The sequence below is a fragment of the Bacillus sp. G16 genome (genome assembly GCF_021282335.1).
Taxonomy (GTDB): Bacteria; Bacillota; Bacilli; order Bacillales; family Bacillaceae; genus Bacillus; species Bacillus inaquosorum.
On sequence record NZ_JAJSOZ010000010.1, the window covers coordinates 115,344 to 161,618 of the forward strand.

A 46,275-nucleotide genomic window follows, 5' to 3' on the forward strand; every position below is an offset into this window, starting at 1 on the left:
GAACTGGCTGAAGGACCCAGAACGCGTATATCCAGTATCTATCGACCCGTCAACATCTTTATCTGTTTCATCAGATACGTTTGTCATGAGTGCCTATCCGACAACGAACTACTCGGCGTCCTCTCAAAAGTGGGATGCTAACTTAAAGTCTTATGTGCTGAAAACGGGCTACTATGACAAAACAACAGGCACAAACTATGCGTTCATGAAATTTAATAACCTAAAACCAATTCAAAATATGACTGTCACCAAAGCTACATTAAAAACATACGTCGCCCATTCCTATTATGGAGCAAAGGCAACCGGTCTTTGGCTAGATACAGTTAACAGCAATTATGATAATGGAAAAGTGACATGGAATACCAAACCGGCATCGAAAAATATTGGAAAAGCTGAGGTTCATAAAGGACAGTGGGCAAGTTACGATGTGACCGCTGCTGTAAAGTCATGGAACTCCGGCGGGGCCAACTATGGATTTAAGCTTCATACAAACGGAAACGGCAAGGAATATTGGAAAAAACTGATTTCATCAGCGAACTCCGCCAATAAACCGTATATTGAAGTGACGTATACCATTCCAAAGGGAAACACACCTACAATTAAAGCCTATCACAACGGCGATTCCACTGGTTATTTTGATATCAGCTGGAAAAAGGTTGAAGGTGCGAAAGGGTATAAAGTATGGATTTACAATGGTAAAGAGTATCAAGCAATCTCTGCAGGAAACGTCACGTCGTGGAGCACAAAAGGAAAAAAGATCTGGCCCACGAGCGCAGAAATTGCTTCCAAGCGATATAAACTGCATGTGGACGGCAAGGACGGAGCTGAATTGGCATTAGATCCATCCCCGGTCTATAAGAATTCCGGCGGAAGCTATGCCACAAGCAAAAACTATTGGATCGGCGTCAGTGCAATATTTGATCAGGGAGAAGGAGCGATGTCCGCACCGGCAAAGCCCGTTATCCCTAATGTAGGAAAAGCACAAGCACCGTCAACCAAGGGCTATAATAATGGGAATGCCACAGGGTACTTTGATCTTTCTTGGAAAGCTGTATCAGGAGCCGCCGGCTATAAAGTTCAGGTGTTCAATGGGAAAGGCTTTGAGACACTTGATCTGGGAAATCAGACGTCTTGGACCACCAAGGGGAAAAAGATCTGGCCGACAAGTTCAGAAATTAAAGCGGGAAAATATGCTCTTCATCTAAAAGACGGAAACGGAGCAGAGCTGCCAATCAATCCCGGCCCAACTTATAAAAACGCCGGAGGAGACGGAGCAAAAAAAAATTACTCGTTTAAATTGATCGCATATAACAAAGACGGTGAAGCCATTGCATCCCCGGCTGCTAACCCGGCGCTTCCTGATATCGCTAGGCCAAAGAATTTAACTGGCTATTTGTATACAAATACAAAATCGAGTCAAACGGGCTATGTGAATTTGATATGGGAAAAGGTTCAAAATGCGAAAGGCTATAAAGTTAACATTTACAACGGTAAGGAATATCAGTCCTTTGATGTGGGTGACGCGGATCATTGGACAACCCAAAATAAAAACATCTGGCCGACTTCTGAGGAAATTAAAGCCGGAAGCTATAAGCTGCATACAGATGGAAAAGGCGGAGAATTAGCTCTTGATCCGTCACCTGTCTATAACAATGCAAATGGGAATTACAAAGGGAAGAAGAATTATTCTTTCACTCTTTCCGCCTATGATGCGAATGGTGAAACGATTCCGACGGCTCCCTTTAACCCAACGTTCCATGAAGGCGCAGAATTCCTTGGAACAGAAGAATACTGGTCTATCATTGATATCCCAAGCGGCCAGTTAAATGGTGCGACAGGCAATGTTATTGTGAGTGAAGAAGACCTGTCAATTGACGGGCGCGGACCGGGACTTGGCTTATCGAGAACCTACAACAGTCTTGACAGCTCTGATCACTTATTTGGACAAGGCTGGTATGCTGATGCTGAAACATCTGTTATCCCGACGGACGGCGGGGCAATGTATATTGATGAAGACGCTACTACACATCGATTTACTAAAAAAGCCGATGGCACATATCAGCCGCCGACCGGTGTCTATCTTGAATTAACAGAAACAGCTGACCAGTTCATATTAAAAACAAAGGATCAAACAAACGCTTATTTCAATAAAAAAGGCGGCAAGCTTCAAAAAGTAGTGGATGGCCACAACAATGCAACTGTCTACACTTACAATGACAAAAATCAACTGACAGCCATTACAGATGCATCAGGCCGCAAGCTTACATTCACATATGATGAAAACGGTCATATGACTTCCATCACCGGACCTAAAAATAAGAAAGTAACCTACTCATATGAGAATGATTTGCTGAAGAAAGTCACTGATACAGACGGGACTGTCACAAGCTATGACTATGATGGCGAAGGACGCCTTGTCAAACAATATTCAGCCAACAGTACCGAAGCAAAGCCTGTCTTTACCGAATATCAGTATAGCGGGCACCGTCTCGATAAAGCGATCAACGCTAAGAAAGAAACATATGTTTATAGCTATGATGCTGATAAAAAGACGCTTCTCATGACACAGCCGAATGGCCGGAAAGTACAGTACAGCTATAATGAAGCGGGAAATCCGATTCAGGTCATTGATGATGCGGAAGGGTTAAAAATTACAACGAATACAAAGTATGAAGGCAACAATGTCGTAGAAGATGTAGATCCAAACGACGTCGGAACAGGAAAAGCAACGGAAAGCTATCAATATGACAAAGATGGCAACGTTACGTCTGTTAAAGACGCATATGGAACTGAGACATACGAATACAACAAAAACAACGATGTCACAAAGATGAAGGATACCGAGGGGAACGTCACAGATATTGCCTATGACGGACTGGATGCTGTATCCGAAACCGATCAGAGCGGAAAATCATCTTCAGCAGCTGTTTATGATAAATACGGAAATCAGATTCAATCCAGCAAAGATTTATCAGCTTCAACCAATATTTTGAAAGATGGAAGCTTTGAAGCACAAAAATCCGGCTGGAATCTGACTGCTTCTAAAGACAGCGGCAAAATCTCAATTATCACCGATAAAAGCGGGGTTCTTTCCGGATCAAAGGCATTGGAAGTCTTGAGCCAATCAACGTCTGCCGGAACAGATCACGGATATTCGTCAGCGACACAAACAGTTGAACTGGAGCCGAATACCACCTATACATTAAGCGGGAAAATCAAAACAGATCTAGCGAAATCAAGAGCCTACTTTAACATTGATTTGCGAGACAAAGATCAAAAACGAATTCAATGGATTCACAATGAATACAGCGCATTAGCCGGAAAAAATGACTGGACAAAACGACAAATTACTTTTACGACTCCTACGAATGCAGGAAAAGCTGTTGTGTATATGGAAGTGGACCATAAAGATAAGAATGGCAAAGGGAAAGCATGGTTTGATGAAGTTCAGCTGGAAAAAGGCGAAGTATCATCAAGCTATAACCCAGTACAAAACAGCAGTTTCACAGCAGCAACGGAAAACTGGAGCGTAAGCGGGGCATCCGTTGATTCTGAAGAAGGCTTTAATGATAATGTATCATTAAAAGCTGCCCGGACCAGTGCGTCCCAAGCCGGATCAGTAACAAAACAAACCGTTGTCTTAGGGCAAAGCGCAAACGACAAACCGGTTTATCTCACACTGACAGGCATGTCGAAAGCAAGCAGTGTCAAGTTCACAGATGAAAAAGACTATTCTTTGCAGGCTAATGTCACTTATACGGACGGCAGCACAGGCGTCTACAATGCGAAATTCCCTTCTGGAACACAGGAATGGAACCGCGCAGCTGTGGTTATACCAAAAACAAAGCCGATTAATAAAGTCGATATCAGCATACTGTTCCAAAAGAGCGCAACAGGAACAGTGTGGTTTGATGATATCCGTCTGATTGAAGGAAGCCTTCTAACAAAAAGCACGTATGACAGCAATGGAAACTATGTGACCAAGGAAGAGGACGAACTAGGTTACGCCACTTCAACTGATTACGATGAAACTGGTAAGAAAATTGCTGAAACGGATGCTAAAGGTGAAAAAACAACCTATACGTATGATCAGGCAGACCAATTGACAAACATGACGCTCTCCAACGGCACGTCTATCCTTCACAGCTATGATAAGGAAGGCAATGAGGTAAGCAAAACCATCCGGGCGGGAGCAGATCAAACCTATAAATATGAATATGATGTCATGGGCAAGCTTGTCAAAACAACTGACCCACTGGGCAATGTGCTAGCAAGCGAATATGATGCCAACAGCAACCTGACCAAAACCATTTCACCGAATGGCAACGAAGTGTCTCTTTCTTATGATGGAACAGACCGGGTGAAATCAAAATCGTATAACGGTACAGAAAAGTACAATTTTACGTATGACAAAAATGGAAATGAAACGTCAGTCGTCAATAAAGAGCAGAACACCACAAAGAAACGGACATTTGACAACAAAAACCGTTTAACCGAATTGACTGACCGCGGCGGCAGCCAAACTTGGACATATCCTAGTGACTCCGATAAGCTGAAAACCTTCTCATGGAGCCATGGGGACCAAAAAGGAACGAATCAATTTACGTATAACAAACTGGATCAAATGATTGAGATGAAAGACAGTACATCTTCATATTCATTTGATTATGATGAAAATGGGAACGTCCAAACCTTTATTACAGGCAACGGCGGCGGAACAAGTTTTTCTTATGACGAAAGAAACATTGTAAGCTCGCTGCATATCGGCGACAAAAACGGCGGAAGCATTCTGACAGAAAGCTATGAATACGATGCCAACGGAAACCGTACCACGATAAACAGCTCTGCAAGCGGCAAGGTGCAATATGAGTATGGAAAGCTGAATCAGCTTGTCAAAGAAACCCATGAAGATGGTACTGTCATTGAATACACATATGACGTATTCGGGAACCGGAAAACCGTTACAACTGTAAAAGACGGTTCAAGCAAAACGGTGAACGCTTCCTTCAACATCATGAACCAGCTGACAAAAGTCAATGATGAAAGCATCTCTTACGATAAAAACGGCAACCGCACATCCGACGGCAAATTCACATATATATGGGATGCAGAAGATAACCTGACCGCCGTTACAAAAAAAGGCGAAGACAAGCCATTCGCAACATATAAGTATGACGAAAAAGGAAACAGAATTCAAAAAACCGTCAACGGAAACGTCACGAACTACTTCTATGACGGAGACAGTTTGAACGTCTTGTATGAAACAGACGCGGACAACAAAGTCACAAAATCATACACGTACGGTGACAGCGGCCAGCTGTTATCCTACACGGAGAATGGCAAGAAATATTTCTATCACTACAACGCACACGGAGACGTCATCGCGATCTCAGACAGCACTGGAAAAACTGTTGCCAAGTATCAATACGACGCATGGGGAAATCCAACAAAAACCGAAGCAAGCGATGAAGTAAAAGACAACCGCTACCGCTACGCAGGCTACCAATACGACGAAGAAACCGGCCTGTACTATCTCATGGCCCGCTACTACGAGCCAAGAAACGGCGTGTTCCTCTCACTTGACCCAGACCCCGGCAGTGACGGTGATTCATTGGATCAGAATGGGTATACTTATGGAAATAATAACCCGGTGATGAATGTTGACCCGGATGGGCATTGGGTATGGATGGTAGCAGGTGCTTTAATTGGAGGAGTCTCTTCTTACAAAGCTGCCAAGGCAAAGGGAGCAAGAGGTTGGAGGTTAGTTGGATCTGTAGCCTTAGGTGCTGCTGGCGGAGCAATCGGAGGAAACTATCTACGAGTAGGACGTACTCTATATAAGGCTGGAAAATTATCTAAAACATACTGGAATGCTAGAAAAGTTGCAAAGGCAAACAAAGGTGTAATTAAAAGGGCTAAAACTAAAAAAGGTTGGGTAGTTACTACTAAAAAACATACAGTAAGGTTAATGGGGAAGAATTCTGGTCAACGAAAGAAACCATACTATAGAATGTCAGTTAGAAATAAAGGTCCTTTAAATGCAAAAGGGCATTTCTCAAATAATCCTTCTGAGACTCATATAAAGTTAAGATGGTCATCATATAGAAATATAAATAAACGCTTGCGCAGTAAGTCACACAGAAGATAATAGTATCAGTGTAATTAAATCTATAAATCAAATGTAAAGATCATTTAGGGGTTAATAATAGCAATTAACATAGTTAGAGATGCAGATGGTTATACAGGTGAATTCTACTTAAGAATCTTGTCTAAGTTTCCATCTGCATTTACAAACCTTTTTACTTAATTAAAGTGAGGAGAATGTTATAACATGAACAGTATTGAACAATGGATAGACTATATAAATCACGATGTTAATTGCTTTATGTACGATATTAATTTTGAATACCTAGAGAATAGATTAACTCTTTATCTTAAGTTATATGAAGAAGGAGAAAAAGCCACTTTAAAAGAAATTTCATTTAAGGATATAAATGGGATTTATTGCAATTTTAGTGTTCATAACAAGTTTGATAAAACTATACCCATTGATACTAATTGGTACCTTGAAGAAATCAGTTATTTCAAAGAAGGAATTGGGAAACTACAAAATGGTATATTAGGTAATCAAGTCTCAAATGCTAATTTTCTTATAGAAATTAACGGGACTTTACTTGCCATAGAATCTAATTGTGTATCCTTTGATTCTAAAGAATATCAAGTGTTTCATAGTTATGAAAAAACTGAAAAAAACCAAAGAAATAATATAGTGGCTGGGATCAAGAAATTTCTTTCAAGGAGGCAGGATTTAAGTGAATAATCCAATACAAAAGCATCTGATTGATTCAGAATTCACCGTATTAAAAACAGATTTTCATTTCTTTAAAAAAGAATTTATTCTTTATTTAGAGATGGATACGAAGGGAAAGAAGCAGCAGCATCGTATTTTATTCAAGAATGTATCATCATTATTTTTTTATGCCGGCAAGGAATCGTCTTTAAAAGAATTTGCTGATGGGGAAAGATGGATTTTAAATTCATTCTCTTACTATCCGCAGGGTATTGGAACATTATATCATCCTTTAATTGAAGATTATGAATCGAATGCAAACGTTTTGATTGGGATTAATCAAGCAGTGTATGCAGTTGAAACTGAAAGGGTTTTCTTTGATTCAACCGAAATATATGCTTCAACATAGAAGTGATCGTAATGATGACATGGAAAAAAACCTTTGTTAAAATGTTGCGGATTTTAAAAGTCGAATTGAGAGGAATATAATCATTACACTTATTTTAATCTATATCTTTTTTATGAGCGGCAGTATCTATCATGGAGGAAACACTTGACGAGGAAGGCATCCGTAGAATGAAGACTTGCTGTCAGTGGCAATCGAGGTTTTGACATATATGAAGACTGGCGACGATGATTGGGATGATGAAGTATACGATGAGCTTTTGGATGCGCTTGAACAAAAGGGACTTACCGAATCAGACGAGATTGAATTGGACTGGGAAGAAGAAGATTTGCCTGAAAGGTTTCCAAAACTGTGGGAGCGTTTTGAGGATAACCCGCTGGGTGAGTTTTAAATAGTAGAATATAAAGCTTGTATCATTAAGCGATACAAGCTTTTTTTAGAACAAATCTGAATGATAAATGACAAAGAAAACAAGAGAAAGATTAATCAAATTAAAAGAACTTGAGAAATTGACGGCGGAGGGATTGCGGCTCATGCAAAAAAGATTAATCGAAAAACTCGATGAGAATAAAAGACGTTTGTTGAAAAGCGAAATCAAAGAAAAACTAGTCCCTTGCGCAGAAAGAGGCTTCAGTTATCGCTTTGCTGATCTGGCGAAAAGCAAGCAGTTGCTTGAACTGGTGTTATCAAATTCAATACCAGCCAACACCTGTGAGATTGATGCTCCCGGAAAAACGGAAGCGAAACAGCTGATCTTGAAAACATCTCAGTCCTATGTTGCCTATGATGACAGGGACGTTCTGCTGTTTCATCAATACAGCAACGAAATTGGTGCATTAGTTTGTACCTTCGGAAAATGTCTCGAGCACCTTGATGGCTTATTGGAATGTATTGAGTTCGACAAAGGGCTTCTCCATCATAGTTTTATTTTGGTTGAGCCAGAGTGTCAGTTTGGTTTATGTATATTGCACACGGAATACGGATGCGAGCTTGTTTATTGGTAGATGCTTTCCTAGGAAGAATCCTTTTGGAATGTATCTAATCAGTACGGTGCTTTGCATACTATTAATAAATCATTTAATACTTGAATACGTGGTGATCAAATTGAGCGAGCCAAAGCTAATAGAATGCATAAATAAAATCAAAAGTGTCTTAAATGGACAAACAACAAGAGAAGAAGTGTCAGGTTGGGCGGGCACTTATGTTTATGCGGATGACCCCGAAGTAGAAGACGATAGAGTCTGGGATATGTTAATCCTTCTAAGCGGGATTGATTTGAAAGATTCTCCTGAAAATTTTTTGCATTCAACAGATGATTTAAATGATTGGTTAAAACAATATATGGAGTGAGTAATTTGTTTTCTGCTTGGTGGTAAGGCGTTATTGATTAAAAAGAGGTAGGAGATGACAATGTACAAAACAATTATTGAATGGGTTGATTATATAGATGAGGGGTGCAGTGTCCTTCATTTAGATTTTAATGTGTTTAAAAAAGAGCTCTCACTTAATATCAAGGTTTTTGAAAGTGAAGCTGAATATACGCATAAAATATTATTCCAAAATGTGGCATCTACTTATTATAGTGCAGATGTTGGCGACATGAGATTAGAAAAAATTATTCCAGAAGAATATAATTGGCAAATATTTGAGTTCAGTTATCACCCAGAAGGGATCGGAAACCTTTCGAATTCTAAAATTGAACACTACCATTCAAACGCTAATTTTCTTATAAATATGAACAGCATGTTGATTGCTATAGAATCTGAAACAGTTAGCTTTGATGATCAATCGTTTTATGCATATCATTCAAATCTTAAATAAATCCATTACATAAGAAAGGTTATCAGCCTCACTTTTCTTATACGGCATAAAAGCAGCCATACAAAATGTAAATGGCGATGTCATCGCGATTTAAGACCAAATTGGAAAGTAGCCAAATATCAATACGATTAATGAAACCAGGCTGTAATATCTTATGTCGTGGTCCGTTACTAATAGCTAATAAATGGATTATTCTTATCACTTCATTTCTAACCTGGGAGCATATCAATGAAAAAATTAAACATGAATAAAATCATTAATATAAATACCCAAGATTGTTTTTTCTATGTCGATTCACAAGGTCGTGTCTACATTGGAAAAGGTGTGAAGGGTGATATTACCATTTCAATCTATGATCCTTCTGGTGCTGTTCGGGATTTTAAAGTAAAAGAGAAGATTGCATACAATGATATTCAGCTCTTTCAACAATGTGAAAATGGCTATGTCCTCGTTTATTACGAATCGTATGAGCCGAAGGTAAAGGTTTTTTCAGAAGAGGGAAGGGTGAAAAGTGCTTTTCACTTGCCTTCCGGGGTTTCCTGCTGTCTTTTGGATGAGAAACAACAGCTTTGGGTCGGTTTATGTGATGAAGGGATTTATCATGATGAGAATCCCAACGGCCATAGTGTGTGGTGTTTTACGTTAGATGGTAAGCAGAAGGAAATGTATATTGATAGAAAGCTTGAAGAAATGGATGCACCGGTTGTAGATGAATGTTATGGCTTGCAGAAAAAAACGGATTGATTTATATGCTGTATTACGGAGAAGGGTGTGGATTCTGTCGGATGAGGCACCTAAATCAGAAGCACTTGATCAGTTCACAGTATCTAAAGAAGGTTTTTGGATCGGGACGGTCAACTGTTACAGAGCAGACCTTAAGCCGTCTCTTTATTTGATTTCTACCGATGTGAGTCAAGAGATGGAAGAGATAACATGCTGTGACTCGAACGGTGAAGCCCTAGACGTTCAACAGCTGAAACTGACAAGTAACGCTGTTTACGCAGTGACCTCTTCTGGTGTCTATATGCAGGATATCCAATAATGTCAAAGGGTGGGATGATGATGAATTGGCGCGCTTTAAGTCAGACAAAACAAGACCGCATCTGGTCAGAAGTGAACCAGCTCATAAAATGGAAGCCCGGAAGCAGATTTCATCACATCATCCCGCCTGATCCATATCGAGTGTTTGATATCTCAAGGGGGATGAGCAGTAAAACTGGTCATGATGATGTGAGCAGAGTGCTGAGTGAATTAGAGACTTCTATTTTAAAAGCATTTCAATCATGTACTGGAAAGAACGATGTAATGTACGCATTAGATTGGCAGCATGATGGATTTATCTTTAGCCCTCATCAGACAATGCCTAAGGATGAATTTGGCGAATGGCCTGTTCCGGTATTTCCAAACGGAGACTATTATTTCTTTTTTTATCAGGACTTTTCTTGGGGACTTTTGGGAGACCCGTGGAAATGTACAATCACTGTGTTTGGTGAAGAATTATTGAAGGCGATAGATAAATATCCGCCTATCCTGTTTCAAAATAGATGAGTGTTCTGAAAAACGAGGTGAAACATGGGCTTTTGGGAAGAGAAATATAAGAATAAAAAGATATTCGTAAGTGATGATGGTTTGGATATTTGTCACGACGCCATCGAAGATTTTCACGCTGTGTTCCTTGAACAATTGGATCGCAAGCCTACTCTAAATGAATTTGTTTATACTCTCTTTCAGGTATTAAACTCAGACGGCGATTCATTTTTTAAAGAATTAGAAGGAAAACAAGTCACCGATATCAACCTAAAGATGAAAAAAAGAACTACTTTAAGTGAAGTTAGGCCTGGTGTTGTCATTGAAATCCCTTTAAAGCAAATCAATCAGTTTACATATGCATTAGTGGTAAAAGGAGATTTGGCAGCAGATAAAAATGATGATGTTCTCATTCAGTATTTTGATATTTTTACAGAGGATCACTTGAGTAAAGATGACATTTTTCTCATGATGGCAGAAAAGCAAAGAGCCCTTTTTATTGCGAATACAGGATATACAGGCTTTCTTCAGGGGAACTGGAAGGTTGTTTCCAAGGTGCCGATAGATCTGATGAAGAAATTTGATCATTCTGCTATAACGTTTGTCATGTATGAGGATGGAAAGTATCTCATTAGCCAAGACGATTCATTAGCGGCAGAGAGTGATTTAATAGAAGTTGACAAAAAACAGGGGAAGACCTATAGCAATCCAATTGGGCTATTTGGTCATTTGAGTATTGAGGATGTCCTAAATCAATATTTCAAGGGAACCACGATGGAGGAATTGATCAAGTATGAGTTGTAAAAAGGGACTTTTATTGGGGGAGAGGTACATATGAGCAGGTATTGTCTGGAATATGCTGATTCTGATCTTTTTCTTTTAAATGATTTTTTCAAACAATTCCCTCTCCCTATCACTGAGTATAATTGGGTCATTGGCGATATTTTGAATATGATGGATTTATCCGAGGATAAGAATCATTGGAACGATATCATTGGCGAGCGTGAAGACTATCTTTTTATCACAGGTGAGGAATTTCATCGTATATTAAATGAATTTGAGATTTATGTGATATTTTCTATTTTAACTGCTGTGCCTAAAGAGACGATACCGTACGATTTAACACGAGTTCCGTTTGTTGATGGGAATGCTGACTTTTATGAAGATGACTATATCTCCCCTGTGAAAGAATGTGTTTTTGAAGTCGGTTTTTTTGATTCATCAGATCTTATTTTTACAGTTAATGAAGAAGGAATAGAAAGGATGTTAAAGGCTGCATTCCCTGATTTGAAGCCTTACTGTGAGTATGGAGTATAGGGAAGCATCAAACGGAGGAATCAAAATTGGCAAATGAATTGAATATTTCTGAAGTTTCTCCAATTTTGTTACAGCATATCAAGAAATGGCGTCTTTATCGAGAAACAGATAGAGACGCCATTTATACGATTGAGTTAGCAGTTGTTTATCATTTCCGTTCAATTATTTTTACATTCAAAGACGTTTCAGCCGTTACGATACGAGATTTGGAAACCCTAAAGGACATGTCTGATGTGCTTCTCCGTATAAAACCGCAGCCGCAAGGCATCTACCTTGTGGAAGAATGGGAGGAGGAGACGTTCCGCTTTTATTGCCGGCGATATGAGGTGACGGGAGGGAGCGGACCGCATGTTTGAAAAGATGAGAAAGAGAAAGCAAGAGCTTGAAGAAAAGCCGTATCCTGATGAATTGTACGGCTTTGAAGCGGATATATATGAGTTTTTTATGCTTGTTGCTGGCAGTTTGGGTTATGTGCTGGCGAATAAAAGGATGCCCCGGCATCAGCGGCATTCGTTGGAGAAAAGCTTTTTTGAGCTGTATCCTGACATCCCGCCGGATATGATCAAAAACGATACTGATTTGTATCATTACATTCTTTTGTATGAGCAAGTCAGACAAGAGATTTGCGCTGCGCTATCCAACTAATAAGGAGGATTTTATGGAAAAAACCTCTATAAGCAGTATCGGCAATTTGGACATGGTCGAGCTTAAGCCCAACCAAACCGTTACGTCATGCGAACTTAAAGATGCTGAGTCTTTTTATCGTTTTTGGCAGGGGCTTGCCTATGAGCAAATCATGATACAGGTGATAACGGGGGGGGCATTTATAGAAGACCTGTCAGAGTTTTTCAAAGGCTATGCTTACAAAGTGACGAAGCTGGCGAAAAGGCAATTTCATTTCCAATGCGTAGTACATGAAACAGACCGGGGCATTGCAGATTTTCTCTTTCTGTTAGCTTCCATCAATGATGATGTTTTTCTGATCACTGATCCTCAACCAGATAACAGCTATTTTTCCGAAGGGAAACTCCATTGCCTAACGGACTCAGGTGAACGGATCATGTGGTTTGAATACGATGCTGAGGAGATCTATATGGTTGGCGATGAAACATAAAAGGAGGAGGAATCCATATGAATATCACACAATACGAGAAAATGAAACAGCATCTTTCTGATGTAGATACAGGTCCATTTACATTAAACGAGTTTACTTTCTATATGAAAGAAGATGATCGTTATATTCATATTCCTGTGTTTGAATTAAAACTATCTGCTCAAACCTGTGACATTCATTTGCGGTTTGAAGACATCAGTGCATCGAAGCTGGATGATCTTGAATCCATCGATGGGGTTGAATTGGAGATTTTACCGACTGATGATCAATGGGAAAGACTCCGTTATTATGTGTATGATCAAGAAGACCAAATGAGTTTCTATTGTGGCGGATGGGATGTGATCAAGTGTGACAAGAAGTCACACTGATTTTCCCCACTTTCCAAGCGTCCTGCTTTTTGCTGCAGCATATGTCACGAGAAACGGGATAGTCACAATCAGAAAAAACAAAGGCACCCAATTTGATAATCCGGTTACATAATGGAGTGTAATGGACAAGAGAGTCAGGAAACTCAAGGTGCAGGTGACGTTTCGAACGTCTTTTTCGCTTCTTTTGTATTTCTCTCTCATGGTGGATTGATCACTATATATCGGCGAGATCCCAGGCTCAGCTGAAAAGATATGCATCCCATGGGAAGAGCAGACATATTCCCATCCGGCCGCTTCAAACATCTCGGTGTATTCCTCTAAGCTTTCTTTCTCAACATCATGATAGTCAATGCTGTATATCAACTTCCGCGGCTCAGCTTTACTAAGCTTATACCCCATAAACGCAAAAGAATCGAGCACCCATCCTTTGCTGGCCATATCACTTAGTCTCTTCATATCCTTTTCTTCTGAAAACGCCAATCCTTCAGACATCATATATTTTTTCTGTTTCATGATTAATCCCCTTTCAATTGTTGAAAAGCGCGTTCACCGTGTTCAACCATCACTTTTCTGCGCTGAATTTCTTTTTTGAGTAATTCATGGCCGTGCAAGGTGGTTTGGTACACTTTGCGGCGCGGGTTGTCATTGTTGACAAGCTCAATGATCTCTTCTTGCAGTAGCTTCTTTAACAATGTATATAAGGTAGCTGGGCCGATTGTAAAGGAGTCATCGGTCATTTCCTCAATCTCCTGCATGATCGAGTATCCGTGCTTTGGTTCCAGCAATGTTAAGACAATATAATAGGCTGGATCGGTAAGCTGATCCATTTCCTGCGGACGTTGCTTTGGCAAGGGGTCACCTCATCTCTTATATCAATGAATGATATATCACTTGTTGATATAATAAAATCTTCCTTTTTGTTTGTCAACGCAATTTTTTTCTGCATTCAGTCATCATAAAGAAACAATCACCGAGTATGCATTAATGTATGCGTTTTCATAGAGGGGGTTTCTTGATGAAAAAATGGATAGCGGCGGGTTTTGTGATGATGTTGATGCTGGGTTTTGGCGGGATTGAGAGTATGAGAGCTGCGGAGCCGACGGTGTATCAGTTTGATTTTGGAAGCGGTTCTGTTGAGCCTGATTACATTGGTGTCAGAGCGTCTAATCGCTATGACCGGTCAAAGGGCTACGGTTTTCAGACACCGGAGAATATAAAGGATGTGGCGGCGTCCGGGACTGGTGTGAAGAGTGATGCGGTCCAATTTTTGACGTATGGGACGAAAAGCGACAATACGTTTAATGTGGATCTTCCGAATGGTCTTTACGAGGTGAAGGTGACGCTCGGCAATACGGCAAGGGCCAGTGTGGCGGCGGAGGGCGTGTTTCAGGTCATCAATATGACAGGGGATGGCGCGGAGGATACGTTCCAAATTCCTGTCACCGACGGGCAGCTGAATCTGCTGGTGACCGAAGGGAAGGCGGGTACCGCTTTTACGCTCAGCGCCTTGAAAATTAAGAAATTGTCTGATCAGCCGGTGACGAATCGAACCATTTATATCGGCGGCGATTCGACGGTGTGCAATTATTATCCACTCAACAGCAGCAAGCAGGCGGGCTGGGGGCAGATGCTGCCTCACTATATCGACAAACACACCTTTCAAGTGAGAAACATGGCGTCTGGCGGGCAGATCGCGAGAGGGTTTCGAAATGACGGTCAGCTCGAGGCGATCTTGAAGTACATCAAACCGGGTGATTATTTTATCTTGCAGCTGGGCATTAATGACACAAATCCGAAGCATAATGAATCTGAAGCGGAATTTAAGGAGATTATGCGTGATATGATCCGTCAGGTGAAAGCAAAGGGTGCGGAAGTCATCCTATCAACACCTCAGGGCCGGGCGACAGATTTTACTTCTGAAGGCATCCATACGTCTGTAAACCGATGGTACAGGGCTTCTATTTTGGCTTTAGCCGAAGAGGAAAAAACGCACCTCATTGACTTGAATGTCCTCAGCTCGGCGTACTTTACATCAATCGGTCCGGAAAAAACACTCGCGCTGTATATGGACGGAGATACGCTGCATCCGAACCGCGCGGGGGCCGACGCATTGGCGCGATTGGCTGTTCAGGAGTTAAAACGCCAGGGAATCGATGGCTTTTAATACGTCATTTTTCGGCAAAACACATACGCCTTCGTTAATTAGAGTATAATGAGAACATCTGCAAGAGACAGGAGTTTATACATGAGTCATTTTAAAAACTATCAAATCAGTCATGACATTTTACGAGCATTAGAAGGACTGGGATATACAGAACCGACCAAGGTGCAGCAGAGCGTGATCCCCGCTGCCCTTGAACGAAAAGATCTTGTCGTCAAATCACAGACGGGAAGCGGGAAAACGGCTTCGTTCGGGATTCCTCTCTGTGAGCTGGCGGATTGGGATGAAAACAAGCCGCAGGCGCTTATTTTAACACCGACCCGTGAGCTGGCGGTTCAAGTAAAAGAGGATATCACGAACATCGGGAGATTTAAACGAATCAAAGCGACAGCCGTGTTTGGAAAGTCCTCCTTTGATAAACAAAAAGCTGAACTGAAGCAAAAAAGCCACATTGTTGTCGGCACGCCGGGACGTGTCTTGGATCATATCGAAAAGGGCACGCTGCCGTTAGACCGTCTCTCCTATTTGGTCATTGATGAAGCGGATGAGATGCTGAATATGGGCTTTATCGAGCAGGTGGAGGCGATTATCAAGCATCTTCCGACTGAGCGCACGACAATGCTGTTTTCGGCGACGCTGCCGGAGGATATTGAGAAATTAAGCCGTCAATACATGCAAAACCCGGAGCATATCGAAATCAAAGCGGCCGGTCTTACCACCAGGAATATTGAACATGCGGTGATTCAAGTAAGAGAAGAGAATAAGTTTGCTTTGCTGAAAGATGTGCTGATGACGGAGAATCCTGACAGCTGCATCATTTTCTGCCGGACGAAAGAGCATGTCAATCAGCTGACCGATGGATTGGATGACTTAGGATATCCATGCGACAAAATTCACGGCGGAATGATTCAGGAAGACCGGTTCGACGTCATGAATGAATTTAAACGGGGCGAGTATCGGTACCTAGTCGCGACAGATGTCGCCGCGCGCGGGATTGATATTGAAAATATCTCCCTTGTCATCAACTATGATCTGCCGCTTGAAAAGGAAAGCTACGTCCACCGCACGGGCCGGACGGGGCGTGCAGGAAACAAAGGAAAGGCCATTTCGTTTGTCACGGCCTTCGAAAAACGGTTTTTAGCCGACATAGAAGAATATATCGGGTTTGAGATTCAAAAAATAGAAGCCCCTTCTCAAGAGGAAGTGGCAAAGAAGAAACCTGATTTTCTATCTAAATTGAATGACCGTCCGGATACCAAAAAGGACAAAAGCGAAGAGCTGAATAAAGACATTATGAAGCTGTATTTTAACGGAGGAAAGAAGAAGAAAATCAGAGCCGTTGATTTTGTAGGAACGATTGCAAAAATTGATGGTGTGTCAGCTGATGACATCGGCATTATCACGATCATGGATTACGCCTCTTACGTGGAGATTTTAAACGGAAAAGGCCCTCATGTTCTCAAAGCGATGAAGAATACAACCGTCAAAGGGAAAAAGCTCAAGGTGAATAAAGCGAATAAATGATGAATGACCTGCTCCCGGTTAAAGGGGCAGGTCATTTTGCTGCTGGCTGACATCGGCACTGTTCTCTTCCGGGACAAAGGCGAGGATGACGATTCCGATCACAAACAAAATGATCAGGCTGAACACCGCAGTCGAGGATTTCCCGGTCAGCTGGGCGGTCACGGCGATGAGCAGCGGCCCCATAATCGAAGCGAATTTTCCGAAAATGTTGTAGAAACCGAAGAATTCATTGGCGTGGCGCTTTGGCACGAGCTTGGCGAAATAAGAACGGCTCAGAGCTTGAATGCCGCCCTGCGAGGTGGCGACAAGCATGGCCAGTATCCAGAAATCAAGCGTTGTCTCTAGAAAATAGGCGTACACGCAGACGATCATATAAATGACGATCCCCACGTACAGCATTGTTTTTCCCGTAAATCGTTCTGCCAATCTTCCGTATACAATGGAAAACGGCGCGGCGACGACCTGGGTGACAAACAGGATGATCAGGAGGCTTGTGGGGCTGATCCCTAAATCAGATCCATAGGATGTTGACATCGTAATAATGGTGCCGACTCCGTCGATATAAAAGAAATAAGCAAGCAAAAAGAGGAACAGCGCCCGGTACTGCTTAATCCGCTTCATCGTTTGGCCGAGCCGCTTAAAGCTGTTGATGACGATATGAGGTTCTCTTTTGATGTAATAGCGCTGATGGACATGCTTCAGCATCGGGATGGTAAACAGCCCCCACCAGGCAGCCGTTATGAAAAAGGACAATTGGCTTGCGGCAGATACAGACATCGGAATCGTCTCTGCTTGTGCAAGCAGGATGACAGCAATGCTGATGATAAATGGAATCGTGCTTCCAATGTATCCTAAGCCAAAACCCCGTGCAGAGACGAGATTCATCCGTTTTTCTGAAGTGACGTCAACGAGAAAGGCATCATAAAACACGTTGGCGCCGGAAAAACCGATAGCCGATATCGTATAAAACAGCAATAAAAGCAGCCAATGTTCACTCGGGATAAAGGCAAGCATCGCGGTACTGGCGACACCGGCTGACACAAAGAAACCGAAGAACTTTTTTTTGCACCCTTCATAGTCGGCGATCGTGCCTAAAATCGGCCCGAGCATGGCGAGAATAAACGTTGAAATCGCAATGGTATAGCCTAAATAGGCAGTCGATTGGGCAGCGCTGACACCGCTTTCCGCAACCGCTGATTTATAAAATAACGGAAACACCGCAGTGGTCACCACAATCGAATAAGCAGAATTTGCCCAGTCATATAAAACCCAGCTGTTTTCTTGTTTCGTAAAACGTTTCATCATCAGAGCCCCTCTCCGGTAACGATACTTCTATTGTACGAGAAATGGTCCTGAAAAGAATGGAATTGGCGTCATTTTTTACAAAATGTTTATGTTTTTGCCCTTCGAATCATACTTTTGATTTATTGTTGAGTGTAGGTTTATCTGGTACCATTTAACTATATTTTTGTCGTATTTTCCAGAAGAGGTTCAGTAGAGAGGAGACAGAGCATGAGGCGAATAGGCTTGTGTATAAGCCTGCTGGTCACAGTTCTTGCGATGAGCGCATGCGAAAGTGAAGGTGAGGCTCAGACGTTTGCAGATCGTGACCAAAAGATAGTAAAACAAACCGCAGCCAAACCGATGAGCAATAAGAAAAAGCAGGACTTCCAAGCCCTCCCGAGCGATAGGCAGCTGGCCGTTGTATTCAGTTCCATGATACATGTAAGCGAAGCATTTGATTATGGAATCGGCAATCCTGAATACTTCGTCCGGAGCAGCGTGACTGAAGAAGAGGCAGACATTGCGAAGGAGAACCTTGAATTGATTCAACTCGAAAACAAACCGCTCAAAAAACAAAACAGCGAGGCCTTCGCTTTGCTTCAAAAAACCCGCAATCATGAAAAGAGCCGCAACGACATTCAGCAGCTAAAAGAAAATAGAGACGCCTTTTTTGAGATCACAGACAGTATGATCAAACTCATCAGCCAAGTCACACCGAAAAACGCGAAGAAGACTAGACAGCAGCTGGATCAGCTGAAAAAACAATATACGCAATACAGCGCCGAAAGCGTCAACATCATGAACAGCATTGTTAAGAAGCAGGGAGCTGACAAAGAATCATTTGAACGCCATCTGGAGGCGCTGCTTCAAAAACAGCCCGGGCAGCCGGTGCTGAGTGAATTATATTGAACTGCTCCCCGCTCTTTCCCTGATGATATTGACCTAGTACAAAAAGAATGTACAATCAAGGTGTAGTCTGTTCTTAGTTGATTGGAGGGACATGTCATGAAAATTGCGAAGGTGATCAACAATAACGTGATCAGCGTGGTCAATGAACAGGGAAAAGAATTGGTCATCATGGGCAGGGGGCTCGCGTTCCAGAAAAAGTCCGGCGATGATGTCGATGAAGCCCGCATTGAGAAGGTGTTTACGCTCGATAACAAGGATGTATCAGAAAAATTCAAAACCCTTTTGTATGATATACCGATCGAGTGTATGGAAGTATCCGAAGAGATTATCAGCTATGCGAAACTCCGGCTCGGCAAAAAGCTCAATGACAGCATCTATGTGTCGCTGACCGATCATATTAACTTTGCTATCCAGCGTAATCGGAATGGGCTTGATATCAAAAACGCCTTGCTGTGGGAAACAAAGCGGCTGTACAAAGACGAATTTGCGATCGGCAAAGAAGCACTGGAAATGGTAAAAAACAAGACTGGCGTGTCTCTGCCGGAGGATGAAGCAGGCTTTATTGCCCTGCATATCGTAAATGCCGAGCTGAATGAAGAGATGCCCAATATCATCAACATTACAAAAGTCATGCAAGAGATTTTGAGTATCGTAAAATACCATTTTAAGATTGAATTCAACGAAGAATCACTTCACTATTATCGGTTTGTCACCCACTTAAAGTTTTTCGCGCAGCGTCTTTTTAACGGCACACACATGGAAAGCCAGGACGATTTTTTGCTGGAGACGGTGAAAGAAAAGTACCATCGCGCGTATGAATGCACGAAGAAAATCCAAACCTACATTGAGCAGGAGTATGAACACAAGCTCACCAGTGACGAGCTGCTGTATTTAACGATTCACATAGAAAGGATCGTCAAACAAACATAATGAAAGCGTTGACATTTTTATTTTCTTGTGTTAATTTTTTCTTACATTCAACATACGGTGATATTAGGATTGTTACTGATAAGCAGGCAAAACCTAAATTACAATGAGTGCGGATGATCTCTGTCTGTGCTGATGGTAATTTAGGTTTTTATTTTTTTCAGAGGGATGGTGATGACGGCGTTTTACAGAAAAAACCGAATGAGGGCGTTTCATAGGATTGTTACTGGTCAGGCAGGCAAAACCTAAACTACTTGTTCCTATTGCGATAGGGGTAGTTTAGGTTTTTTATTTTTTAGGAAGGGATGAGAGGAAAATGGGGATTCAAGCAGCGGCAAAAAATATACTACAGCTGGTTGGCGGGGAAGAAAATGTGCGTTCCCTTGTACATTGTGCGACACGCCTGCGTTTTACGCTGAACGATCGGTCGAAAGCAGATAAAGATAAAATCGAAGCTTTGGATGAAGTCGTAACTGTAGTGGAAAGCGGAGGACAGTTTCAAGTCGTGATCGGCAATCACGTTTCAGAGGTGTATCAAGAGATTGGAAGAATGTCTCATCTGCTGAATGATGACCGAGCTGAACGTTCTGCCCAGAAAGGAAATCTGTTCGGACGGCTTGTTGATATCGTATCGAGCATTTTTACACCCTTACTTGGCGTGATGGCAGGAGCGGGAATTTTAAAGGGCCTGCTGATGATATGTACAAATGCCGGCTGGCTCAAACCAGAGGAAACCACTTATACGATACTGTATGCCGCTGCGGACAGCCTGTTTTATTTTCTTCCGCTCTTGCTGGCTATTACCGCTGCCCGAAAGTTTGGCGCGAATCTATTTGTTTCTGTCACGGTTGCCGGGGCGCTTATCTATCCAACGATCATTGAGCTGAAGAACGGCAATGCAGAAACGGACTTTTTCGGGATTCCAGTCGTGTTAATGAACTATACATCAACTGTGATCCCGATCATTTTGGCGATTTTTGTGATGAGTTATGTTGAGAAGTATTTGAACCGGGTGATTCATGATAGTGTGAAAACCTTCATTACCCCGCTCGTTTGTCTTGTAACCATTGTACCGCTCACATTAATTGTATTCGGCCCGGTTGGTGTAAACGCAGGAAATGCCATCGCGTCTGCGATTCTGGCGATCTTCAGCTTTAACCCGATGCTGGCCGGCGCTGTGATCGCTGCACTTTGGCAGATCCTTGTCATCTTTGGCATCCACTGGGGGATTGTGCCGGTCATTTTAAATAACATTGCGGTCAATGGACAGGATTCGATCAAACCGGCTACAGCAGCAGCTGTATTTGCACAAACAGGAGCTGCTGTGGGTGTCATGCTGAAAACGAAAAACAAAAAATTAAAGGCGCTTGCCGGTTCCGCTGCTGTCACAGGGATCTTTGGCATTACAGAACCGGCCGTTTACGGCATCACGCTCAGGCTGAAAAAACCTTTTGTATGCGGTGTCATTAGTGCGGCCGTTGGCGGGGCGATTATCGGGCAGGCTCACAGCGTCGCCATCGCTTCAGGCGCACCTGGTCTATTGACGATCCCGATTTTCTACGGACAGGGCTTTGCCGGTTTTATCTTGGGAATCTCGGTATCTTTTATTCTATCAATCATCCTAACGTATATTGTCGGGTTTGAAGACCCTGCAGAACAAACAGATATCAAAACAGAGCCATCTGCACCCGCAGTCCGCCGGGAAGAGATCAGCAGCCCGTTAGAAGGAAAAGTGATTCCGCTAACAGAAGTGAAGGATAAAGTGTTTGCGTCTGAGACACTCGGAAAGGGAATAGCGATTTTGCCGGAGAAAGGCAGACTCGTCGCACCAGCGGATGGCGTGATATCAACCGTTTTTCCGACTGGCCATGCATTTGGAATGGTGACTGATCAGGAAACAGAAATCCTCATTCACCTCGGATTTGATACGGTGAAGCTGGAGGGTAAGCACTTTTATCCTAAGGTCGTACAGGGACAAACCGTCAAACAAGGAGACTTGCTTGCTGAATTTGACCTGGATGACTTACGAAAGGCGGGATTTGATATGAACACGCCGATCGTCATCACAAACGCAGATCAATATACCGACGTCATTCAAACAGATCAAAAGCAAGTCAAAATAGAAGAAAGAATCTTTTCTTTAATCTAAAACCATTGGAGGAACAGACAATGAACTATAAAACACTTGCAGCATTTCCGGAGCATTTTTTGTGGGGAGCATCAACTTCTGCCTATCAAGTGGAAGGCGCGTGGAACGAAGATGGAAAAGGCCCGTCAGTGATTGACGCACGCGACAGCTATCCAGAGGGAACAACTGATTTTAAAGTCGCCAGCGACCATTACCATCGCTATAAAGAAGACGTTGCGCTGTTTGCCGAAATGGGCTTTAAAGCATACCGTTTTTCCATTGCATGGACGCGGATTATTCCTGACGGTGACGGAGACATCAATCAAAAGGGAATTGAATTTTACAGCAACCTGATTGATGAGATGCTCAAATATAAGATCGAACCGATTGTTACGATGTATCACTTTGATCTGCCGAATGCCCTGCAGAAAAAAGGCGGCTGGTCGCAAAGAACGACAATTGACGCGTTTGAACGGTATTCCAAGGTGTTGTTTGAGCACTTCGGTGACCGTGTGAAGTACTGGCTGACCATCAACGAACAAAACATGATGATCCTTCATGGCAGCGCTTTAGGGACACTTGATCCGAATCTCAAAAACCCGAAAAAAGAGCTTTATCAGCAAAATCATCACATGCTGGTGGCGCAGGCAAAAGCCATGAACCTCTGCCACGACATGCTGCCGGAAGCCAAAATCGGCCCTGCTCCGAATATCGCGCTCATCTACCCAGCGTCTTCAAAACCGGAGGATATTGTGGCGGCTTTCAACTATAATGCGATTCGGAACTGGCTCTATTTAGACATGGCAGTTCATGGGCGCTACAATACGACGGCATGGGCTTATATGAAAGAAAAAGGCTATACGCCAGTCATTGAAAATGGTGACATGGAGATTCTGCAATCTGCGAAACCTGATTTTATCGCCTTTAACTACTATACCTCTCAAACAGCGGCAGCGAGCAAAGGCGACGGGTCGGATGAAGTGGCACGCGGAGGAGACCAGCATTTGAAAACGGGTGAAGACGGTGTCTACCGCGGCAGCAGCAACCCGCATTTGAAGAAAAATGACTTCGGCTGGGAGATTGACCCGGTCGGTTTCCGATCCACGCTGAGAGAAATCTATGACCGTTACCAGTTGCCATTGATCATCACAGAAAACGGGCTTGGCGCTTTTGATCAATTAGAAGAAAATGATACGGTCAATGATGATTACCGCATTGATTATTTAAAACAGCATATCGAACAAATTCAATGGGCCATCACAGACGGTGTCGATGTGTTCGGCTACTCCCCATGGTCAGCCATTGACTTGATTTCTACGCACCAAGGCTGCTCGAAACGCTACGGCTTCATTTACGTCAACCGTGATGAATTTGATCTGAAGGATCTGCGCCGAATCCGCAAGAAAAGCTTTTATTGGTATAAAGAGCTGATTGCTTCAAACGGTGAAGTGTTGAAGGGGAGTTAAAAATATAAAAATTATGAACATCGATTCATAAATGTCTTCCATGTATAATTCCGAAGACCAACTATTTGATCCTTCATCTGTTCTTGACGAATAACCCTGACGATATTTTTTCTTCGGCCTTCGTCAGATCGAACACGGATCACATGGATTTTGTCTGGAACAGGCAGGACTATGACTGCTTGCATCCGACTAATTTTCGGAAGAATTCCTTCCTTTTCATAAAACCGCAGCGTTGAAGAAGGAATACCAAACATGTTCTTTACTTATTGAATTCGATACATCTCATCACCTTCATTTTGTTAAAGTTAGGTCTAAGTATAATCCAAAGGTGCAAAGCCAAATTAATTATCAATCTAAAAATGATAGTTACAGGATTCTAGGATTCGTTATTATCATTATTATGACCGATGTTCCCTTTTAAAAGAATCATGTATGATCAACATAGAAAACGCTTTCAATGAAAGGGGAATGCCAATATGCCTTATCTGAAACGAGTGTTGTTGCTTTTTGTCACTGGATTGTTTATGAGTTTGTCTGCAATCACTTCTACTGCCTCGGCTCAAACAGGCGGATCGTTTTTTGACCCTTTTAACGGCTATAACTCTGGCTTTTGGCAAAAAGCAGATGGTTATTCAAATGGAAATATGTTCAACTGCACTTGGCGGGCTAATAACGTATCAATGACGTCATTGGGTGAAATGCGTTTGGCGCTAACAAGTCCATCTTATAACAAGTTTGACTGCGGGGAAAACCGGTCTGTTCAAGCATATGGCTATGGACTTTATGAAGTCAGAATGAAACCAGCTAAAAACGTAGGGATCGTTTCATCTTTCTTCACATACACAGGCCCAACGGATGGAACTCCTTGGGATGAGATTGATATTGAATTTTTAGGAAAAGACACAACAAAGGTTCAATTTAACTATTACACAAATGGTGTAGGAAACCATGAGAAGCTAGTGGATCTCGGATTTGATGCGGCTAATGCCTATCATACGTATGCGTTCGATTGGCAGCCAAACTCTATTAAGTGGTATGTCGATGGGCAATTAAAACATACTGCGACAAGCCAAATTCCGACAACACCAGGAAAGATCATGATGAACCTGTGGAATGGTACGGGTGTCGATGAATGGCTCGGTTCCTACAATGGTGTAACACCGCTATACGCTCATTACGACTGGGTGCGTTATACAAAAAAATAATGTCAAATGTGATAAGAGCCTGCTGCCTCAGTATAGCCAGGCTCTTATGATTGTAGTGAGAAGTTGTTGGCATGAATATCTTCTATTCACTCAAAATATCCAATGTGATATATATTTTGATCTTGGGTTTTCGGATGATACAGAACAAAAGGATTTCCGCCAGCGGAAATCCTTTTTTCATTAAAACGAGATAATCCCAATCAAGAGCGCTGCAATCGTCATCACAATCGTTGTCCCCACGGCCCATTTGATGGTGAATTTTTGATGGTCGCCAAAGCTGACGCCTGCCATTCCGACCAATAGATAGGTGGAAGGCACAAGCGGGCTGAGTAGATGCACCGGCTGGCCCAGCAAGGAGGCCCTTCCGATTTCAGCGGCGTCTATTCCGTAAGCGGAAGCGGCTTCTGCAATGATGGGAAGGACACCGAAGTAAAAGGCGTCATTCGACATAAAAAAGGTGAATGGCATGCTGACAATGGCAGTGATCAAGGGCAGGTGCGGGCCCATGGCATCAGGGATGAGTGAAACGAGAGAATGTGCCATCGCATCGACCATTTTTGTGCCGGAGAGAATGCCTGTGAAAATACCAGCCGCAAACACCATGGACACAACGTTTAACGCATTTCCCGCATGCGCCGAGATCCGTTTCTGCTGCTCTTTGACATTTGGATAGTTTACCATCAAGGCGATGGCGAACGCGATCATAAAAAGAACAGGGATCGGAAGCAGGCTGGTGATCAGAGCGGCCATCAGAGCGATAGTCAGCAGCAGGTTAAACCATTGGAGAGCGGGACGCTTGAGCGGCGCTGCATCCGGATCGGAGGACGGCGCGTGTTCAATCGAAATGACGCCGAGCCGCTTTCGCTCTTTCTTTCCAAGGATATAAGCAACGGCGATCACCCAGAGAACGCCGGCGATCATAGCGGGAATCAGCGGCGTGAAGACCTCCGACGTGTCCAATTTTAAGGAAGCCAAAACCCTCGCTGTCGGCCCGCCCCACGGAATAATGTTCATGACCCCAGAACCGAGCATTGCAATTCCCGCTAATACCAAACGGTTCATGCCGAGCCGTTTGTAAAGAGGCAGCATCGCCGCAATGGTAATCATATAGGTTGTTGTCCCATCCCCGTCCAGCGAAATGGTCATCGTCAGAACCGCGGTGCCGACGGCGATTTTTAACGGATCTCCTTTGACAAGCGATAGGATTTTTGCAATGAGAGGATCGAACAAACCTGAGTCAATCATAATGCCGAAATAAAGGATGGCGAATAACAGCATGATGCCGGTAGGAGCGAGGTCTGTTACGCCCTGAATCATCATCTCGCCAAGATCTTTGCCGAATCCGCTGATCAGGGCAAACACAACAGGAACAACAATCAACGCAATAAGAGCGGAAAGCCGGTTAGAAATAATAAGGTACATAAAGACAATCATCATCACAAAACCGAGTATGGCAAGCACGATATGACCTCCCCCATTTAACAGCACATTTTTAGTAAGCGCTTCCACATTTTCTTTTTGAGAAGAAGGCTTATTTCAAATGTGTATGACCTCATCCTGATATGTAGACCTAAAATCCTATTGAGCGGATTAGCAGTTTATATGAAGAATGCCACGGGTAAATGTGCTGTAGAATGTTTCGTTTTAAAAAGGGGGAACAGACATGAGTGATGATCAAAACAAACGTGTAAATGAACACTCAAAGGACGAGCAGCTTGAGCAGTACAGGGTCGATAACGGCGGGAAGAAAATGACGACAAACCAAGGTTTGCGAGTGTCGGAGGATGAGCACTCGTTAAAAGCCGGGGTTCGCGGCCCGACGCTGATGGAGGATTTTCACTTCCGGGAGAAAATGACGCACTTTGACCATGAGAGGATTCCGGAGCGTGTTGTGCATGCGCGCGGGTATGGCGTGCATGGCTTTTTTCAGGTTTACGAGCCGATGACCGAGTATACACGGGCCAAATTTCTTCAGGACCCTTCAGTGAAGACACCTGTATTTGTCCGGTTTTCAACTGTTGCGGGTTCTAAAGGCTCCGCAGACACAGTGCGGGACGCAAGAGGCTTTGCGACGAAATTTTATACTGAAGAAGGAAACTATGATCTTGTAGGAAATAACATCCCGGTGTTTTTCATTCAGGATGCGATCAAATTTCCGGATTTGGTTCACGCGTTTAAGCCTGAACCTCACAATGAAATGCCTCAGGCCGCGACCGCTCATGATACGTTTTGGGATTTTGTCGCCAATAACCCTGAGTCGGCTCACATGGTGATGTGGACGATGTCTGACAGAGGTATTCCTCGCAGCTACAGAATGATGGAAGGCTTCGGCGTTCACACGTTCCGATTTGTCAATGAACAAGGAAAGGCGCGTTTTGTGAAATTCCACTGGAAGCCAGTGCTCGGCGTACATTCTCTCGTATGGGATGAAGCGCAGAAAATTGCCGGGAAAGATCCTGATTTCCACCGCCGCGACCTGTGGGAAACGATTGAAAACGGCGGCACGGTTGAATATGAGCTCGGCGTGCAGATGATTGATGAAGAAGATGAATTCCAATTTGATTTTGATATCCTTGATCCGACAAAGCTGTGGCCGGAAGAGCTTGTACCGGTGAAGATCATTGGGAAAATGACGCTGAACCGTAACCAGGATAATGTGTTTGCGGAAACGGAACAAGTCGCATTCCACCCGGGAAATGTCGTGCCGGGCATCGATTTTACCAATGACCCGCTATTGCAGGGACGGCTTTTCTCTTATACCGACACACAGCTCATCCGTCTTGGCGGCCCGAACTTTCATGAGCTTCCGATTAACCGGCCGGTATGTCCGTTCCATAACAATCAATACGACGGCTATCACCGGATGACGATCAATAAGGGGCCGGTCGCTTATCATAAAAACTCTCTGCAAAACAATGACCCGTCGCCAGCGACAGCCGAAGAAGGCGGCTACGTCCACTATCAGGAGAAAGTCGAGGGCAAAAAAATCCGCCAGCGGAGCGACAGCTTCAACAATTATTACTCACAGGCGAAGCTGTTTTGGAACAGTATGTCTCCTGTCGAGAAACAGCACATTATCTCTGCCTTCTGCTTTGAGGTCGGGAAGGTCAAAAGCAAGGGCGTGCAGCGGCAGGTCGTTGACGTCTTCAGCAATGTGGATACAGGCTTAGCAGAAGAAATCGCCAAAGGAGTGGGCGTGGCGCCGCCGGCGAAACGGAAAGCATCAAAAGAAATTCTTACCTCACCTGCGTTAAGCCAAGCCCGTACAGTGAAAACAGCGTCAACGAGAAAAGTCGCTGTTCTCGCCGGAAACGGATTTCATGAAAAAGAGCTGCAAACAGTGCTGGATGCCTTAAAGCAAGAAGGGATCTCAGCGGATATCATCAGCCAAACGCTGGGGTACATCACAAGCGGCACTGGACAGCAGCTTGAGGCTGGCGGCACGTTCCTGACGGCTGATTCCGTTTTGTATGATGCTGTCTATGCCGCAGGAGGACCGGAGTTAAAAGGCAACAAACAAGCGATAGCGTTTATCAGAGAAGCCTACAGCCACTATAAAGCGATCGGTGCAGCGAACGAAGGAATTGATCTTCTTCAATCAGCTGTCGGGGCAACAGAGGGGCCGGGCATCGTGACTGCGAAAGATGAAGCGGACTACACCGCTTTCAGCAAGGCGTTTATCGAGGCCGTCGCCGCACACCGCCATTGGGATAGACGAATTTGATCTGCTCCTGTATCTTAAAGGAAGATACTTTTCATAAGGAGCATGACAAATGAACGAAAAACAACTCGCTGAAGCTTACGAACGCGATGAAAATATGATGATTTTGGTGTTTGCCCAATGGTGCGTGAACCATGATCTTGATCCGGTGGAGCTGTACGCCAAAGCATATCCGCAGCAAAAGCTGAATGAAAGCTTGAAAAAAACCATGGACGAACTGGTCGTGCCCAAACACGAATCAGAACACATTCCGGATCAGACCGTCATTGCGGTGTTAGAGATGTTTGGAAATACAGATTTGGCACAAGCGGTTCACGAAGCAATTGCTGAGCGTAAACAATAAAAAAAGAGACATATTGTGTCTCTTTTTTTATTAGAAAAATCGAGCTATTAGACCTAGAAACTTCTTTTCACTTCCATCAGTCTATAAAAGTGTACCTTGCAGAAAAAAGGGAATAATAAGCAATGCACATTAAAGGAGGAGATCGTATGAAATGGAATAACATGCTGAAAGCCGCGGGGATTGCAGTTTTGCTTTTTGCTGTATTTGCATATGCGGCCCCATCATCAAAAGCAGCTCAAGAGAAAACACCGACTGTCAGCAGCCATACGTACAAAAAGATCAAGGAATTAAAGTATCCACAGGTGCATCACATCGGAAATGCCGCGTTTGAAAAGAAAATCAATCAAGAGCTGAAAGCCTACATTGAACAATCGTATCAGGAATACCTGAAAAACAAAAAAGCAGGCGAACAGCAGGGCTTCAAAGCGGAATATCAAACATCCTTCAGCGTCAAATACAATGCGGCAGGCAAGCTCAGCATTCAAACGCTCAATTATATTTATTCAGGCGGCGCCCATGGTTTAACATCTGTTCAGTCCTTCAACTATGACTTGAAAGCACAAAAGCGGGTGACACTGAATCAGATTCTGAATACCAAAACAAAAATCAGCAAAACGAAAGACTACCTATACAGCTATATCAAAAAACATGACACGCTGTTTTTCCCTGACGTAAAGAAAGAGGATATTACCCTTAACCAAGACACAACGTTTTACTTTACGAAAAACGGGATCGCCATCGTCTTCGGCCAGTATGACTTGGGACCTTATGCAGCCGGAATCCGTGATGTGCAGGTGCCTTCCTCTATTTATCAATAATCAAAAGAGCCATATCCGCAAAAGGGATATGGCTCAATGTTTCTACCACACAAACAGGCCGACAATCGCAGCACTTAGTAAAGATACCGCAATTCCGCTGACGAGCAATTTCCACACGTTTTTCCCGATGACCGTTGACTTTTCGCCGTCAAGGATCGAGTTGTACGTACCATAAATCATGCCGACTGTACTGAAGTTGGCAAATGACGTCAGGAATGTCGTCGCCACCGCAACTGTGTGAGGCGGAAGTGATTTGAGATTTTCTTTCAAGTCAAGCATCGCAACAAACTCGTTCGTTGCCAATTTCATTCCCATCAGCTGAGCGACATACATCGCATCGTGTACCGGCAGCCCAAGCAGGAATGCGAAAGGACTGAAGAGATAAGCAAAAATCGTCTGGATGGTGAGGCCGTGTACGAAAACGCCAAGAATGCCATTGACTGCTGACGTTAATGCGACATATCCGATCACCATTGCCAAAATAACGATAACCATGTTCATGCCGACAAGCATACTGTTAGAAATCGTAGAGAAAAAGTCTTTCTTCTCTTCTTTAGGCGGTGTATAGATGATATCTTCATCTTCCGGCACGTGAACAGGGTTCAGCAGGTTTGCGATAATCAGCGCGTTTAAGCAGTTTAAAGGAATCGCTGTAAATACGTATGTCGCCGGCACCATTGACAGGTAAGATCCAATAATGGAGCCGCTGATGCTGCTCATGCTCATCAAGCCGAATGTAAGCAGGCGGTTGTTATTTAATACCGTAAGCTGCTGGCGGATGACCGCAAGTGCTTCCGTATTTCCCAAGAACATCATTTGAATAGAGAAAAAGCTTTCTAATTTCGGCAAGCGGGAAGCCTTTGAAATCACCCATCCGATTTTATCAATCAGCCAAGGCAAAATGCCGAAATATGTTAAAATATCAAAGAATGTGACGATAAAGATAATTGGAAGAAGTGCACTAAAGAAAAAGTCTACTGTTTCATTCGCCATGACAGACGGGAAGGCAAACGCGATACCGTCACTGGCGCAAGCAATCAGCCAAGTGAAGAAATCACCAATTTTGCCGATGGCCCAGCTCCCGACTTTTGTTCCCAGCATAAACCAAGTAATCAGCAATTCCAGAACAATTAACGTAATGATCGGGCGCCACTTGATTTTCTTTTTCTGCGGAGAACATAGGAATACAACTGCCATAATCACAATGAGACCGACAAGGTTTAATAAAAAGTACATGATAGCAACTCCTATGAGGTTTATTATGGAAACAAAAAAAGCTCTTATCCTTCACAAATTCTGGAAGTGCAGAAAGTGTGAAAAATAAGAGCAAACAGAAAAGAACTTGTCCTTTTCAACTCGTTCAAATTTATTCAAACTTTCTTGTAGTCTAGTTTTTTACGGTTACTAGGTAGAAACAATCAGACCATATTACTGATCATATACAAGAATGTCTATTTTCTAAGTTGATAGCAGTATTTTATCCTTTCAATTTTTGAAAATCAACCTTTTTAACTATTTTCACAATAATAAAATTTATATTTTGAAATTGAGAAAATAAAGGAAAAACATGTTGGATTGCTATGTTGATATGATTTTGATGAGGCAACAGCATTGCAGCGCTGTTTTTTCTCCTATATATGGTTTCAGCTCCTAGAGGTTTGTTGTATGATGTACATGGGGAAACCCTATACAGCAAAAAAGGGAGTTTTTTCATGATTATCCAATTCATTCGTTATAGATAATGACAGGTATAGACAATCTGCCAGACCTGGCCAATTTTTGTAAAAGGCTCAGGTTTATTTGTCTATGCCTTTTTCATTTATCTAAAAATGAATGAATGAGGTGTTTTTTATCATGAAACGAACAGCTGATGTCAGCCAATTCGCACCCATGTTTCGATGCCCGCTCTGCGGTTCTTCCATGGATGCGGCTTCAGGAAAAAGCTTGATTTGTACAGAACGAGGGCATACATTTGATAGATCTCGGCACGGATATGTGAACTTCCTGACGAAGCCGGTCAAAACCGGTTACGATGCCGGGCTTTTTGAGGCGAGGAGCAGGCTGATTGGGGAATGCCGGTTTTTTGAACCACTCCATCATGCAATTGCAGATCTCATCAGTCACCTCAAATCTGGTGAAGAAGCTTTCACCATCTTGGACAGCGGATGCGGTGAGGGATCTCATTTGAATGCGCTTTGCGGCTTTGATTATGCAGGGAAAACAGCGATGGGAGCAGGCATCGATCTTTCAAAGGATGGGATTGTAAAAGCTTCTAAGACATTCAAAGATCAAATGTGGGCGGTTGCCGATGTGGCGTGTGCCCCCTTTCATGACCGCCAATTTGATGTTGTCCTGTCTATTTTTTCGCCGTCCAATTATGCAGAGTTTCATAGATTGCTGAAGGATGACGGCATGCTCATTAAAGTAGTGCCGCGAAAAGATTATTTAATAGAATTAAGGCAATTTTTATATACTGATTCACCAAGGCGTACGTATTCCAATACGGCAGCTGTTGAGCGTTTTACAGCGAATGTTGAACGCAGCCAACAAGCGAGGCTGCGCTATGTCAAAACGCTTAACCGGCAAGCGATACATTGGCTGCTCCAGATGACGCCGCTCGCCTGGTCGGCGCCGAAAGACCGAGTCAGCCTGCTGAAAGAGATGAAATCAGCCGATATCACGGTTGATGTCGATATTCTAATAGGAATGAAATGATGGCAGAGGAAAGCTCCGAAAAAAGGAGCTTTCCTTTTTTAATCGGAATAGTTGGCCCGCGCTTCTCGTACATATGGAAAGGGGACGGAAACAGCCGATGCGGAGAGTTTTTGTAAACGCTTTCTAGTCCATGGAAATGGGGGATGCTTGTGGAACTGATTATTATTCTATTGGCGCTAGGCTTGCTGATGTTTACGGCGTATCGGGGATTTTCTGTCATTTTGTTTGCGCCGATTTGCGCGTTATTCGCGGTGCTGCTGACTGATCCAAGCCATGTGCTTCCTTTTTTCTCATCGATTTTTATGGAAAAGATGGCGGGTTTTATTAAGCTGTATTTTCCGGTATTTTTGCTCGGTGCGATTTTTGGAAAGGTCGTCGAAATGTCAGGGCTCGCGGCATCGATTGCGAAAACGATTGTCAGGCTTGTCGGGGCAAAAAGAGCGATACTTGCAATTGTGCTGATGGGCGCTATCTTGACGTACAGCGGCGTCAGCCTGTTTGTTGTGGTGTTTGCCGTATATCCGTTTGCGAAAAATCTGTTCCGAGAAGCAAACATACCGAAACGCCTTATCCCGGGAACGATTGCTTTAGGGGCTTTTACGTTTACGATGGACGCACTTCCGGGTACGCCGCAGATTCAAAATGTCATCCCGACGACGTTTTTCAAAACAGACATTTATGCCGCTCCTTGGCTTGGCTTGATCGGCGCAGTGATTGTGCTGGCAGCGGGCATGCTCTATTTGGAATCGAGGCGAAAAAAAGCACAGGCATCCGGCGAGGACTATGGCGGTTTTGATTCGGAGGATTCAGCCGCTCTCGAAAAGTCTGAGTTCGCGGCAGAACCTGACAAAAGCCCGGTGCAGCATGCGCTTGCCTTTGTCCCGCTTATACTCGTAGGTGCAATGAATAAATGTTTCACCATATACCTTCCAAAGTGGTATCCGAATGGATTTGATTTTTCGTCGATCGGATTAAAGGAGTTCGGAAAGCTTGATATTTCTTCAGCCGCTGCCATTTGGTCGGTTGAGCTCGCTCTGGTAATTGGCATCATCACAACAATTTTATTTGATTGGAGAAGAGTGTTTGCCCAAATGAAGGAGGGGCTGAATGAAGGGATCGGCGGCGCCTTGCTGGCATCTATGAATACGGGTGCCGAGTATGGTTTCGGCGGCGTTATCGCCGCACTGCCGGGGTTTCACAAGCTGAGCAGCGGAATTTCGCACACCTTTACCGACCCGCTTGTAAACGGGGCTGTCACGACAACAGCGCTGGCGGGAATCACCGGGTCGGCTTCAGGAGGTATGGGCATTGCGTTAAGCGCGATGTCGGATCAATATTTGCAGGCGATTCAGGCTTACAACATTCCGCCGGAAGTGATGCATCGGGTCATTTCGATGGCATCAGGCGGTATGGATACGCTGCCGCATAATGGTGCTGTCATCACGCTTCTGGCCGTGACGGGACTGACTCACCGGCAATCGTATCGGGATATTTTTGCGATCACGCTCATCAAAACGGCTGCCGTATTTGCTGTGATCGCGATTTACAGCCTGACGGGTCTAGTGTAGGAGAAAACGAAAGGGGCATCAATATGGGAAAAGTGCTGTCATCTAGTAAGGAAGCTGCGGAACTGATTCATGATGGTGATACGCTGATCGCAGGAGGATTCGGGCTGTGCGGCATTCCTGAACAGCTCATTTTGGCGATAAGAGACAAGGGAGCAAAGGATTTAACCGTTGTCAGCAATAATTGCGGAGTCGATGATTGGGGGCTTGGTTTGCTTTTGGCTAACAGGCAAATCAAGAAAATGATCGCATCCTATGTCGGTGAAAATAAAATTTTTGAGCGGCAGTTTTTAAGCGGAGAGCTTGAGGTCGAGCTTGTTCCCCAAGGAACGCTCGCCGAGAGAATTCGCGCAGGCGGCGCGGGCATACCGGGATTTTACACGGCGACAGGCGTCGGCACCTCAATAGCCGAGGGAAAAGAACATAAAACGTTCGGCGGCCGGACATATGTGCTGGAGCGAGGCATCACCGGCGATGTGGCGATCGTTAAAGCGTGGAAAGCGGACACTATGGGGAATTTGGTTTTTCGGAAAACGGCGAGAAATTTCAATCCCGTTGCCGCCATGGCAGGCAAGATCACGATTGCCGAGGCGGAAGAAATTGTGGAAGCGGGAGAGCTCGATCCAGATCACATCCACACACCGGGAATTTACGTACAGCATGTGGTGCTTGGCGCAAGCCATGAAAAACGGATTGAAAAACGAACAGTTCGGCAAGCGGCGGGAAAGGGTGAGGCGAAATGAAGGAAGCGAGAAAACGAATGGTCAAACGGGCTGTACAAGAAATTAAGGATGGCATGAACGTCAATCTTGGGATTGGAATGCCGACGCTTGTCGCAAATGAGATACCCGATGGCGTTCACGTCATGCTTCAGTCAGAAAACGGTTTGCTCGGAATCGGCCCCTATCCTGTGGAAGGAGCGGTAGACGCGGACTTGATCAATGCGGGAAAGGAAACGATCACAGAAGTGACGGGCGCCTCCTATTTTGACAGCGCTGAGTCATTCGCAATGATAAGAGGCGGGCATATCGATTTGGCTATCCTTGGCGGCATGGAGGTTTCTGAGCAGGGCGATTTGGCCAATTGGATGATCCCCGGCAAAATGGTCAAAGGGATGGGCGGCGCCATGGATCTCGTCAACGGGGCGAAACGGATCGTTGTCATCATGGAGCATGTCAATAAACATGGCGAGTCAAAGGTGAAACAAGCTTGCACCCTTCCGCTGACAGGCCAGAAAGTCGTGCACAGGCTGATTACGGATTTGGCTGTGTTTGATTTTGATAACGGCCGCATGACACTGACTGAGCTTCAGGAAGGCGTCACAATTGAAGAGGTTTATGAAAAAACAGAAGCTAATTTCGCTGTAAGCCAGTCTGTGCTCAAACAAAATTCTTAATGGGAAGGTGTTTGACATGAACAAACAAGTCGCATTGGTGACAGGGGCAGCCGGCGGAATCGGATTCGAAATCGCAAAGGAATTCGCCCGTGAAGGCGCCAGCGTCATCGTTTCGGATCTCCATCAGGAAGCGTGTGAAAAGGCCGCCTCCAAGCTTGCCGAAGAAGGCTTTGACGCAGCAGCCATTCCGTGTGATGTGGCAAAGGAAACGCAAGTCGCTGATACGGTGAACGCCATCCAGAAACGATACGGCCGCTTGGATATTTTGGTGAACAATGCCGGTATTCAGCACGTCGCCCCGATTGAAGAGTTTCCCACAGAAACCTTTGAGCAGCTGATCAAGGTCATGCTGACGGCGCCCTTCATTGCGATGAAGCATGTTTTTCCGCTCATGAAAAAACAGCAGTTTGGCAGAATCATTAATATCGCGTCTGTTAATGGTTTAGTCGGCTTTGCGGGGAAATCCGCTTATAATAGCGCCAAGCACGGCGTCATTGGGCTGACAAAGGTCGGGGCGCTGGAAGGCGCCCCCCACGGAATTACAGTCAACGCGCTCTGCCCGGGTTATGTCGATACTCAGCTTGTCCGCAATCAGCTGAGCGATCTTTCGAAAACAAGAAATGTCCCTTACGACTCCGTACTTGAACAGGTCATTTTTCCGCTTGTCCCGCAAAAACGACTGCTTTCCGTCAAGGAAATCGCGGATTATGCGGTGTTTTTGGCAAGCGGGAAAGCGAAGGGCGTCACCGGGCAGGCTGTCGTCCTTGATGGGGGCTACACCGCTCAATGACATAAAAAAACACACTTGCTCCGTTAGGGAATCAAGTGTGTTTTTTGGCTTATTTCCAAACATCGTTAGCGATCTCAACCACATGGCGGAGCTTTGCCCATTGCTGTTCTTCAGTCAGCTTGTTGCCTTCCTCAGTTGAAGCGAATCCGCATTGAGGGCTGAGACAAAGCTGGTCTAAGCTCACATAACGGGACGCTTCTTCGATACGGCGTTTCACGTCGTCCGGATGTTCAAGCTCACCGAATTTAGATGTCACTAAGCCGAGGACAAGCTGAAGATCAGAGCGCTTTACATAACGGAGCGGTTCAAATCCGCCTGAGCGTGAATCATCATACTCCAGGAATAGACCGTCCAGGTTCAAGCCGTCAAAAATGGTTTCGGCTGCTGCGTCATAGCCGCCTTCTGCTGTCCAAGTGGACTGGAAGTTGCCGCGGCAAATATGCATGGTAACCGTCAGATCATCAGGACGGTCTGCAATCGCGTCGTTAATCGATTTCGCAAACAGCTGGCGAAGCTCGTCAGGCGTTGTTCCGAACGCCTCGATTTGTTTTAAGCCTTTTTCAGATAAGAAAACAGCCCATGCCGTATCATCAAGCTGGAGGTAGCGGCAGCCTCTGTCATAAAACGCTTGAATCGCTTTTTTATATGCTTTGGATACATCGTGCTGGAAAAGGTGATAGTCTTTTTTGTACGCATCCTTTTCCAGTTTTCCGCGGAAAAACAGCATATTCGGGCTCGGGATCGTCATTTTTGGCGTCGCGTCACCGGCAATGCTATGGAGAAATGAGTAATCTTCAAGCATTGGGTGAGTTGAAAAGTCGATATCGCCTGTGACTTTAATGCCGCGTGCTTTTGTCTGTACGTTATGGAATTGAATGCCCTGCTCAGGAGTAAACGGGTCAACGCCATCCAGGTTTTCCAGGAAATCAAAATGCCACCAGGCTCTGCGGAATTCACCGTCTGTCACGACGTTCAGTCCGGTTTCCTTTTGTTTTTCCACAATGCGGATGATTTCATCGTTTTCGATCTGGCGAAGCTGCTCAGCCGTAATCTCGCCGGCCGCTTTTTGCAGCCGCGCTTTTTTGACGGGCTCTGATCTCAGCAGGCTTCCGACTTGATCCGCGCGAAACGGCGGTTTTTTTCTTTGAAGTGATTTTTGTTCTGCGGGTGTTGTTTGTTGTGACATGTTGTCCATTCCTTCTTTCCATTCGAATATAAAAAAGCTCTTCCTTTGGATAAGGAAGAGCTTGCGTGACAATCTCAACCTTATCTTCAAGAGCAATCATTGCTCTAAAGGATTTAGCACCATTCTGTTAAACAGCGGTTGCCGGGTATCGCAGGGCCAGTCCCTCCACCTCTCTTGATAAGGAAAACCTTTTTATGAAATTTTCTGATAGTATCTATTATTCACACATTTTCTGTTTCTGTCAATGATAGATTATCTCCACACATCGTTGGCGATGTCGACGACATGGCGCAGCTTTGCCCATTGCTGCTCCTCTGTCAAAAGATTGCCTTCTTCTGTAGAGGCAAAACCGCACTGCGGGCTGAGGCACAGCTGATCCAGGCTGACAAAACGCGCAGCTTCATTGATTCGGCGTTTCACATCATCAGGATTTTCGAGCTCGCCGTATTTCGATGTGATCAAGCCAAGCACAATTTGCAGATCCTTGCGTTTAACGAAACGGAGCGGATCAAAATTTCCAGAGCGGTCATCATCGTATTCCAAGAACAGCCCGTCCAGGTTTAAGCCGTCCAAAATCGTTTCCGCTACAGCGTCGTAGCCTCCTGATGCCGCCCAAGTCGAACGAAAGTTGCCGCGGCAAATGTGCATCGTGATTGCTAAATCATCAGGGCGGTCTGCCACTGCATCGTTAATCGTTTTGGCAAACAAGGCAGGCAATGTTTCTGGATCGCCGCCGAGCGCCCGGACAACCTCTCTGCCTTTTTCCTCAAAGAAAAGAGACCATGACGTATCATCAAGCTGAAGATAGCGGCATCCAGCGTCATAAAAGGCTTTAATTGCTTTTTTGTACGCTTGGGCCAGATCATGAAAGTATTCCTCTTGGTCGTCATAAATCCCTTTATCCGCCTTTTCACCGAAAAACAGCATATTCGGGCTCGGAATCGTCAGCTTTGGTGTCGCGTCGCCGGCAATCTCATGTAAAAATTGATAATCGGCAAGCGCTGGGTGGCTCGTAAAATCAAGTTTTCCCGTCACTTTGATGCTTCGTGCTTTTGTTTTCGCGTTATGGAACTGAATCCCTTCAGCCGGGATGAACGGTTCCACTCCGTCGAGCCCTTCCAGGAAATCGTAATGCCACCAAGAACGGCGGAATTCTCCGTCTGTTACCACATCGAGACCAATTTCTTTTTGTTTTTCCACAATGCGGGTGATTTCTTGATTTTCAATATCACAAAGCTGATCCGCCGTGATCTCGCCGGCCGCTTTCTTCTGCCGGGCTTCTTTTACCGGAGCAGAGCGCAGTAAACTGCCGACATGATCGGCGCGGAAAGGAGCTTTGTGTTGTTGTACTGTTTTTTGTCCTGCGGCATTTGTTTGTTGAGCCATGTCATTCGCCTCTTTTCTGAAATGTGTTGAGCATAAAAAAGCTCTTCCTTTGTGTAAGGAAGAGCTTGAACGATCAAATCTCCGCCTCATCTGCAAGAACGCAATGTTCTAAAGGATTTAGCACCATTCTGTTTGAAACAGCGGTTGCCGGGTATCATAGGGCCAGTCCCTCCACCTCTCTTGATAAGGTATGTCTTCATATTCAGATTTCAATTATCTTAATATTATTACTTTTGGCTCAATTGTCAATGCTTTTTAGAAAATACTTTCATCTTCATCGTCATATAATACCATATCCAGCACGATAGCGATGGCCGTGCAGATCAGCACATCTTCCTCGTTTGCAATCTGCAAGTGATAGGAATCACCCCAGCTCAGCCACTTCTTGCTCACCGACATCCGGACATTCTTTCCGTCCGTCAGCTGGAATTCATCCTTCCACAAGTCACCGTCAATTTCCCAGTTGAGCTTAGAAATTTCAAATTTTGGTTTGAAAAATGTTAGTTTCTTCGTCACCTCACAAACTGTTTCCCCGCCAATTGAAATCACATATCGCGGCAATAAAGACATTACTTTTTGTTCTATGGAAACGAGTGTTTTTCCGGATGAATCTGTCATTTGCAGCGAGTCCCCTAACGAAAAGAACCGCCCCTCGACCTTGAATGTCTCCTGTTCATCCCGGTCATAAATGTGAAATGCATCTTTAAACGAGAACATCTTTTGTTTCATAAATAATTCGATCATTGCTGAAGTCTCCTTTTGATTTGCCTTGTAAGAGATTACGGAAAGGGGGGCAAAAAGGTTTCAAATTCCAAATCTAGTAACCAGAAACGCGCTGGCCGTTTTTTACGAGTAATTAATGTTTCTAAATTAAAAAAAGGCTGCATCGTTCAGCAGCCTTTCTTTTGAAATATAGTATTAGGAAAGATGCATCCGGCGTTTTTGGCGGATCGCGTCAAGGTCGATTAGGTTGTTGTGATGAGGTGCGGCTGCTGGAAGAGGGCTTGTCTTTTGCGGTTTGCGGCGATTGTCCTTGCTGAAAGAAAAAAGAAGATAGCCGCATAATGCGATGATAATAAAAAGGATCATTTTACATTCCTCCCAAAAAAAAGTTTTGGTATTCTCTATTGTACGGATAAAATGTCAAAAAGTATTCAAAAAATTCGAAATTGGTTAAAAATAAATAACTGCCCCTCAAAAACAGTCTAACCTGATAACCTGAAAATAGTCTTGCAAATTGGTGATTGTTCATGTTGGTGATTGGTTCTATAGTTACTATCGACGATAAAATAAATTCCTTTATATAACTTTTAACCTAAATTTACATAATTCCAATTACCTGTTTTGGGTGCTGTTTTCTTGCTTGTTAGGTTTATACCCTATTTTTCGGAATCAAACACAAAAAACCCAAATTACGGAGCATTTGGGCGGTACGGGGGAATGCAGATTGTGGTTTTGGGGATTTGGATGTCTTATCAGAAGAAGCGTTTGAACATTTTTCTGATCTTTTGAAACGGGCTCGATTTCTTTTGCATTTTAAGAGGCCGGATCGTGATCCATTTTTTAAATAGGCTCTTTTTTGCAGCGATTGCATGTTTTGTCATTGTTTTTCCTCCTCATGTGTTGATACTTGTTTTACGGAGGACGTATTCAAAATGTTTCGTTTTTACGCAAAAAAACCAGCCCTTTTTTGGACTGGCTTTTGGCATTACGCCTGTTCTTCAAACAGCTTTGCAATCTCAACGATGACGTTTACGGCTTTGACCATGTTATCAGCTGAGATGTATTCGAACTTTCCGTGGAAGTTTTCCCCGCCGGTAAAGATGTTTGGCGTCGGGAGTCCCATGTAAGACAGCTGGGATCCGTCCGTGCCGCCGCGGATTGGAGAAATCTTCGGTTCGATGCCGAGGTTTTTCATCGCTTGCTCGGCAATGTTGACGATTTCGATGACAGGTTCGATTTTCTCTCTCATGTTGTAGTATTGATCGTTCATATCAAGCTGAATCCGGTCTTGCCCGTATTCGTTTTGAAGTTCTTCAACGACTCGCTTCATTGTTTCTTTTCTGCTTTGGAAGTTTTCTTTGTCAAAGTCTCTGATAATGTAGTGGAGTTTTGTTTCCTCTACATCTCCTTGAATCGACAGCAGGTGGTAGAAGCCTTCGTAGCCTTCTGTATATTCAGGCGCTTCGTCTGCCGGCAGCAGGCTGTTCAGCTTCATTGCGATTTTTGCAGAGTTGATCATTTTCCCTTTTGCCGTGCCGGGATGTACGTTGTTGCCTTTGATCGTGATTTTTGCGGCAGCGGCATTGAAGCTTTCGTATTCAAGCTCGCCGAGCGGACCGCCGTCAACTGTGTAGGCAAAGGACGCATTGAATCGTTTCACATCAAATTTGTGCGGGCCTCTCCCGATTTCTTCATCAGGCGTAAAGGCGACTCTGATTGTGCCGTGCTTGATTTCAGGGTGTTTGATGAGGTAATCCATGGCTGTCATGATTTCGGCAATGCCGGCTTTATTGTCTGCGCCGAGAAGGGTTGTGCCGTCTGTGGTGATGAGTGTGTGGCCCTTATAGCCGGACAGCTCAGGGAATTGATCAGGCGACAGGATGACCTGAAGCTGTTCGTTAAGGACGATGTCTTTTCCATCGTAGCTCTCGATGATTTGCGGATTCACATTTTTGCCGGTAAAGTCTGTGGCGGTGTCGACGTGGGCGAGAAAGCCGATTGTTGGCACGTCTTTTTCAGTATTGGAGGGAAGAGTCGCCATGACATAGCCGTTTTCATCAATGGCTGCGTCCTGCATGCCGATTGACTTCAATTCATCGACAAGCATGTTTCCTAACGTCAATTGGCCGGGTGTGGAAGGGCAGGTGTCGACGGATTCATCGGACTGTGTGTCGACCTTTACGTATGTAGTAAACCGTTCAATGATTTCTTCTTTCATTTCCAATCATCTCCTTTGTCTTATTTTATCATGGCGGGATGAGAGATTTCTATTGCACAATACCGTTTCGAATGGCAAAAACGACTGCCTGTGTCCGGTCTTGGGCGTTACATTTTTGCAGGATGCGGTGCACGTGGGTTTTCACAGTGCTTTCGCTGACGAAAAGCTTTTCAGCAATCTCTTCATTTCTCAACCCATAGGCCATTTGCTGAAGAACCTCGAGCTCTCTTTTGGTAAACGGCTCTGCCAGTTCTTCGGCTTGAGTCTGTTGCTTCGAGCGAAATGTCTCACTGATAATTTTAGCAGCTGTGGCCGTACGGAAAATCGCTTCGCCTCTGGCCGCGGCGCGAATGGCGTCTATCAATTCTTCAGGAAGCGTATCTTTCAGCAAATAGCCGACTGCACCCGCACGGATGCCTTCAAATACATATTCTTCCGTGTCGAAGGTGGTTAAAATGACAACCTTTGTATCTGGGAGTGCGGACATAATGTCTTTTGCCGCTTCGATGCCTGAGCAATGCGGCATTTGGACATCCATGAGGATGACGTCGGGTTTTGTTTGCTTTGCCAGTGCAATGATGCCGTGTCCGTCGCCGGCCTCACCGGAAACCGTCATATCCGGCTGTGCGTTGATGACATAGCGGAATCCTTCGCGCACTAGCGGCTGATCATCGGCAAGTGCGACGCGTATTTTATCTTTGTTCATCTTTTTGCTCCTTATTCGTTGTCATGAGCGGCAATGCCAGCTCAATTTGCAGGCCGCTCGGCTGCACAGTGCTGAGGGACAGGGAACCGCCTGCTTTTTCAGCGCGCTCTTTCATTCCTGTCAGGCCAAATCCATAAGTAAGATTGCCGGTGAATTGTCCGTCGTCGGTGATTGTGAGATAAAGATGTGTCTCGTCATTTGAGATTACGGCAGCCGCATGGGAAGCGTGAGCATGACGAATGATATTGGTCAGCGCTTCCTGCAAGATGCGGTAGATCGTTTCGCTTACGTTTTGAGGCCAAGACTCTTCTGACAGGCCGGCAGTGTCTAAAGAAACGTGCAAACCGCTCCGTTCCTCCACTTGATGGATAAGCCCCCGCAAAGCGGTAAGGCCAACCATGGATTCACTTCGTCCCATTTGGTGAACGACAGAACGTACTTCTTGAAGGCATTCTCTGGCGACACTCAGTACATTTTGAATGACTTTTTCTGAATCCTCCTTGCTGCTTTTCAGGATATAGGGAAGAGATTGAAGCTGAACAATCACAGAAGTCAGCTGATGGCCGATGCTGTCATGAATGTCGCGGGCTATTCTTGTGCGCTCCTCAAGGACCGCGTACCTTAAAGAAAGAACAGAAGCCTCCTGCAGCTCTGCGTGCGCTTTCTGGAGTTCTTCATGCGCCTGCTCCAGCTGCACGTGCATTTTCGCTAATTCAGCATGATTCCGTTCAGCCTCTTTTCTGGCTTCCCGTCTGAAACGCATGGAGGAGAAGAATACGTACAGTCCGATCATGATCGAGATGTTACTAATGATATCATCCCAGCTGCTGTCAAAAACAGTGTACAGAAAGAAAACGTTGCCTCCAATTAGGCATATTGTAAAGATCAAGGACAGGCGTGCAGGAAGCTTTATAGCCGTATAAACCAATAAAAAGACGATTAAGAAAAAGGCGGCACCCTGCTCTTGGCCGGAAACAGCCCAAAGGAAAACGGTCAGGAGCCAAAGTCCGATGAATATGCCCAAATTGATAGCAGCGGATGCCACATAGGGAATGATCCACACGAATGCTAAGTACACCGCAAACACAAACGCTAACAAAATGGGATCAGCTTCGGATGGATGAGATAAACATTGTATGCAATTCAATATGAGAATAAGGCTCGGCACAAATTTCTTGTAGTGCCGAGCCGAAGATTGTCGGTTCATTCTGGTCCTTCTTTCAGTTATTGAATCGATACTTTGCCTGCGGTCAGCCGTCTGTATGCTTTGTAAAGCATGAGATTGCGGGCTGTGATGGTGCCGAGGGGAATGAAGAACATAGAATGAATAATGGCAATAAAAATCTCGTTGCTCTCAGGCAGCCATATTCTCGCAGCCATACGCAAAGAAAGTATCACTAGAATGAGGATAACACTTCCAAGTGAGCCGCGTGAAGTGACCTTTCCGGTTTCTGGATGAATCCGCACGTTTACCATCTTCCCGATGCCAAACCCGCAGGACAGTCCAATCAGTAATAAGATGCTGCTGATCGCCACGTGTAAAACAGAATGAAAATATGAAGGCTGAAAAGATGCTGATACGCCCCATAACAGCAGCAGCGGAATGATCAGCAATTTCACGGGTTTTACCGTTCTTTCTCGATACATCGATAAAATAATAAGAATAAAGACAATAAAAATATAAGGGCTCATCGCCATGTCATCAAATCCTTTCTGTATGAAGCATAGCGAAAATTGCAAAAGAAAACGTCAACCGGCAGATTGATTTTTCAGCTGCTATACTTGTTCGCGCTGCATAAAGTCATGTAACATGGCGTGAAAATGCTGAATGTCCTCTATATGATTGCCTACAAAAAATATGAAGAAACTATTAATAAACAATTAAACTTCTTAAAAATGGATGTAGGCCAGTTCTAAACACTATATAATAATATCAGGTCATTTTTTAGGAGGGTTTACATCATGGCAATACTTGTTACAGGCGGTGCGGGATACATCGGAAGCCACACATGTGTGGAGTTATTGAACAGCGGCTATGAGATTGTCGTTCTTGATAATCTGTCCAACAGCTCGGCTGAGGCGCTGAACCGCGTCAAGGAGATTACGGGAAAAGATTTAACGTTCTATGAAGCGGATCTATTGGATCGGGAAGCGGTAGATTCCGTTTTTGCGGAAAATGAAATTGAAGCTGTGATTCATTTTGCGGGGTTAAAAGCAGTCGGTGAATCTGTGGCGATTCCGCTCAAATATTATCATAACAATCTGACAGGAACGTTTATTTTATGTGAGGTCATGGAGAAATACGGCGTCAAAAAAATCGTATTCAGTTCGTCTGCGACGGTGTACGGCGTTCCGGAAACATCACCGATTACGGAGGATTTTCCATTAGGTGCGACAAATCCTTATGGGCAGACGAAGCTCATGCTTGAACAAATTTTGCGTGATTTGTATACAGCAGACAATGAATGGAGCGTTGCGCTGCTTCGTTACTTTAATCCGTTCGGCGCGCATCCAAGCGGACGGATCGGTGAAGACCCGAACGGCATTCCGAATAACCTCATGCCGTATGTGGCGCAGGTGGCTGTCGGCAAGCTTGAGCAACTAAGCGTATTCGGAAATGACTATCCGACAAAAGACGGGACAGGCGTACGTGATTATATTCACGTCGTTGATCTTGCAGAAGGCCACGTCAAAGCGCTGGAAAAAGTATTGAACGATACAGGAGCCGATGCATACAACCTCGGAACAGGTACAGGCTACAGCGTGCTTGAAATGGTCAAAGCCTTTGAAAAAGTGTCAGGGAAAGAGGTTCCGTACCGTTTTGCGGACCGCCGTCCTGGAGACATTGCGACCTGCTTCGCAGATCCTGCAAAAGCCAAGCGGGAACTGGGCTGGGAAGCGAAACGAGGCCTTGAGGAAATGTGTGCCGATTCCTGGAGATGGCAGTCTTCTAATGTGAATGGGTATAAGAGTGCGGAATAAGAATAGAGGCCTTCTCAACAGAGAAGGCCTTTTTTAGAGAAAAAGGGCGCCTGAAGGGCACCCTTTTCAGCTATTATTTGATTTTCACAATAACATCATTACTGAATTTGAGCTTCCAAGTTCCTTTAGCGTAAGCATCCTTGTCCACTTCGAATGCTTTCACATCTGTTACTTTAATATTAGGATTTAGATCACTTAATATTTTAGAGTTGTCAACTTTTGTCTCAGTTGCATAGGTCGAAGAAGCATCGATATCGGAATCATAAGAAGTGCCATCGCCATCAACTAATTTAACAGTTGGAATTGAAAAAGAACTTATCGGCTTTTTAGATACGTTTTTAATTGTATATTGAACAGCTACGATAGTGCCTCCATCAGAGGCTTTCTTTTCAATGTATTGAGTGCCGACAGTATCTCTGTCCTCTACTTTCGTAACCGTTACTTCAGTTTTTTCAGTTTTTACAGTATCACCGATATTGTATGTTTTTTCAGTTTCTGCTTTGCTGCTGCTTGATGTTTTGGAAGTGGCTTCTGAACCGCCTCCGCCGCCAATGTTAGCAATAATAATGATAACAACAACTGCGAGAATAAACGTAATGATCTTATGTCGCATAAAAAAGTTACGTTGATCCTTACCACAGTTAGGACATTTTTTTACACCCTTTGCAATTTCTTGACCGCAAGCTTTACAGGGTACTAGTTTTCCTGCCATTATATTTCCTCCTATGTAATTAAATGTACAAAACATATGTACTATTATAGGCATTATAGTACATATG

The 46,275-nt window shown here is 44.2% G+C and carries 43 protein-coding genes, 4 pseudogenes and 3 riboswitches (1 of these 50 cut by a window edge); of the genes and pseudogenes, 32 read left to right on the plus strand and 15 right to left on the minus strand.

Annotation, left to right across the window (positions count from 1 at the left end):
• The 16 genes and pseudogenes from wapA to LWH95_RS14470 form a co-directional block, all read left to right on the plus strand.
• On the plus strand, positions 1-6,148 hold the 3' portion of the coding sequence (wapA, locus tag LWH95_RS14395) for a tRNA nuclease WapA (RefSeq protein WP_232919844.1). It extends 884 nt beyond the left edge of the window; only the last 6,148 of its 7,032 coding nucleotides appear in the window; its start codon lies beyond the left edge, outside the window; the stop codon is at positions 6,146-6,148.
• A 183-nt stretch (positions 6,149-6,331) separates the two neighbouring features.
• Complete coding sequence (locus LWH95_RS14400) at positions 6,332-6,820, plus strand: YxiG family protein (RefSeq protein WP_003236277.1); 489 nt, start codon at positions 6,332-6,334, stop codon at positions 6,818-6,820.
• On the plus strand, positions 6,813-7,199 hold the full coding sequence (locus tag LWH95_RS14405; protein ID WP_119914493.1) for a YxiG family protein: 387 nt from the start codon (positions 6,813-6,815) through the stop codon (positions 7,197-7,199). Before LWH95_RS14400 ends, LWH95_RS14405 begins: the two co-directional genes overlap by 8 nt.
• Positions 7,200-7,407: 208 nt before the next feature.
• A complete protein-coding gene (locus LWH95_RS14410; protein ID WP_232919845.1) occupies positions 7,408-7,587 on the plus strand; it encodes a molybdate metabolism regulator in 180 nt (59 codons plus the stop codon).
• A 142-nt stretch (positions 7,588-7,729) separates the two neighbouring features.
• A complete protein-coding gene (locus LWH95_RS14415) occupies positions 7,730-8,200 on the plus strand; it encodes a YxiF family protein (RefSeq protein WP_119914627.1) in 471 nt (156 codons plus the stop codon).
• A 28-nt stretch (positions 8,201-8,228) separates the two neighbouring features.
• Positions 8,229-8,546: a hypothetical protein gene (locus LWH95_RS14420; protein WP_232919846.1), complete on the plus strand. Its 318-nt coding sequence runs from the start codon at positions 8,229-8,231 to the stop codon at positions 8,544-8,546.
• Positions 8,547-8,600: 54 nt separating this feature from the next.
• On the plus strand, positions 8,601-9,017 hold the full coding sequence (locus LWH95_RS14425; protein WP_232919847.1) for a YxiG family protein: 417 nt from the start codon (positions 8,601-8,603) through the stop codon (positions 9,015-9,017).
• A gap of 228 nt (positions 9,018-9,245) precedes the next feature.
• Positions 9,246-9,572, plus strand: a pseudogene (locus tag LWH95_RS14430) (DNA-binding protein); the annotation flags it as partial.
• 72 nt (positions 9,573-9,644) lie between these two features.
• A pseudogene (locus LWH95_RS14435) lies at positions 9,645-10,059 on the plus strand (hypothetical protein).
• Between the two features lie 17 nt (positions 10,060-10,076).
• Positions 10,077-10,565, plus strand: a complete 489-nt coding sequence (locus tag LWH95_RS14440; protein WP_232919868.1) for a DUF2716 domain-containing protein — start codon at positions 10,077-10,079, stop codon at positions 10,563-10,565.
• Positions 10,566-10,589: 24 nt separating this feature from the next.
• Entirely contained in the window at positions 10,590-11,348 is a 759-nt protein-coding gene (locus LWH95_RS14445; RefSeq protein ID WP_084992739.1) for a hypothetical protein, read from the plus strand.
• Between the two features lie 30 nt (positions 11,349-11,378).
• A complete protein-coding gene (locus LWH95_RS14450) occupies positions 11,379-11,861 on the plus strand; it encodes a hypothetical protein (RefSeq protein ID WP_084992741.1) in 483 nt (160 codons plus the stop codon).
• Between the two features lie 26 nt (positions 11,862-11,887).
• Complete coding sequence (locus tag LWH95_RS14455; RefSeq protein ID WP_148982315.1) at positions 11,888-12,217, plus strand: hypothetical protein; 330 nt, start codon at positions 11,888-11,890, stop codon at positions 12,215-12,217.
• Positions 12,210-12,506, plus strand: coding sequence for a YxiJ-like family protein (locus tag LWH95_RS14460; RefSeq protein WP_232919848.1), 297 nt, complete (start codon positions 12,210-12,212; stop codon positions 12,504-12,506). The genes LWH95_RS14455 and LWH95_RS14460 overlap by 8 nt, the downstream gene beginning before the upstream one ends.
• A gap of 13 nt (positions 12,507-12,519) precedes the next feature.
• Positions 12,520-12,975: a hypothetical protein gene (locus LWH95_RS14465; RefSeq protein WP_232919849.1), complete on the plus strand. Its 456-nt coding sequence runs from the start codon at positions 12,520-12,522 to the stop codon at positions 12,973-12,975.
• A gap of 17 nt (positions 12,976-12,992) precedes the next feature.
• Positions 12,993-13,121, plus strand: a pseudogene (locus tag LWH95_RS14470) (hypothetical protein); the annotation flags it as partial.
• Positions 13,122-13,334: 213 nt separating this feature from the next.
• Here the strand turns inward: LWH95_RS14470 and LWH95_RS14475 are convergent.
• Both LWH95_RS14475 and LWH95_RS14480 read right to left on the minus strand, forming a co-directional pair.
• On the minus strand, positions 13,335-13,856 hold the full coding sequence (locus LWH95_RS14475; RefSeq protein WP_148982319.1) for a DUF2812 domain-containing protein: 522 nt from the start codon (positions 13,854-13,856) through the stop codon (positions 13,335-13,337).
• Between the two features lie 2 nt (positions 13,857-13,858).
• Entirely contained in the window at positions 13,859-14,194 is a 336-nt protein-coding gene (locus tag LWH95_RS14480) for a PadR family transcriptional regulator (protein WP_232919850.1), read from the minus strand.
• 164 nt (positions 14,195-14,358) lie between these two features.
• Here LWH95_RS14480 and LWH95_RS14485 point away from each other — a divergent pair, with 164 nt between their 5' ends.
• Positions 14,359-15,507 carry a rhamnogalacturonan acetylesterase gene (locus LWH95_RS14485; protein WP_232919851.1) on the plus strand — a complete coding sequence of 383 codons (1,149 nt, stop codon included), beginning with the start codon at positions 14,359-14,361 and terminating at the stop codon, positions 15,505-15,507.
• A gap of 81 nt (positions 15,508-15,588) precedes the next feature.
• Positions 15,589-17,028: an ATP-dependent RNA helicase DbpA gene (gene dbpA, locus LWH95_RS14490; protein ID WP_232919852.1), complete on the plus strand. Its 1,440-nt coding sequence runs from the start codon at positions 15,589-15,591 to the stop codon at positions 17,026-17,028.
• An 18-nt stretch (positions 17,029-17,046) separates the two neighbouring features.
• Here the strand turns inward: dbpA and LWH95_RS14495 are convergent, their stop codons facing one another.
• Positions 17,047-18,333, minus strand: coding sequence for an MFS transporter (locus tag LWH95_RS14495; RefSeq protein ID WP_232919853.1), 1,287 nt, complete (start codon positions 18,331-18,333; stop codon positions 17,047-17,049).
• A 207-nt stretch (positions 18,334-18,540) separates the two neighbouring features.
• Between LWH95_RS14495 and LWH95_RS14500 the strand changes: the two genes are divergently transcribed.
• From LWH95_RS14500 to bglS, 5 genes are all read left to right on the plus strand, one after another.
• Complete coding sequence (locus tag LWH95_RS14500) at positions 18,541-19,221, plus strand: hypothetical protein (RefSeq protein ID WP_232919854.1); 681 nt, start codon at positions 18,541-18,543, stop codon at positions 19,219-19,221.
• A gap of 96 nt (positions 19,222-19,317) precedes the next feature.
• Positions 19,318-20,151, plus strand: a complete 834-nt coding sequence (gene licT / locus LWH95_RS14505; RefSeq protein WP_232919855.1) for a transcriptional antiterminator LicT — start codon at positions 19,318-19,320, stop codon at positions 20,149-20,151.
• 313 nt (positions 20,152-20,464) lie between these two features.
• Positions 20,465-22,297 carry a PTS beta-glucoside transporter subunit IIBCA gene (locus LWH95_RS14510; protein WP_232919856.1) on the plus strand — a complete coding sequence of 611 codons (1,833 nt, stop codon included), beginning with the start codon at positions 20,465-20,467 and terminating at the stop codon, positions 22,295-22,297.
• Positions 22,298-22,317: 20 nt separating this feature from the next.
• On the plus strand, positions 22,318-23,742 hold the full coding sequence (locus tag LWH95_RS14515; RefSeq protein ID WP_232919857.1) for a glycoside hydrolase family 1 protein: 1,425 nt from the start codon (positions 22,318-22,320) through the stop codon (positions 23,740-23,742).
• Between the two features lie 476 nt (positions 23,743-24,218).
• Complete coding sequence (gene bglS / locus LWH95_RS14520; protein WP_133485444.1) at positions 24,219-24,947, plus strand: beta-glucanase; 729 nt, start codon at positions 24,219-24,221, stop codon at positions 24,945-24,947.
• Between the two features lie 180 nt (positions 24,948-25,127).
• On the opposite strand, the gene citH is transcribed toward bglS, so the two are convergent.
• The gene (citH, locus tag LWH95_RS14525) at positions 25,128-26,408 is read right to left on the minus strand and encodes a citrate transporter CitH (protein ID WP_232919858.1); all 1,281 of its coding nucleotides are present in this window, start codon (positions 26,406-26,408) and stop codon (positions 25,128-25,130) included.
• Between the two features lie 202 nt (positions 26,409-26,610).
• On the opposite strand from citH, the gene LWH95_RS14530 reads away from it, so the two are divergent.
• From LWH95_RS14530 to LWH95_RS14540, 3 genes are all read left to right on the plus strand, one after another.
• Positions 26,611-28,671: a catalase gene (locus LWH95_RS14530; protein WP_232919859.1), complete on the plus strand. Its 2,061-nt coding sequence runs from the start codon at positions 26,611-26,613 to the stop codon at positions 28,669-28,671.
• 49 nt (positions 28,672-28,720) lie between these two features.
• The gene (locus LWH95_RS14535; RefSeq protein WP_003236216.1) at positions 28,721-29,011 is read left to right on the plus strand and encodes a hypothetical protein; all 291 of its coding nucleotides are present in this window, start codon (positions 28,721-28,723) and stop codon (positions 29,009-29,011) included.
• 146 nt (positions 29,012-29,157) lie between these two features.
• Positions 29,158-29,829, plus strand: a complete 672-nt coding sequence (locus LWH95_RS14540; protein WP_133485447.1) for a DUF3298 and DUF4163 domain-containing protein — start codon at positions 29,158-29,160, stop codon at positions 29,827-29,829.
• A 42-nt stretch (positions 29,830-29,871) separates the two neighbouring features.
• Here LWH95_RS14540 and LWH95_RS14545 read toward each other — a convergent pair whose 3' ends face one another.
• On the minus strand, positions 29,872-31,065 hold the full coding sequence (locus LWH95_RS14545; protein WP_003236213.1) for a NupC/NupG family nucleoside CNT transporter: 1,194 nt from the start codon (positions 31,063-31,065) through the stop codon (positions 29,872-29,874).
• A gap of 127 nt (positions 31,066-31,192) precedes the next feature.
• Positions 31,193-31,294: riboswitch (purine riboswitch) on the minus strand.
• Positions 31,295-31,683: 389 nt separating this feature from the next.
• Here LWH95_RS14545 and LWH95_RS14550 point away from each other — a divergent pair.
• The 5 genes from LWH95_RS14550 (at position 31,684) to LWH95_RS14570 (ending at position 36,295) form a co-directional block, all read left to right on the plus strand.
• Positions 31,684-32,544, plus strand: coding sequence for a putative RNA methyltransferase (locus LWH95_RS14550; protein WP_232919860.1), 861 nt, complete (start codon positions 31,684-31,686; stop codon positions 32,542-32,544).
• A 149-nt stretch (positions 32,545-32,693) separates the two neighbouring features.
• Positions 32,694-34,112 (plus strand): GntP family permease, encoded by a 1,419-nt coding sequence (locus LWH95_RS14555; RefSeq protein ID WP_232919861.1) that lies wholly within the window; start codon positions 32,694-32,696, stop codon positions 34,110-34,112.
• Positions 34,113-34,135: 23 nt separating this feature from the next.
• On the plus strand, positions 34,136-34,852 hold the full coding sequence (locus tag LWH95_RS14560) for a CoA transferase subunit A (protein ID WP_084995537.1): 717 nt from the start codon (positions 34,136-34,138) through the stop codon (positions 34,850-34,852).
• Positions 34,849-35,505: a CoA transferase subunit B gene (locus LWH95_RS14565; protein ID WP_133485457.1), complete on the plus strand. Its 657-nt coding sequence runs from the start codon at positions 34,849-34,851 to the stop codon at positions 35,503-35,505. Before LWH95_RS14560 ends, LWH95_RS14565 begins: the two co-directional genes overlap by 4 nt.
• A 16-nt stretch (positions 35,506-35,521) precedes the next feature.
• The gene (locus tag LWH95_RS14570) at positions 35,522-36,295 is read left to right on the plus strand and encodes a 3-hydroxybutyrate dehydrogenase (protein WP_232919862.1); all 774 of its coding nucleotides are present in this window, start codon (positions 35,522-35,524) and stop codon (positions 36,293-36,295) included.
• A 49-nt stretch (positions 36,296-36,344) separates the two neighbouring features.
• Here the strand turns inward: LWH95_RS14570 and LWH95_RS14575 are convergent, their stop codons facing one another.
• From LWH95_RS14575 to LWH95_RS14610, 9 genes and pseudogenes are all read right to left on the minus strand, one after another.
• Positions 36,345-37,481: a 5-methyltetrahydropteroyltriglutamate--homocysteine S-methyltransferase gene (locus tag LWH95_RS14575; RefSeq protein ID WP_232919863.1), complete on the minus strand. Its 1,137-nt coding sequence runs from the start codon at positions 37,479-37,481 to the stop codon at positions 36,345-36,347.
• 77 nt (positions 37,482-37,558) lie between these two features.
• Positions 37,559-37,665: riboswitch (SAM riboswitch) on the minus strand.
• A gap of 68 nt (positions 37,666-37,733) precedes the next feature.
• Complete coding sequence (locus tag LWH95_RS14580; RefSeq protein ID WP_232919864.1) at positions 37,734-38,867, minus strand: 5-methyltetrahydropteroyltriglutamate--homocysteine S-methyltransferase; 1,134 nt, start codon at positions 38,865-38,867, stop codon at positions 37,734-37,736.
• Between the two features lie 83 nt (positions 38,868-38,950).
• Positions 38,951-39,057: riboswitch (SAM riboswitch) on the minus strand.
• A gap of 65 nt (positions 39,058-39,122) precedes the next feature.
• Entirely contained in the window at positions 39,123-39,611 is a 489-nt protein-coding gene (locus tag LWH95_RS14585) for an LURP-one-related/scramblase family protein (protein WP_060399821.1), read from the minus strand.
• Between the two features lie 174 nt (positions 39,612-39,785).
• Positions 39,786-40,065 (minus strand): annotated as a pseudogene (locus LWH95_RS14590) (hypothetical protein).
• 277 nt (positions 40,066-40,342) lie between these two features.
• On the minus strand, positions 40,343-40,471 hold the full coding sequence (locus tag LWH95_RS21630; protein ID WP_003236190.1) for a hypothetical protein: 129 nt from the start codon (positions 40,469-40,471) through the stop codon (positions 40,343-40,345).
• A 104-nt stretch (positions 40,472-40,575) separates the two neighbouring features.
• On the minus strand, positions 40,576-41,808 hold the full coding sequence (gene pepT, locus LWH95_RS14595; RefSeq protein WP_148982336.1) for a peptidase T: 1,233 nt from the start codon (positions 41,806-41,808) through the stop codon (positions 40,576-40,578).
• Positions 41,809-41,857: 49 nt separating this feature from the next.
• Positions 41,858-42,514 carry a two-component system response regulator YxJL gene (gene yxjL, locus LWH95_RS14600; protein ID WP_148982337.1) on the minus strand — a complete coding sequence of 219 codons (657 nt, stop codon included), beginning with the start codon at positions 42,512-42,514 and terminating at the stop codon, positions 41,858-41,860.
• Positions 42,501-43,721, minus strand: coding sequence for a sensor histidine kinase (locus LWH95_RS14605; RefSeq protein ID WP_148982338.1), 1,221 nt, complete (start codon positions 43,719-43,721; stop codon positions 42,501-42,503). Before LWH95_RS14605 ends, yxjL begins: the two co-directional genes overlap by 14 nt.
• Before the next feature lie 17 nt (positions 43,722-43,738).
• Positions 43,739-44,212 carry a DUF1453 family protein gene (locus tag LWH95_RS14610; RefSeq protein WP_148982339.1) on the minus strand — a complete coding sequence of 158 codons (474 nt, stop codon included), beginning with the start codon at positions 44,210-44,212 and terminating at the stop codon, positions 43,739-43,741.
• A 264-nt stretch (positions 44,213-44,476) separates the two neighbouring features.
• Here LWH95_RS14610 and galE point away from each other — a divergent pair, with 264 nt between their 5' ends.
• Positions 44,477-45,496, plus strand: a complete 1,020-nt coding sequence (galE, locus tag LWH95_RS14615) for a UDP-glucose 4-epimerase GalE (protein WP_232919865.1) — start codon at positions 44,477-44,479, stop codon at positions 45,494-45,496.
• A gap of 73 nt (positions 45,497-45,569) precedes the next feature.
• On the opposite strand, the gene LWH95_RS14620 is transcribed toward galE, so the two are convergent.
• The gene (locus LWH95_RS14620; protein ID WP_148982592.1) at positions 45,570-46,109 is read right to left on the minus strand and encodes a DUF4352 domain-containing protein; all 540 of its coding nucleotides are present in this window, start codon (positions 46,107-46,109) and stop codon (positions 45,570-45,572) included.
• Positions 46,110-46,275: the final 166 nt, after the last annotated feature.

Coding starts and splice junctions, on each gene's coding strand:
- LWH95_RS14400 (WP_003236277.1), top strand. CDS start 6,332: ATGAACAGTATTGAACAATGGATAGACTATATAAATCACGATGTTAAT.
- LWH95_RS14410 (WP_232919845.1), top strand. CDS start 7,408: ATGAAGACTGGCGACGATGATTGGGATGATGAAGTATACGATGAGCTT.
- LWH95_RS14415 (WP_119914627.1), top strand. CDS start 7,730: ATGCAAAAAAGATTAATCGAAAAACTCGATGAGAATAAAAGACGTTTG.
- LWH95_RS14420 (WP_232919846.1), top strand. CDS start 8,229: ATGTATCTAATCAGTACGGTGCTTTGCATACTATTAATAAATCATTTA.
- LWH95_RS14425 (WP_232919847.1), top strand. CDS start 8,601: ATGACAATGTACAAAACAATTATTGAATGGGTTGATTATATAGATGAG.
- LWH95_RS14440 (WP_232919868.1), top strand. CDS start 10,077: ATGATGAATTGGCGCGCTTTAAGTCAGACAAAACAAGACCGCATCTGG.
- LWH95_RS14445 (WP_084992739.1), top strand. CDS start 10,590: ATGGGCTTTTGGGAAGAGAAATATAAGAATAAAAAGATATTCGTAAGT.
- LWH95_RS14450 (WP_084992741.1), top strand. CDS start 11,379: ATGAGCAGGTATTGTCTGGAATATGCTGATTCTGATCTTTTTCTTTTA.
- LWH95_RS14460 (WP_232919848.1), top strand. CDS start 12,210: ATGTTTGAAAAGATGAGAAAGAGAAAGCAAGAGCTTGAAGAAAAGCCG.
- LWH95_RS14465 (WP_232919849.1), top strand. CDS start 12,520: ATGGAAAAAACCTCTATAAGCAGTATCGGCAATTTGGACATGGTCGAG.
- LWH95_RS14475 (WP_148982319.1), bottom strand. CDS start 13,856: ATGAAACAGAAAAAATATATGATGTCTGAAGGATTGGCGTTTTCAGAA.
- LWH95_RS14485 (WP_232919851.1), top strand. CDS start 14,359: ATGAAAAAATGGATAGCGGCGGGTTTTGTGATGATGTTGATGCTGGGT.
- dbpA (WP_232919852.1), top strand. CDS start 15,589: ATGAGTCATTTTAAAAACTATCAAATCAGTCATGACATTTTACGAGCA.
- LWH95_RS14495 (WP_232919853.1), bottom strand. CDS start 18,333: ATGATGAAACGTTTTACGAAACAAGAAAACAGCTGGGTTTTATATGAC.
- LWH95_RS14500 (WP_232919854.1), top strand. CDS start 18,541: ATGAGGCGAATAGGCTTGTGTATAAGCCTGCTGGTCACAGTTCTTGCG.
- licT (WP_232919855.1), top strand. CDS start 19,318: ATGAAAATTGCGAAGGTGATCAACAATAACGTGATCAGCGTGGTCAAT.
- LWH95_RS14510 (WP_232919856.1), top strand. CDS start 20,465: ATGGGGATTCAAGCAGCGGCAAAAAATATACTACAGCTGGTTGGCGGG.
- LWH95_RS14515 (WP_232919857.1), top strand. CDS start 22,318: ATGAACTATAAAACACTTGCAGCATTTCCGGAGCATTTTTTGTGGGGA.
- bglS (WP_133485444.1), top strand. CDS start 24,219: ATGCCTTATCTGAAACGAGTGTTGTTGCTTTTTGTCACTGGATTGTTT.
- LWH95_RS14530 (WP_232919859.1), top strand. CDS start 26,611: ATGAGTGATGATCAAAACAAACGTGTAAATGAACACTCAAAGGACGAG.
- LWH95_RS14535 (WP_003236216.1), top strand. CDS start 28,721: ATGAACGAAAAACAACTCGCTGAAGCTTACGAACGCGATGAAAATATG.
- LWH95_RS14540 (WP_133485447.1), top strand. CDS start 29,158: ATGAAATGGAATAACATGCTGAAAGCCGCGGGGATTGCAGTTTTGCTT.
- LWH95_RS14545 (WP_003236213.1), bottom strand. CDS start 31,065: ATGTACTTTTTATTAAACCTTGTCGGTCTCATTGTGATTATGGCAGTT.
- LWH95_RS14550 (WP_232919860.1), top strand. CDS start 31,684: ATGAAACGAACAGCTGATGTCAGCCAATTCGCACCCATGTTTCGATGC.
- LWH95_RS14560 (WP_084995537.1), top strand. CDS start 34,136: ATGGGAAAAGTGCTGTCATCTAGTAAGGAAGCTGCGGAACTGATTCAT.
- LWH95_RS14565 (WP_133485457.1), top strand. CDS start 34,849: ATGAAGGAAGCGAGAAAACGAATGGTCAAACGGGCTGTACAAGAAATT.
- LWH95_RS14570 (WP_232919862.1), top strand. CDS start 35,522: ATGAACAAACAAGTCGCATTGGTGACAGGGGCAGCCGGCGGAATCGGA.
- LWH95_RS14575 (WP_232919863.1), bottom strand. CDS start 37,481: ATGTCACAACAAACAACACCCGCAGAACAAAAATCACTTCAAAGAAAA.
- LWH95_RS14580 (WP_232919864.1), bottom strand. CDS start 38,867: ATGGCTCAACAAACAAATGCCGCAGGACAAAAAACAGTACAACAACAC.
- LWH95_RS14585 (WP_060399821.1), bottom strand. CDS start 39,611: ATGATCGAATTATTTATGAAACAAAAGATGTTCTCGTTTAAAGATGCA.
- LWH95_RS21630 (WP_003236190.1), bottom strand. CDS start 40,471: ATGACAAAACATGCAATCGCTGCAAAAAAGAGCCTATTTAAAAAATGG.
- pepT (WP_148982336.1), bottom strand. CDS start 41,808: ATGAAAGAAGAAATCATTGAACGGTTTACTACATACGTAAAGGTCGAC.
- yxjL (WP_148982337.1), bottom strand. CDS start 42,514: ATGAACAAAGATAAAATACGCGTCGCACTTGCCGATGATCAGCCGCTA.
- LWH95_RS14605 (WP_148982338.1), bottom strand. CDS start 43,721: ATGAACCGACAATCTTCGGCTCGGCACTACAAGAAATTTGTGCCGAGC.
- LWH95_RS14610 (WP_148982339.1), bottom strand. CDS start 44,212: ATGGCGATGAGCCCTTATATTTTTATTGTCTTTATTCTTATTATTTTA.
- galE (WP_232919865.1), top strand. CDS start 44,477: ATGGCAATACTTGTTACAGGCGGTGCGGGATACATCGGAAGCCACACA.
- LWH95_RS14620 (WP_148982592.1), bottom strand. CDS start 46,109: ATGCGACATAAGATCATTACGTTTATTCTCGCAGTTGTTGTTATCATT.